This window comes from Streptomyces sp. NPDC004721 (assembly GCF_053601495.1).
Window position 1 is genome coordinate 1 of sequence record NZ_JBSGBZ010000037.1, and the last position, 57,164, is coordinate 57,164.

Genomic DNA, 57,164 nt, shown 5'->3' on the forward strand with positions numbered 1-57,164 from the left:
TCGTCGGCGTGCTCGACGGCGTTGGGCACCGTGGACGTCATGGGGTGCGGACTCCTTGCGCGAAAGAACTGGAGTGGGGAGAGAGGGAGGGGAGGCCGGCCCACGCCCGGCCCGCGTTCACAGGCGCAGGACGGTGCGCACCCCGCACCCCCGGGCAGGCCACCGGCCGGCGGCCCCGGTGCCCCGGAGCGCGCCGCGACGCCGGGACGTGACGGCGCCCCCGCACCAAGGCCCACCGGCCCCCACGCCCATCCCCACCCCCACGCCCGCCCCACAGCGGTGCTGGACGATGCCCACCTCGGTGACATCGAGGGCGCCCTGGGACGTATCAGGCTGGAGGAGGCGGACTCCAGCCGCAGCCTGAAGCGGCGGCTGCTGACGTTCCTGGCGATCGTCGGCCCCGGCCTGATCGTGATGGTCGGCGACAACGACGCCGGCGGGATCTCCACGTACGCCCAGGCGGGCCAGAACTACGGCTACAGCCTGCTGTGGGTGCTCCTGCTCCTCATCCCCGTCCTCATCGTCAACCAGGAGATGGTGGTCCGGCTCGGCGCCGTCACCGGTGTCGGGCACGCCCGGCTGATCAACGAGCGCTTCGGCAGGTTCTGGGGCTGGTTCAGCGTCGGCGACCTGTTCGTACTGAACTTCCTGACGATCGTCACCGAGTTCATCGGGGTGTCACTCGCCCTGAGCTACCTCGGCGTCGACAAGTACATCGCCGTGCCCGTCGCCGCCCTCGCCCTGGTCGCGATCACGGCGACGGGCAGCTTCCGGCGCTGGGAACGCGCGATGCTCGCCTTCATCGCCGTCAGCCTGCTGCTGGTGCCGCTGGCGCTGATGAGCCACCCGCGCTACGGAGCGGCCGTCCACCACCTGGTCGTCCCGGGCGTGCGAGGCGGGGTCACCTCCGAGGCCGTCCTGCTGATCATCGCGATCGTCGGTACGACCGTCGCCCCCTGGCAGCTGTTCTTCCAGCAGTCCAACATCATCGACAAGCGCATCACACCGCGGTTCGTCGGCCATGAGCGCGCGGACACCGTACTGGGGTCCCTCGTCGTGATCGGCGGTGCCGTCGCGATCGTCGTCGTCGCCGACTACGCCGTGAGCGGTATGAGCGCCGCAGGGCACTTCACCGACGCGCTGGGTGTCGCCGAGGCCCTGGGCGGGCACAGCCGCGTGCTGGGAGTGATGTTCGCCGTCGTGCTCCTGGACGCGTCGATCATCGGCGCCGCGGCGGTCACCCTGGCCACCAGCTACGCCTTCGGCGACATGTTCAACCTGCGCCACTCCCTGCACCGCAGCTTCCGCGAGGCCAAGGCGTTCTACGGGACCTACGCCGGGATGGTCCTGCTCGCCGCCGCCATCGTGCTGATCCCCGGTGCGCCCCTCGGGCTGATCACGACCGCCGTTCAGGCCCTGGCGGGACTGCTCCTCCCCTCCGCGTCGGTCTTCCTCCTGCTCCTGTGCAACGACCGGGCGGTCCTCGGCCCCTGGGTCAATCCGCGCTGGCTCAACATGGTGGCCTCGACCACCATCGGGGTGCTCCTGATGCTGTCCGGAATCCTCGTCGCGACGACCCTGTTCCCGACGCTGGACACCACCCGGGTCGCGCTGTGGCTCACCGGTGTGCTGGTCGGGGGGCTGCTGGGCGCGGCCGTGGGGCTGCGCGTCGTCCGCGCCCGCCAAGGCACGGCCCCGCCTCCGCCTCCGAGGATCCCCCGCCCCGAACGCGAGAGCTGGCGCATGCCTCCCCTGGCGCTGCTGGAGCCGGTCGTCTGGTCTCCCGGACTCAGACTCGGAATGAGCCTGCTGCGGGGCTACCTGGTGATCGCCGTGCTGCTGCTGGTGGTCAAGGCCATCCAGATCGGCTGAGCCGGGTCGGGGGGCCTGGCCGAGGCCCGGACGCGGAGTGAGGATGGAGGGGTGAGGGAGGTCCCGCGGTGATCCTGCCCTACCTGCACCACGGCGATCGCGTGGTGGCCTATCTGCTGCCGGTGTGGACGAGGCTCCCCGCTGCCGATCGCATGGGCGTGGCCGCTGCCGTACTGGCCGCGGCGTTCGTCGCCCTGCTCGTCGGCACGAGGGTGCGGCGGGTCCGTCCCCGTCCGTTCCGGCGCCCACGTGCCCGGGCCGCCGAGCCGGTCGACACCTCGTGGTTCACCGCCCACACCCTGGACGGCTTCCCCGAGGAGGCGCTCCGCGCCACTCTGAAGACCCCGGCCGCGCCCTCCCGCGAACGCCTCTACGCCGCCTGGGTCCTCGCCACCCACACCCAGGGCACGGACGCCGTATGGCTGGAGAAGAACCTGGCCCTCCCCGCCGACGCGGCCCACCTGATCGCCGAAGCTGCGGAAGCCAGACGCCGCGAACTGTCGGCACGCGTGCCCCGCGACACGCAGGCCCGTGAAAGCGACCGCCGTGAGCGGTGACGAGGAAGTCCCGCCTGAACGGCGGTCCTGCCACTTCACCGACGTCGGTCCGGCCAACACGCTCGACGTCCACCGCACGGCTCGGGCGTGGCTCGGCGCAACCGCGCACCTCGCTGGTTAGCTAATAGCAAGGGAGGTCTTCGGCCGCAGAGAGGCGGACATGACTGACGTAAATGAGGTAAACGAGCAGGTCATTTCCCAGTTCCGGGCGCAGGGCGGCACTGTGGGAGGCTTCTTCGAGGGCAAGCAACTGTTGCTCCTGCACACGGTCGGCCGCCGAACCGGCCAGGAACGGGTGAACCCCCTGGTGTACGCGGCCGACGGTAACTGTTTCCTCGTCTGCGGCACCGCGCGTGGCGCGGAAAGAGATCCAGCGTGGGTGGGCAACGTCGCCGCCATGCCCAAGGTGACCATCGAGGTGGGGGAACAGATCCTCAAGGCGACCCCCACCGTTGTCACGCATGCGTCGCCGGATTGGGAACGTCTCTACGGGATCTGGTCGGCGTATTGGTCTGACAGCGCGCAGTATGAGACCAGGACGTCGCGCAAGTTCCCCATCGTGAAACTGGAGCCCGACGCATCAGGCGACGACCTGGATTGAATCAGGCTACGGCGTTTTCGCCGTTTCGCCGTTTCGCCAGGTTTGAACTCATCGCGAAGCGGAAGCGCTGCTCGTAGTGAACCCGCGCGGCTGCCAGATTCTCCTCGAACGCCGCAACCCGTCACGCGTGTCTCCAGCAACCCCGTACACGCTTCCTGAATACGTCACGGACCGCGCTACTTCTGGCCTGCGCGTTGTCGAGGCACGCCCAGCGCTTCGCGCTGAGTGGCCGGGGGTCGCCGCAGCGGTGGCGGAGACAAAGGGCCGAAGTGACCAAAGCCGTCCGCGAGATGGAGCGGGCCCGCGACGACAAGAAGCTTCGGAAGCCGGGCAGGGGCTGGACCGGGCAGAGCCGGCTTGAGCACTGGGTCGAGAACATCGCCAAGCCGTACGTCTCCGAGAACACGTACGACGGGTACGAGGTCGACATACGCGTTCACCTCGTCCCCGGCCTGGGCTCTCACAAGCTCGACGGCCTGGAGCCCGAGCACCTCGAACGCTTCTGCCGGAAGATGCGGGCGGCCGGGAGCTCCGCCGGCACCGCCCACCGAGACCGTACGGGTTGGGAGCCCAGGGGAGGGGCCCGGATGCACGCTCGGTGCACGAGACAACGTCGAAGGGCCCCACCGCGAACGGTGGGGCCCTTCGACATCGTGCCCGGTGAGGCACTGGCGGAGGATACGAGATTCGAACTCGTGAGGGGTTGCCCCCAACACGCTTTCCAACTGTCCGCGTGGCCGTCCAGGGGCGTTCGCCAGGGTTCAACGGGCAGGTCAGGCGGGGTGGGCGTACGGCGGTGAACGGTGACGGCCGTCGGCGCACTGGACAAGGAACAGGACAACGAGCGACATGTAACCGACCAGGTCAGTGCGTGGCCGGACGGTTGCGACCTACCCAGGTTGTCAGTGCATGCCGCTATTCTGACGAACACTGACTTCAGGGGGGCTGGGTGTCAACTGTTCGTGCCAGTCGCAAGATTGAGAGGGCGGGCGTCAACGCCCTGCGTTCACTCCTTGAGGAGCACGACCACATCGTTCAGGAGATCGATGGCGGCAACGATCATGGCGAGGACATGATCGTCAACTTCACCCGCGCTGGTAAGAGAACGCCGTACTGGATTGCCATTCAGGTGAAGAGTGGAAAGAAGTACAAGCGGGCCCACGGGTATGCCATTCCTGTTGAGGACCACTTCGACGATTGGCGGCAGAGTCGCATCCCAATTCTTGGTGTCGTCTACGACATGAAGAAGAAGGAGTTGTTCTGGGTAAATCTCACCGAACAGTTGAGGTCTGTAGATGAAAGTCCCAGGTGGGTCCAAGTAGCAAAAACCTCTCCGCTCAACTCCGGCACAATCGATGACTTCTATGCAGAGGTAGCCGCTTACGCTGGCGACGAGAGGATGCGTATCCGTGCGGCGACCGAAGAAGAAGCATTAGCTGAAGCGGTTCGTGCTAGGCAGGGGCTAGACCCCTTAACTGCGCCCAACCCCTTGTATGAGGGTCTAGCGGACTTGGCCCTTCGGCATGAGGAACGCCTCAAGTCCATTCGCAGGAACCTGATCAGGTCACTGCCACTGCAAATCCTGATTGCACTCATGCTGGTGGCATGGCCGTATCAAATTCGCTTCGTTGAGGGTTCCTCGGGCATGAGTCCTGTGTTGTGGGTATCCAACCTCTACGTATTCTTGCTCATGATGGCTCTAACCATCTTTTTTGAGTTCAGGGCTGGCAGAGTTCCCCGCGAAACCGGGAAGTGGCTGTGGATGCTCACTGTCAATTTTCTCTGGCTTCCTGTGATGGATCCTGACGGTGATCCTGGGTGGTGGGGAACTTTTTGGATCTGGGCTGGAGTGCTTGTACCTTCCTTTGGAAACAAACTGCTATTCATTACATTCATTGGTTTCGCAATGGACCGACTAAGGGCGCAGCGCGAGGCGGGCGTCTGACGCCTGTGGCCCGAGCGACTGGATGGCGCAGGATGAGGGCGCTGCCCTGATGGACTTTCCCTCGCTCTCACCAGTGTGGACGTACTAACGACTGATCGGAGTCATAGGTGGATTACGGAGATGTCCCAGGGTGGATTAGTGCAATCGCTAGCGCACTCACGCTAACGGTCGCGATCATTGCAGCGATCGCCGCGTTCAGGCAGGTGCGGGAAGCTAAAACGCTCCGCCTAGAGCAGGCCCAACCGTTCGTTGTGCTCGACATAGAGACCAGCGGAACGGGACACCCTCACACCGACCTTGTAATTCGAAACATCGGTCAAACGTTGGCCTATAACGTGAAGCTGAAATTCTCTCCGGAGTTGCGGAGCACTTTGGATGACGGTAACACTATTGGATCACTAGCCGATGCTTCTCTCTTTAAGGATGGCATCCCAAGCATGCCGCCGGGGCGGGAGTACCGCATTCTATTCGAGAACATGCCAGCCCGATTCGAGAGTGACCTAACCAGGCGGTATGACGTAGAAGTCTCATACTTCAACACTCGCGGAGAGAAGGAAACTCTCAAGCAAATTCTCGACCTGGACATGTTTTATGGATATTTGACGGTCCGAGTGCACGATACTCACCATATCGCTAAAACCCTGCGGGCGTGGGCTAAGAGTGCTGGCGTGCGGAGCTTCTAATCTGGCGGTCACGCGGTAGACCACTTCAGTAGTTCGCTCTAACCGGGCCTCCACTCATGGAAACTGTCCGCGTGGCCGTACGTAGGCGTCCGCGAGTGTTCGCGCGGCAGGTCAGGCAGGGTGCGCGTACGCCAGTGAACGACGATGGTCATCCGCGCGCTGGACAGAGACCAGGACGACGAGCGTTGCTGAACGAGGAGTGGGAGGCAAGGGCATCGGACGGCTGCACGGGACGTGGAAAACTTGAATCTGTTGGGCGCCCACCGGGACGCCGCCGATGTCGAAGGGGAGGCCACGTGCCGCAGGCCAGTCCGCGCGGAACCTACCTGGTCATCGCAGAGGCTCTGCGAGCCGAGATTCAGGAACGGGAGGGCACCGGCATCCTGCCGTCGGAAGCCGAGATGATGCGCTCGCACGGGGTAGGCCGAAACACGATCCGCCGCGCCCTCAAGGTTCTCGAAGCTGACGGCGTTGTCGAGTCCGAGCCCGGGATCGGGTGGCGCCCTGCACGGGGCGGCGACCGGCGGTCACTCGCCGAACGCATGACTGATGTGATCACGGAAGAGTCTCTGTCCGTAGGGGACGCGTACCCGTCAGAGGCCAAGCTGTGTGAGCGGTTCGGCGCATCGCGGACCGCTGTACGGCGCGTACTTGCACAGATGGAGGGGAACGGCCTGCTCACCACAGTTCATGGCAAGGGGCGCACGGTGCGCGCCCTCCCGACGCCCACGGGGCGGCCGTAGTCTTGGCCGACATGGGACTGACTGAGTGGGCGTACTCGCTCTCCGAAGCGATGCTGTCCGAACCGTTGCCGCGCCGCTGGGCGCATTCCCTCGGGGTAGCCAAGCGCGCTCGCTCCCTGAGCCCCATCCTCGGTGACGACGCGGCAGTACTGGAATCCGCCGCCGTGCTGCATGACATCGGGTACTCGCCGACCATCGCAACCACGGGCTTTCACCCACTGGACGGCGCGCGATTCCTCCGGGACCAGGAAGGGGCAGACCAACGCGTCGTGCGCCTGGTCGCGCATCACTCCTGTGCCCTCCTGGAGGCCGAGGAACGCGGACTGAGGCAGGAACTGGAGACCGAGTTCCAGCCGGAGCGTCCGGACCTCGTTGACGCACTGATCTACTGCGACATGACGACGACGCCAGACGGCACGCCGACCACGCCGGCCGAACGGCTGGATGAGATCGTGCAGCGATACGGCCCCGATACCATCGTCGGGCGATTCATCCAGCGTGCCGCCCCCGAGATTCACGCAGCCGCGGGACGCGTGGAAGTGCGCTTGGCGCAGGCATCCGCCGGCAGTCAGCCGATGTAGGGCTGTCGCCGCGATTCGTCCAGACCGTGCCGGATGCGCAGCATCATCGACGGATGGATGTCCAAGCCATCAAGGTCCGCTGGGTCGACCCAGCGGACCTCTTTCGATTCACTGCTGGTGCGCAGAGAACCGCCGACGGGGCGGGCCCGGAAGCAGATGGAGAACTGTTGCCGAACCTCGCCGTCGTCGTACGCCAAGACGTGCTCAGGGTCGGTGTAAAGCCCGACGATGCTGTCAACCTCAACCTGAATGCCCGTCTCTTCCAAGACCTCCCGGACGACGGTGTCGCCGATCCGTTCGCCGATGTCATGGCCGCCGCCGGGAAGCGCCCACAGGTCGTTGTCGGTCTTGTGGATGAGTAGCAGTCGTCCCGAGTCGTCCCGGACAACCGCCGTGACTGAGGGCACCACTGAGTTGGCCGTCGGGGCGTTCGGGTCGCGAAAGTGGTCGATACGGCTCATGACTGTGTGCCTTCCCAGTCGGCGGGCGAGGAGATCGGTCGGGCTGATTCCCAGACCCTCTCAACGCTCTCAGCGTAGGCGTCGAAGAGTTCGCCACCGGCCACGCGCCGCAGGTGAAGGACGGGGGCCATGTAGGCGCCCACGCCGTAGAGGTGGCCGTTCGCAAGCAACTCGTCATCGGCTCGGTAGATCGAGTTGTAGAGGGTGGTGCCGTGCAGTCGGAACTCAACGCCGGGGAGACCGAAGAGCGGCCCGTAGTTGATGAGGGCGTTCCGGATCTTGCCCGCCATCGCCGTGCCGATCCCCTCGTCTTCCCCCCGGACGGCTACGGCCGCCGACGCGGGCTCTCCCAGCATGAAGCGGATGGGCACGCCGTCAGCTGACTTCTCTTTCACGATGCGATGGAACGTCGCGTCTTCCGTGAGCCAGAACCCGGAGTACACCAGCACATCGAAGCGGCGCGTTGCTCTGGCGTAGAGGGTCGTCCACAGCGTTTGCGGCACGACGGATCGGTGCGGATACAGCCTGACCAACTCGGCATTGCCGGACGCCGTGACCTCGGCCGATGTGCGTTCGTCGGGCCACAGATACGACACCTCGCACTTCAACAGTGAGGCAGTCGCGTACTGGAAGCGCCGGTAGGGCTTGCGCTCGGGGTCGTTGATCCATCGTTCGACCGTCTTGGCAGCGACCCCCAGTCTTTCGGCGACCTCATCGAGCGTTAAGCCCAAGTCCACGATCGCACCGCGCAGCCGCTCGTTCGCCACACCAACCTCCGCCTGACTGGGACGACTTGGTACGACTTCACGCTAGCCAAGAAAGCCCCAAGTCGTACAGGTGCGGAGTCGAGCGTCGTCGCCGTCAGCGCGAGTCTGTAGGTACGTCGCGGTGAGGGGCTCGCCGAACTCCACAAAGTCGAAAGGCTTGACGGGGCGAACCGCTCTCTGCATGATGAGGAACACGTACTACATGTTCCTCATGCAGTGCCCGGATGGCTTGGCCCGGATTCCGCACTGCGAAGAACTCAACAGAGTGCCGACCCAGCCGCATGAACACGTGCGGTCGATGGGTGCGGGTCACCATCCCGATCGCCCATGTCGGGCCGGGTGACCTGCCCGAATCCGTCCCTGTCGGGGCGGTGACCGGCTTTGCGTGATCTGAACTCCGCAGAACCTTCTGCGTGGCGTCTGCCGCGCTTCGAACGTCAGCTTCCGCCGTGCTGTTCGCGGCGGCCGGTTGCCTCCGCTGCTCGTCTCGTACGAGCAGCGCCGAGGGGAGCCGGAACCGACTCCAACGGCAAGCGGCTCCCGGGGTGCCTCCCGGGAGCCGCGTTCGGGCCGTTCCTCTCTGGAAGGAACCACGACCCATGAACCACATCGTCACTGTTCAGGACGCTGTTACCGCGTTCGAGCCCTTCATGGAGCCGACGGACGCGGAGCTGGACGCGATCGAGCGGGAGATGCCCGTGATCCTGGCGGACGTCGAGCTGCTGGACGCGCACATCGTCACCCTCGACCGTACGCCGACCGAGATGGACAACCGGCGCATCCGTCGGGCGCGGAACCGCGCGCTGGCCGCCCGGGTCGCGCTGGTCAACCGTGCGGCCGGCGTGAGCCTGCCCGGGGGTGCCGCGTGAGTGCCGTCGGCTCGAAGCTGACCCGCGTACAGATCGGGGTGCTGGCCGCCGCGTTCGTGCCGATGCTGGCCACGGGCGTGTTCGGCGGGATCGGCACGTACAGCAACATCGGCCACGCCTACGGCAAGGGCACAGCACTCGGAGCGCTCGCCGCCGGTGAGGGCGCCACCGCCGTGCTCGCCCTGGTCCTGCTCGGGCTGACCATGCTGGGACAGTCCTCCCCGCGCATCGTCCGGCTCGGCCTGTGGGCCCTGCCGGCCGCCGCCGCCGTAATGGGAGCGATGGCCGCGCCCGATCCGGGCCGCACCGTGATCTACGCCCTGACCCCGATGGGCATGTCCGTCTCGGCCGAGGGCATGGCGTTCCTGGCCCGGCGGATCGTGGTGCACACCGACGGCCGCGACGCCGAGAACGAACGCCGCACCGCCGACCTGGTGCAAGCCCTCGCCTACCACCGTGCCCGCGCCACCCAGCACCCCAGCGACCGGGTCAAGAAGTGGTCCGAGCGGAAGTCGTGGCGGCTGGCCCGCAAGGTCGGGGTCGGGGACGTGGCGCTCGGATCGAGGCTGCTGGACGTGCAGCGCGACCGCGTCACCGCCGGCGCGGACGCCGCCATTGCCTCGATGTTCGGCGGCATCGCCCTCGATCCCGCAACGGTCACAAATACGGAGGAATCCACCAAGACCGATGCGAAACGGTCTATGGCTGATCTGCCGGAATCGACGTCAGACCCGGTGGTGACGCTGACCCGACTGACCGTGCCCGATCCGGTCGCGGTCGACCTGGGCAAGTCGACTCCTCCGCTCAAACCGCTCCCGCTGGTCGACCCCGCTCCGGTCGCCTCGATCGAGCGGCGCGCGGCGGCGGCAGAGTCGACCCGACCGCGCCGCGCCACCGGCCGTGTCCCTGAGGCGGCGAAGCCGCGTCGGCCCAAGCGCACGCCGGAACAGTTGCTCGCCGAGGCACGCGCGGTGACGGCCGATTGGCCGGACGCGAAGGTGACCGCCGAGGGCATCCGCCGGGAGGTGCGCACGTCGCCGGCGAACGCGCGGACGCTGCGGGACACCCTGCTCGCCGAGCGGGCCGCTACGGCGGCTGAGGCCGCGTGATGGGGGCGCTGCCGGTGTTCCGGTGGCGCCTGGCCCCGGACGGCTACGCCACCCGCCGCCAACTCAGGGCCCGCGGCTTGCGGCCCGGCGGTCAGGGGGTGGCCGCTCAGCTCGAACGGCCGCGCCGCCGCCGGGAACCGCTGGTCGCCTACCTCTACCGCGTCGACCTCGCCAAGCCCGTCCGGCCGATGACGCCGGGTCGGTGGGCGGCTCTGGTCAAGGCCAACGCTGCCCGCCGCGTCTGCCCGCGGTGCCGCCGCGATGCGGGCTACGTCATCCCCGCCTCGCTCGGGACCTGCGTGCCCTGCGCCTACCCCGATCCCTGCGACTCTCCGAGGAGCGTCTGACCATGCGCAACGCCGATATACGCCGCCTGGACCGCGCGATCCAGTCGACGGAGAAGAAGTTGGAAGCGGTCCGCCGTGGTGAGTGGTGGCCGCTGACCGGCAGTGAGCGCCGGGCCATGGCCCGGGCCCTGGCCGTCGGCGGCTACAAGGTGGCCCGGGGCCGCAGCGCGGGCCGTGCCGAGGAGCGGATGGACGCCACCGGCAACGCGGCCGAGATGCGGCTGAACGCGGAACTGACCGCGCTGCACGGCGAGCGTCAGCGGCTCATCACCGAGGCCGCCCGCGCCAAGGCCGCCAAGAAGTCGTCGGGGTGGTGGTGACCATGCCCGGCACGGACACGCCTCCCGGCGAGTGCCCGCAGTGCTGGCAGCACGCCCACGACCGGCGCGTTCACCGCAAGCTCAAGCCGCGCGAGGACTGCCCGCAGTGCGTGGACCACATGGTCAACGGCTGCCCGACCATCGTGCCCAAGAGGAAGTCGAGTTGGTGGTGAGCGTGGATGGCCGCTGCCCCGCCGCACACCCCGACGACCCCACGTCCTGCGTGGGGTCGGTCGTGGTGACCGTGCTCGACGCCGGTAACGCGGGGGCCGACGGGTGCGAGCACCACGCCGCCCGGCTGCTGGCCTCTCTCGACGGCGGACGCGTCTACGCCCTCCCCGACGCCCCCTCGGGGGCCGCGATCCGTACCTTCACCGCCGCCGACGGCATCCGCCCGTTCTGCTGGCTCGACGCCCCTCGTACCGAGCCGTCGCAGCTCAGCCACGCGGAGAACCGCGCCCGGCACGGCCGCTGAACCGCACCACCGCACGCACGTCGGGGTGGCCGTCCCTGCCACGGACCCGGCCACCCCGGCTCTCTCCCTTACTCCCGCCCCTCGTGGGGCAGTCAGGAGAACTTCCAGCATGTCTGAGAACGTCGTCCACCTCCACAAGCCCACCGACCCCCCGACCGACGACACCGCCCCCACCGTCCTCACGGTCGTGCCCGACGCGCCGCCGGCCCGCCCGGTGCCGCTGTGGGTCCGCTCCGGCCGCGCCATCAAGACCGGCGTGACACACGAGCGGACGAAGACGGTCGTCCGCGCAACGGCCCGACACAGCCTCTACACCCTCAACGGCGGCCGGATCGTGGCCCGCCGGGCGTGGGACGGCCGTACCGGCTCGCGGTATGAGCGGATGATCCGGGCGGCGGAAGCCGCGGGGAACCTGGAAGCGGCTGAGGAGTGGGAGGAGCGGTTGCAGCGCTTCCGGGCCGCCCGCCACCACCGCCGCATGGACCTGCTGCACTCCCCGGTCGAGGCCGCCAAGGGCGTGGCCGTCGGCGCCGGCATGAGCATCGGCGTCCTGGTCGCCCTCGGCGTCGTCATGGCCATCAACACCGGCCACGTCGGCGACGTCATCACCCCCCTGTCGGCGACCGTCGACTTCATCGCCCTGCTGATCCGGATCGTGCAGGTTGTGTGGGGCCCGCTCATCTCGATCGGCCCGTTCCTGGCCCTGCTGGCGCTGTGGTCGGTCGGGCGCAAGCAGCACGCCGCACCTGCCTGGGCACTGCCTGCCAACGTCCGCAGCAGCGAGGGTGAGCCGATCACCCCGTCCATCGTGGTCAAGGCCCTGCGCGACCTCGGAGTGCCCGCCCTGGCGCGGGCCATCAAGGAGATGGGCGACGCCGGCGCCTCCATGCTCGGGCCGATCCGGATCGCCGGATGCGGCGTGGAAGTCGACGTGACCCTTCCCTCCGGGGTGGCCACCAACGAGGTGCAGGGCAAGCGGCGCAAGCTCGCCGAGAACCTCACCCGGCACGAACACGAGGTGTTCATCACCATCCCCGAGGCCGCGCGGACGGTGCGGCTGTGGATCGCCGACTCCGGCGCGCTGGATGAGCCGATCGGCCCCTCTCCGCTGGTCACGGACGAGACGCTGACCGCGAACTACAAGACCGGTCGGGCCCCGTGGGGCCAGGATCTGCGTGGGGACGCGGCGGAGCTGAGCGTGTATCAGCGCCACCTGCTGGTCACGGGTCTGTCCAACCAGGGCAAGACGGCCGCCCTGCGTGCCCTGGCGCTGTGGCTGGCTCTGGACCGGACGGTGCAGTTCTGGATTGCGGACCTGAAGGGTGTCGGCGACTGGGCACCGTTCGACGGCATTGCCAAGGTCCTGATCGAGGGTCCCTCGGACAGCCACTGCATTCAGGCGACCGAGATGGTTGAGGACGCGGTGGAGGAGATGAACCGGCGGATTGAGGCGGTTCGCAAGGACCCCTCCCTCGTCTTCCCGCCGCTGATCGTGCTGGTGGATGAGGCGCAGAAGGCGTTCATGTGCCCGGCCAAGGGCGAGGACGGCCGCCCCTACGGCGGCGCCAAGGCCACCTCCCGGTACTTCATGGCCGTGCGCGAGATCCACAACCAGGGTCGTGCGGTCGACGTGCTGATGTGGCAGGGAACGCAGGACCCCACCGACCAGAACCTTCCCAAGCTGGTCCGCGAGGGCGCCCACACCCGCGCCTCCCTCGTGGTCGGCACCGAATCGCAGGCTGAGATGGCGCTCGGGGCCAAGGCCGTCAACGCCGGTGCCGCCCCGCATCTGCTGCGTCAGGGCCTGGACAAGGGCACTCTCGTGGTCGCCTCTGACGGCATCGCCATCCCCGCCGGCCAGTCCTCCATCACTGTGCGGACGCACTTCATCGACGACGAGCCGGCCGCCGAGATCGCCGCCCGAGCCAAGGCGCTGCGCGATGGCGTAGCCACCCTGCGCGTCATCGAACGCGACGAGGAGCGTGACCCGCTCGCCGACGTGGCGGCCGTCATCGGCGACGCGGCGCGGCTGCGCACGGATGAGGTGCTGAAGCGGCTGCACGCGCTGGACACGGCCGTCTACCGCGAGTGGAACAACGGACGGTTGAAGCGGCTGCTGGAGGAGCACGGCGAGGAGCCGAAGAAGTCGCACGGGGTCATGGTCGTGCGCCGTGACGACGTGGCCCGCGCGCTCGCCAACCGCGACGAGAACGGTTCCGCTTCCGCCGCCGAGTAGCGGGGAGGAACGAGGGTCCGGTCCGGGGAGGCGGGGAGAACTCCCCAACCCGCTCCCCGGGCCCGCCTCCCCGTGCTGATCAGCGCAAACATCGTTTCGGGGAGGCGGGGAGGCGCCCTGCTCAGACCCCTGAAACACCCCTCCGCACGGCACCCCGAAGGGGGTGCTTCCACCTCCCCGACCGAGCACCGGAAGGGATTCCGCATGTACCCCGAGAACACTCCGCACGTGCCCGCACAGCGGGCCGTAGAGGTCCACCAGCCGACCCCGCTCCCGCCCGCCGCCGTGGCCGTGCCGGCGCCGGTCGTTTCGGTGCAGCCGGGCACGGTTCCGGCGGTGGCGAGCATCGTCCTGCCGGACGGCCGCGTCGTCACCGGCTACGCGATCAACCCCATGCAGCCCGACCCGGTCACGGCCAAGCCGGCCGTGTCCCGGACGGCGGTGAACGTCGCCCTCGGGGGCGTGGGGTTCCTCGCGGTGTGCGGCGGGTTGCTGCTGCTCACCTCGTTCATCGCCGCGCTCACTGCGTTCATCACCCAGGTCATCATCCTGGCCGCCGTGATCTTCGGCGGATGGATCGCCGTGCAGCTCTTCAGCGCGAGCGGCCACCAGGGCGGCACCACTGTGAACATCCGCAAGGCCGTGATCAAGCGCAACCACTTCCACGGCTAGCTACGCCAAGGGCGGCCCCCAACGTCTCGCCAAAGCCGCGGGGCCGCCCTTGCCAACCAGAACCAACCAAGGAACTGGAGATACCCCAGCATGACGCAACCCACGCCCTATCCGCAGCACACGGCGCTGAGTCTCGCGGCGTCCGGCGTGCCGGTGTTGCCCCTGCGCCGGGGCAAGGTCCCGTTCGGCAACTGCCCCGCGTGCGCGGACAACGCATGCGGCGGCCGGCCGAACATGAAGACCCCGGGCCCGTGCCGCTGCCTCGGCGTCTGCCACGCCTGGGCCGCCGCCACCACCGACCCGGCCGTCATCGTCTCGCCCGTATGGGCGGCGGCGTGGCGGCGGGCGGTGTGCGTGGGCTACCACCCCGGCGGCGCCGGCCTGACCGTGGTCGACCTGGACGACTCGGACGCCATCGCCTGGGCTCGCATCACGCTGCCCGCCACGCGGACCGTGCCGACGACACGCGGTGAGCACTGGATCTACCGGGGCGCCATGCGGTCCGTGAACGCGGTGCGCCCCGGTGTCGACATCAAGTCGACCATGGCCTACGCCCGGTGGCTCGGGCCCGGTACGGGGGTCATGGCCGCCCTGCCGGATGCCGTGCGCGCGCTGGCCGTGAAGGAGCCCGCCACGGTTCGCCCGGCTCCTGCGGGCGTCGTGCCCGCAGGGGGCGGGGTCGGGGAGTGCCGCCACCGCACGCCCGCCTACCTAGACCGTGGCATCGCCATGGCGGAGCAGCGGATCACCGAAGCGTCCAGCGCGGTCCACGCGACCGTGTACCGGACGTTCCTCGCCGTGCTGTCCAAGCACGGCCGGTGCGGCTGCCTCACTGACGCCCACGTTGCCCGCCTGTTCACCGCCGCGCAGGCCAAGGGCGAGACGGCCCGGCACTGTGTGGACGCGTGGACCAACGCCCGCACCACGTTGGGACTGTGACCATGTCCGACGACGAGAAGACCCCCGCACGCGAGATCATCACCGACTACGCGCAATCGCATTTCCGGTACTTCCGCACCGCCGACGGCACCGTGTACGCGCAGAAGAACGGCCACCCCGTGGCCCGCCCGATCCGCTCCCAGGGCACCACCGGCAGCCACCGCCAGGAACTTATGGTCGGACTGTTCAAGGACGGCATCGGCGTGTTCAACGGCACCGCCATGAAAGAGGCGCTCGACCTGATCGAAGCGTTGGCGCTGACCGAGGACGTGCAGCCCGTGCACATCCGCGTCGCCCCCGGATACGACGGGGCGACGTGGCTGGACTTGGGACGCAGCGACGGGCAGTCCGTGCGCATCCACCCCACCGGATGGGACATCCGCACCCCGGACCCGCAGGAAGTCTGCTGGCGGCGCACCCAGCTCACGGGCGAGCTGCCCTTGCCGCTCAAGGACACCGACGGCAAGGGCATCGACCTGCTGATGCGGCTGTGCAACTTCGCCACCGCCGAGACCGAGTGCCTGGCCATCGCGTGGCTCATCGGCTGTCTCGGGCCGGCCGTGCCCGTCCCGGCCCCGTTCCTCACCGGCCCGCAGGGCGCCGGCAAGTCCACCGGTGGGCGGATGCTTGTGCGGATCATCGAGGGCATGACTGGGGACCTGCGCCGGGCCCCGAAGGACGAGGAGAACCTGATCACGGCGGTGGCGGCCGGATGGGTCACCGCCCTGGACAACCTCTCCCACATGACCCCGGAACTGTCCGACGCGATGTGCTGCATCGTGACCGGAGCCGAGAACGTCAAGCGCGCCCTGTTCACCGACGGAGACGTCTTCCGCATCGGCTACCGCCGCCCCCTGCTCCTGACCGGCATCGACGTCGGCGTGATCCGGCCCGACCTCGCAGAACGGCTCCTGCCGCTCCGCCTGGAACGCCCCCGCGTCCGGCGCACCGAGGCGGAACTGTGGTCCGACTTCGCAGAGGTGCTGCCCATCATCCTCGGCTCACTCCTGGACCTCACCGTGCAGGTGCGGGCAGCGGAGGCGGACATCCCGACCGACCTGCGCATGGCCGACTTCGCGCACCTGTGCGCGCAGCTCGACGCGGCCACCGGTCTGGGAGCGCTCGCCGCCTACCGCGCCAGCCTGGACGACCTCAACGACGACGTCATCGAGGGCGACCTGCTGGCGCAGACGGTGCTCAAGCACGCCGCCGGCATCGACCCGGGCACCGAGCAGCGGATGACGTCTGCCGAATGGCTGCACTGCCTCACGGGTCTCTACACGGGCGAGGACTTCCGTCCTCTGCCTAAAGGGTGGCCGACCACCGGCAAGGTGCTCTCCGACCGTCTCAAGCGTCTTCAGCCCACCCTCGCGGCCCGGGGCGTCCTCATCGACTGGGGGCGCACCAAGACGTCCCGCTATATCGAGATCGCGCGGCCGGCCGCCGCGCCGCCCTCGCCCGAGCAGGGAGCGGCCTTCTGACCGCGCGGCCCACGACCGCAGGACAAGCAAGAGGAGCACCCGGCCCTGCGTGCTCCTCTTGCTGTTCGGCGGCGGCGCCGCCCTGCGAGGGACGTGCCGCGAAGCGGCTCCTTCTTCACTCTCTGAGCCGCGCACCACAACAGACACCACCCCCTCTTTGTCCGAAGTAGAGGGACGCTGCGTCACCTGCGTCACCCACACCCTGAAAACGGCCGGTGACCTGCCCCAAGACGGGTGACGCAGACAGCCGATTCCTGCGTCACCCCGCGTCACCCGCGTCACCCAATGACGGAGGCCAGCGTCACCGGTGACGCACCCCCACCGCGCTGCGTCACCACAAAACCGCAGGTCAGAGCCGCGAATGACGCAGATGACGCAGGTGACGCAGAAATCCGAACCTCGGACACACGTGAACTCCCGATCCAGACCCGCCACGACCCCGACGGACAGTCCCAGAGGAGACCGTTCCATGAGCATCGCCACCGTGGACATCGCACCACTCGCTGAGGCTGGGGACCTGGCCCCCGTTCTGTTGACCGTCGAAGAGGCGGCCCGCTGCCTCCGCATCGGCCGCACGACCTGCTATGCCCTCATCCGCACCGGAGAACTGGAGTCCCTGACCATCGGCGGACTCCGACGCGTCCCTGCCGACGCCCCGGCTGCCTACCTCGCCCGCCGCCGCGCCGAACAGCGCGTCGCCTGATCTCACCCTCCCGGAGCGCTGCCCGACATGCGGGCGGCGCTCCGGTCTGTCTACCTCGCACCGACCGGAGGAACTGCCAATGGCAGAGGAGAAAAAGCGCACTCGCCGAGCCAACGGCGAATCGGCCATCTACCTGGGCAAGGACGGACGCTGGCACGCCCGTGTGCCCATGGGCTACAAGGACGACGGAACGCCCTACCGCCGACACCTGACGCGCCCGACCCGCAAAGAGCTGGTTGACGAGGTCAGGAAGCTGGAGAAGCAGCGCGACGAGGGTTCGGCACGTCAGCCCGGTAAGCCGTGGACCGTCGCGAAGTGGCTTGAGCACTGGGTGGAGAACATTGCCCGGCCGGTGATCAGCGAGAACACCTACGCCGGCTACGAGGTGGCCGTTCGGGTGCACCTCGTGCCCGGCATCGGCAAGCACCGGCTTGACCGTCTGGAACCGGAGCACCTGGAAAGCCTGTACCGCCGGATGCAAAGCGCCGGCAGCAAGCCGGGCACTGCTCACCAGGCCCATCGGACGGCCCGTACCGCCCTGGGCGAGGCGGTACGGCGCGGCTACGCGACCAAGAACGCTGCTGCGCTGGCGAAGCCGCCACGCATGGAGGAGGGCGAGAACGAGGTAGAGCCCTACTCGGTAGACGAGGTGCAGAGCCTGCTGCTCGAAGTCAACAAGCGCCGGAACAGCGCCCGGTGGATGCTCGCCCTCGCGCTCGGGCTGCGGCAGGGAGAGACGCTTGGGCTGCGATGGGCTGACGTCGACCTGGACAACGAGTACCTGAAGCTTCGCCGGAACCGGCTACGGCCGAAGTACGAGCACGGTTGCGGTGAGGCTGCGCCCTGCGGCCGGAAGCCGGGGTACTGCCCGGAGCGCGTGCAGGTGCGGCGCGAGACCAAGAACACCAAGTCGCGCGCGGGACGCCGCGCGGTGCCTCTTCCGGGGCCCTTGGTCGTGATGCTCCGCAGCCACAGGGAAGCACAGGAGCGAGAGCGCGAGACGGCCGGGAACCTGTGGGTGGAGTCGGAGTACGTGTTCACCAAGCGGTTAGGCGGCCCGCTCAGCCCGAACACGGACTATCACGACTGGAAGCGGCTGCTGGAGGACGCGGGGGTTCGTGACGGTCGACTGCATGACGCGCGCCACACCGCCGGCACGGTCCTGATGCTGCTGGGCGTCCCTGACCGGGTCATCGACCAGATCATGGGATGGGAGCCGGGCGGGGCCGCCCGGATGCGAGCGCGGTACCTGCACGTGACCGATCCCATGCTTAAGGAAGCGGCCCGGAAGATCGAGCGAGCCATCTGGGGAGCGCCCGGAACACCCGCTGTGGACAAAAACCAGGACAACGAGGTCTGAGGACAACGTCGAAGGGCCCCCTGTTTCCAGGGGGCCCTTCGACATCGTGCCCGGTGAGGCACTGGCGGAGGATACGAGATTCGAACTCGTGAGGGGTTGCCCCCAACACGCTTTCCAAGCGTGCGCCCTAGGCCTCTAGGCGAATCCTCCGCCGGAAACATTACATGACTCGGAGGAGTGCTCGCGAACTCGTTGCCGGCCCCCAGGATCGGGTACTCTTTCCGGAGCCCCTCACGCGGCGCTATCTGACTGAACTCCCCCAGGGCCGGAAGGCAGCAAGGGTAGGTCGGCTCTGGCGGGTGCGTGGGGGGCGCTTGCGTCCGTGGGCCGGACACGTTGTCGGTGGGCGCCTATAACCTCGTATGCGTGTCGTCTCTCGCGCTGTACCGCCGCTATCGCCCGGAGTCGTTCGCCGAGGTCATCGGGCAGGAGCATGTCACCGACCCGTTGCAGCAGGCGCTGCGGAACAACCGGGTCAATCACGCGTACCTGTTCAGCGGTCCGCGCGGGTGCGGCAAGACGACCAGCGCGCGGATCCTCGCCCGCTGCCTGAACTGCGAGAAGGGACCCACGCCGATCCCCTGCGGGGAGTGCGATTCCTGTCGTGACCTGGCCAGGAACGGCCCGGGGTCCATCGACGTCATCGAGATCGACGCCGCTTCGCACGGTGGCGTGGACGACGCCCGCGACCTGCGCGAGAAGGCCTTCTTCGGGCCCGCCCGCAGCCGGTACAAGATCTACATCATCGACGAGGCCCACATGGTCACGTCGGCCGGTTTCAACGCGCTGCTCAAGGTCGTCGAGGAGCCGCCGGAGCACCTGAAGTTCATCTTCGCCACGACCGAGCCCGAGAAGGTCATCGGGACCATCCGGTCGCGCACCCATCACTACCCCTTCCGCCTGGTCCCGCCGGGCACCCTGCGGGACTACCTCGGCGAGGTCTGCCAGAAGGAGGACATCCCCGTCGAGGAGGGGGTGCTGCCCCTCGTCGTGCGGGCCGGCGCCGGGTCCGTGCGTGACTCCATGTCCGTCATGGACCAGTTGCTCGCCGGTGCGGGGGAGGAGGGTGTGACGTATGCCATGGCCACCTCGCTCCTCGGGTACACCGACGGCTCGCTGCTCGACTCCGTCGTCGAGTCCTTCGCCTCCGGGGACGGCTCCGGCGCCTTCGAGGTCGTCGACCGAGTGATCGAGGGCGGCAACGATCCCCGCCGGTTCGTGGCCGACCTGCTGGAGCGGCTGCGGGATCTGGTGATCCTCGCCGCCGTTCCGGACGCCGCCGAGAAGGGGCTCATCGACGCCCCGGCCGACGTCGTCGAGCGGATGCAGGCCCAGGCCCGGTCCTTCGGCGCCGCCGAACTGAGCCGAGCCGCCGACCTCGTCAACGAGGGGCTGACCGAGATGCGCGGCGCCACCTCGCCCCGCCTCCAGCTCGAACTGATCTGCGCCCGCGTACTGCTGCCCGCCGCCTATGGCGACGAGCGGTCGGTGATGGCCCGCCTCGACCGGATCGAGCGCGGCGTCAGCTTCTCCACGGGCGCGGCTGCGCCTGCGATGGGGTACGTGCCCGGACCCGATGTGCACGGGGGAGCGCCGACCGCTGTGGGGCGTCCCGCGGCTGCGGCGCCGGCTCCTCCTGTTCCTCCTGTTCCTCCTGTTCCGCCGGGCGGTGGGCCCGCCGCGGCTCGGGCGGCTGTGCGGGGCGCGGGGGCCCCTGACGCGCCCCCCGCGCCCCCCGCGCCCCCCGCGCCCCCCGAACCGTCCGTGCCCGCCGTGAGTGACCGGCCTCAGGAGGCGGCGGCTCCGCCCGCCCCGACGGCCGCTCCCGCAGCGCCCACTGCCGCTCCGCCGGCCGCCGCACCCTCCGCGCCCGGTGCCTGGCCCACCGCGGCGGCCGCGGGCGGTGGCCGCCGGCCGGGCGGCTGGCCCACCGCGGCAGCCCCGGGCGGTGGGCAGGCACCGGGTGCGCCGAGTGCACCAAGTGCCCCGGAGCCCGCACAGCAGGCACCCGCGGCGAGGCCTGCCGCCGCACCGGTGTCCCCCGCCCCACCGGCCCCGGCGGGCGGCGGGCTCGACCCCCGCGCCCTCTGGCCGAACATCCTCGAAGCGGTGAAGAACCGCCGTCGCTTCACCTGGATCCTGCTCAGCCAGAACGCGCAGGTCTCCGGTTTCGACGGCACCACCCTCCAGATCGGCTTCGTCAACGCCGGCGCCCGCGACAACTTCGCGAGCAGCGGCAGCGAGGACGTGCTGCGCCAGGCGCTGGCCGAGCAGTTCAACGTCCAGTGGAAGATCGAGGCGATCGTCGACCCGACGGTAGGCGGCGGCTCCACGCCCTCGCCCCCGGGCGGCGGCTACGGCGCGGGCCCCGGAGGCGGCGGCTACGGCGGTGGCGGTGGCGGTGGCTACGGCGGTGGGGGAGGCGCGGCAGCGCAGCGTACAGCGGCTCCCCAGCCCACGGCGCCGGCGGCGCCCGCTCCCGCCTCGTCCCCGAGCCGGCCGCCGTCCGCGGCGGCACACGCGCCCGCCCCGGCACCCCGCCCCTCCGCCCCCGAGCCGGCTCCCGTCGCTCCCGAGGACGACATCCCCGAGGACGACGACCCGGACCTCGACGAGTCGGCCCTGTCCGGTCACGAACTGATCGTGCGGGAGCTGGGCGCGACGGTGGTCGAGGAGTATTCGACGGAGTAGCGGAGCTGCTGAGGGGCGGAGCGGCGCTGTGGGGCCTCGGTCCCGTCCCGGCTCGGCCCACTCGGCCGGTCCCCGCTCGGAGGAACCTACGAACACGCCGCCGCCGTCCCCTCGGCGGCCCGCACAAAAGGCCCCGCGCCGCTGCCGTTAGGCTGACCTCGTGAAGGTCCTCGTCATCGGCAGCGGCGCCCGCGAGCACGCCCTGTGCCGTTCTCTGTCCCTCGACCCCGCCGTCACCGCGTTGCACTGCGCGCCAGGCAACGCCGGCATCGCCGAGGTCGCCGAGTTGCACCCGGTCGACGCCCTCGACGGCGCGGCCGTGTCCGCGCTGGCCGCCGAGCTGGGTGCCGACCTCGTGGTCGTCGGCCCCGAGGCCCCGCTGGTCGCCGGGGTCGCCGACGCCCTGCGCGAGGCGGGCGTCCCGGTGTTCGGCCCCTCCAAGGAGGCCGCGCGGCTGGAGGGCTCCAAGGCCTTCGCCAAGGACGTGATGGCCGGGGCGGGCGTGCCCACGGCCCGTTCGTACGTCTGCACGACGGCCGAGGAGGTCGACGCGGCCCTCAACGCCTTCGGCGCCCCCTACGTCGTCAAGGACGACGGGCTCGCCGCCGGCAAGGGCGTCGTCGTCACCGACGCCATCGAGGCGGCCAGGGCGCACGCGGCGGCCTGTGACCGAGTGGTGATCGAGGAGTATCTCGACGGACCCGAGGTCTCCCTCTTCGCCGTCACCGACGGCGAGACGGTCCTGCCGCTTCAGCCCGCCCAGGACTTCAAGCGGGCGCTCGACGACGACGAGGGCCCGAACACCGGTGGCATGGGCGCGTACTCGCCGCTGCCCTGGGCCGACCCCAAGCTCGTGGACGACGTCCTGCACAGCGTCCTTCAGCCCACCATCGACGAGATGCGCCGCCGCGGCACGCCGTTCTCCGGCCTGCTCTACGCGGGACTCGCCCTCACCAGCCGCGGCATCCGCGTGATCGAGTTCAACGCCCGTTTCGGCGACCCCGAGACCCAGGTGGTCCTCGCCCGCCTCCAGACCCCGCTGGCGGGTGTCCTGATGGCCGCCGCCACCGGTGATCTCGCCCATCTGGAGCCCCTGCGATGGAGCGACGACGCGGCCGTCACGGTGGTCGTCGCCTCGCACAACTACCCCGGCACCCCGCGCACCGGCGACCCGATCACCGGCCTCGACGAGGTGGCCGCGCAGGACGCCCCCCACGCGTACGTGCTGCACGCCGGCACCCGGCGCGAGGGCGACGCCGTTCTGAGCGCGGGTGGCCGCGTGCTGTCCGTCACGGCGACCGGCAAGGACCTGACCGAGGCGCGCGACCGCGCCTACACCGCCGTCGCCCGTGTCCGTCTCGACGGCTCCCAGCACCGCTCGGACATCGCGGCGCGGGCCGCGGCGGACGCGTAGCGCGTCAACCCGTCCCTACTCTCGCACCGGTTCTTCCCACCGGCCCCGTTCCCCACCAGCAGGCCCCGGCTCCATGAGCCGGGGCCTGATCATTGCGCTCTGTCGTTCGGCTCTGACCAAAGCCATTCCATCGAGTGAGCAATGCTCTATCCGGCTGACGCGGGCCGGGGGCCCAACTAGGGTGCGCGCAGGCATTCCGGCACTTGGCCCACCGGCATTGCGATGTCAGTCATGGGTGCCACAGTGGGGGAATGAGCAACGCCAGGACAGTCGGGAGGGGGTGACGGGCGGTCGTGACCGGTATGGGTGTGGAGGTCGCTGTACAGGCCGCCCGCTCCAGGGCCCTGGCCGTGCTGCGCGTGCGCAGCCGGGCGCTGGCCCTCGCCCTGCTGCCCGCCGCCCTCGCCGTGATCCTGCTCGCCGGTGGCTCGACCGGGCACCTCGTGGGCCGCGGCTGGGATGTCGCCCGCTGGGTGGTCGGCGCCGTCGCGGTCGTCGTCCTGCTCCTGGCCGCGGGCATCGGGCTGGTCGTGGCCCGTGCCCGCCCCGCGATGAGCCCGACCGTCCCGATAGCCGAGGAGTCGGCCCCGGACCTGTACCGCATGGTGCATGACCTGGCCGACCGCCTCGGCGTCCCCGCCCCGTCGGCCATAGAGCTCACCCCGGACTGCGACAGCTGGCTGGAGGACCGTACGCACCCGGCCCACGGCCCCCCACCGGGGGACGATCACCTCCACGACGAGCCGGACGCGCTGCGTGGGCTCTCCTCGGGCCGCCCGCGCCGTACGGCGGCGGCGCCCGTCCTCGTCATCGGCTCCCCGTTCCTGTGGTGGATGCGCGTCGGCGAACTGCGGGCCGTGCTCGCCCCGGTCGTCGCCGGTACGGGACCCTCGGCGCACCCGGACATAGCCGCGGCCCGGCGTTTCGTCCGCGGTCTGGACGCGGCGGTGGCCGTCGCCTCGGCACCCGGCCGCCGCCCCCTGATCCGCCCGGTGTACGCCGGACTCGGCTGGGTGGCCCGGCTGCTGCTGCGCGGCTGCCGGGAGCACGCGGCCCAGATGGAGCGCGGCGTGGCGGCCGCGGCGGCGGAACGCGCACAGGCCGTGGACTACGGGCTCAGGATCGTCGCCCAGGAGCAGGTGGGCCTGGCGTACGCGGGCTGGGACCGGCTGCTGACCCGGGTCGCGCTCCCCGCCTGGCGCATGGGCCGCTGGCCCTCCCGCCTCGACGCCGGTGTCGTCGCGGCCCTCACCGAACTGTCCCGCCGCGACCGCCTGGCCGAGGGATTCGCGTCCCGGCTCGGCGAGCGCCCGGCCTGCGACCTGCTGGAGGAGCCCGGCGTCATCGACGAGGCCGCCTCGCTGCTGGCCGCGCGCCTCTTCCACGGCGGCCCCGCCGAGCGCGGCCCGGACTGGTGCCCGGTGGACTGGCAGGAGTACCCGGACGAGGTCGTCGACCGCAAATGGCGTACCGACGCCGCTCGCCTCCATCGTGTTCTGGACGCCCTGGGCGTCCGCCGCTCCCCCGGCTCCGCCGCCGATCCGCACGGACCGACCTTGGCCCGCGTCCTGGAGCACCTGTCCGCTCCGTCCCCCTCCGGCAAGCTCCCCGAGCGGACGGGCCTCCCGGCCGACGACGCCCGGCCGGCTCACGGCGACGGCGCGCACCACGCGTACGGAGGGCACGGCGGGCACGACGAGTACGGCGAGCACGGCGACAACCAAGGCCACGGCGCGTACCGAGAACCGACAGACCACGCAGACCACACACACCACACACACCCCGCAGACCACACACACCCCGCAGACCCCGCAGAACACGACCGGCACGCGACTCCGGAGCACCACACCGCCCCCGAAGAGCCCGCCCCGCCGGACGAAGACCCCGGCCTCGGCAGCGAGCGCGGCGCCGCACTCGCGGCCGGCATCAGCGCCGAGCTGGCCCGCGAGGAGGCGTCGACGCCACCGGGGTGCACGGCGTCGGCGGTAGCCGACCAGCTCGGCGGCACGCCCCTCCTGAACGAGGACTCGCTGCCCCTCTTCCCGCTCGAACCACCCCGCACCGGCCGCGAACTCCTCGCCGACCACGTCACCGCGATGGTGTGCTGCGCCGCGATGGACACCGCCGACGCCGCCCCGGGCCTCGACTGGCTCGACGGCCCCGCCCTCCTGATCAACGGCGTACGGGCCGCCGATCTCAGCCCCAAGGTCCTCGCCCTGGTCGAGGACGGCGACCCGGTCCCGCTGCGGACCTGGCTGGTCGACTCGGGCATACGTCCGGAAAAGCCCGTACGGCTGGTCTGACCTGGGTCGACGCCGTCCCGACGGCCGCGTTACCGGATGCCCCTCTTCCACTTTCGGCCAATTCGCAACGAATAGTGACAGGATGCGCGCGTCATGTGATGTGCTGGGACCGATAGCGCACGTGGCAAGCGCGTGCGACATACGACAGCCACAGCCGGACACGCCGACCGTCACATGCCGACCCGACACGTCGGCCAGCGGCCACCGACAGACCCGCACCGCCGCATGACAGACCACGGGGGCACGAGGGAGGGGATCGGGCATGGGATCGGAGCAGATTCGCCGCTGGGAGTCGGGAGCCCTCGCGCACGCCGTGACGGACCCCTTCGGCCTGGGCCCCGTCCCCTGGCTGCGCGGCAGCGAGACGTACTTCGACGACACCGGCCACGTCGTCCCCTGGTACGTCGACCCGTCCCCGCAGACGGCGCCCGGCGGCCCCCGCGTCCCCGCCCCCCGCACATCCGGCGTCGGCCCCCGTTCCGCCGACGACGTCCACCGGCAGATCAAGGGCTTCGTCTCCACCGGCGCCGTCGCGCCCGGCGAGGCGATCGACTTCCACATCACCGTCGACCCGCCCCAGCAGTTCGGCGTGGACGTCTACCGCATCGGGCACTACGGCGGCGACGGCGCCGCCAAGATCACCACCAGCCCGCGCCTGTCCGGCATCGTCCAGCCCCCGCCGCTGACCGCCGACCGCACGGTCTCCTGCCACCACTGGTGGCTGTCCTGGCGGTTGCAGGTGCCGTCCTACTGGAGCGTCGGCGCGTACGTGGCCGTGCTCACCACCACCGACGGCTACCGCTCCCACATCCCGTTCACCGTCCGCGACAACCGCCCCGCGGACCTGCTGCTGCTCCTGCCCGACATCACCTGGCAGGCCTACAACCTCTACCCGGAGGACGGCCACACCGGCGCCAGCCTCTACCACGCCTGGGACGAGCACGGCCGACTGCTCGGCGAGGCCGACGCCGCGACCACGGTCTCCTTCGACCGCCCCTACGCGGGCGCGGGCCTGCCCCTGCACGTGGGCCACGCCTACGACGTCATCCGCTGGGCCGAGCGCTACGGCTACGACCTCGCCTACGCCGACGCCCGCGACCTGCACGCCGGCCGTGTCGACCCCACCCGCTACCGGGGCCTGGTTTTCCCCGGCCACGACGAGTACTGGTCGGCCGGCATGCGCCGCACCGTCGAACTCGCCCGCGAGCACGGCACGTCCCTGGTGTTCCTGTCGGCCAACACCATGTACTGGCAGGTTGAACTGGGCCCCTCCCCGTCCGGCGTCCCCGACCGCCTGCTGACCTGCCGCAAGCGCAGGGGCCCCGGCCGGCCGGTGCTGTGGCGGGAGATCGACCGGCCCGAGCAGCAGATGGTCGGTATCCAGTACGCCGGGCGCGTCCCCGAGCCGCACCCGCTGATCGTCCGCAACGCCGACCACTGGCTCTGGGAGGGGACCGGGGCCGAGGAGGGCGAGGAGATCGCGGGCCTGGTCGCGGGCGAGGCCGACCGCTACTTCCCGCGCACTCCGCTGCCCGAGTACCAGGACCGCATCCTGCTCGCCCACTCCCCGTACACGGACGGCGAGGGCGTGACGCGGCACCAGGAGACGTCCCTGTACCGGGCCCCCTCCGGCGCCCTGGTCTTCGCGTCCGGGACGTTCGCCTGGTCCCCGGCCCTGGACCGGCCCGGCCACGTCGACGTCCGGGTCCAGCGCGCCACCGCCAACCTCCTGGATCGCATCTGCAAGCGCGACTGAACGCCACCGCGGAGCCACCCCAGCCCGTAACCGATCCCTCCCATACGGGAGAATCGAGCCATTGGACAGAACCACGGGGAGGAACCGTGTCCGGATTCGTCGAAAAGCCCGAGCCGATCCAGGTTCCGGGCCTGGTGCATCTGCACACCGGCAAGGTGCGCGACCTGTACCAGAACGCGGCGGGTGACCTCGTCATGGTCGCCAGCGACCGCATGTCCGCCTACGACTGGGTGCTGCCGACCGAGATCCCCGACAAGGGCCGCGTCCTCACGCAGCTGTCCCTGTGGTGGTTCGACCGGCTCGCCGACCTGGCCCCGAACCACGTCCTGTCCACCGAGGTGCCCGAGGGCGCTCCCGCCGACTGGGCGGGCCGCACCCTGATCTGCAAGTCCCTGCGGATGGTCCCCGTGGAGTGCGTGGCCCGCGGCTACCTCACCGGTTCGGGCCTGGCCGAGTACGAGCAGACCCGCACGGTCTGCGGCCTCGCCCTGCCCGAGGGCCTGACCGACGGCTCCGAGCTGCCCGCCCCGATCTTCACCCCGGCCACCAAGGCCGAGGTCGGCGAGCACGACGAGAACGTCTCCTACGAGGAGGTGGCCCGCCAGGTCGGTGCGGAGACGGCCGCCCAGCTGCGCCAGGCGACGCTCGCCGTCTACGGCCGGGCCCGGGACATCGCCCGCGACCGCGGGATCATCCTCGCCGACACCAAGTTCGAGTTCGGCTTCGACGGGGACACGCTCGTCCTCGCCGACGAGGTCCTCACCCCGGACTCCTCCCGCTTCTGGCCGGCCGACCAGTGGCAGCCGGGCCGTGCGCAGCCCTCGTACGACAAGCAGTACGTCCGCGACTGGCTGACGTCCGCCGAGTCCGGCTGGGACCGCAGGAGCGAGCAGCCCCCGCCGCCGCTGCCGGAGCCGGTCGTGGAGGCGACCCGGGCGAAGTACGTGGAGGCGTACGAGCGGCTGACGGGAACGAGCTGGTCGTAGCAGACGAAAAGGCCCCGGTCCGATGGACCGGGGCCTTTTTCCCGAGCGGACGACGAGGCTCGAACTCGCGACCTCAACCTTGGCAAGGTTGCGCTCTACCAACTGAGCTACGTCCGCATTGCGCCGTGGCGCGAGGCCAACTATACCCAACCTCGCTCCCGTGCGAGCCGTACTGCCGCATGTCGATTCTCCGCGCCCAGTTTGGTCACGGCCGACGACAGGTAGTTCCGTACGGTGCCCGGTGACAGCGCGGCCCGCTCCGCGATCTCCGCGACCGGTGCCCCGTCGGCGGCGAACTCCAGTACCTCGGCCTCCCGCGCGGTCAGTGGGGAGTCCCCGGCGGAGATCGCGTCGGCGGCCAACTCCGGGTCGACGTAGCGGTTTCCGGCATGCACGGTGCGGATGATCTCGGCGAGCCGCTGAGCGCTGACGGTCTTCGGGACGAACCCGCGCACACCCGCGGCAAGCGCCCGCTTCAGGTGTCCGGGCCGTCCGTGACTGGTCACGATCAGCACCCGGCAGTCCGGCAGCTCGGCCCGCAGGGATGTGGCGACCTTCACACCGTCCGCGCCCGGCATCTGCAGATCCAGCACCGCCACGTCGGGCACGTGCGCCCGCGCCATGGCCAGCGCCTCCGGTCCGCTCGCCGCCTCCGCGACGACCAGCAGGTCGTCCTCCAGCGAGAGCAGGGCGGCGAGCGCGCCGCGGATCAGGTGCTCGTCGTCGGCCAGCAGCAGCCGTACGGGCACGGGGGACGTCGTCATCGGGTGGCCTCGCTCAACGGACGGGCGGTCTCGGGATCGGCGGCGGGCGGCGGCAGCGGCACCTCGGCGGTCAGCCGGAACCGGCCGCGTTCCGCGGGACCGGCCCGCAGGGTGCCGTCGAGTTCCGACAGCCGTTCCCGCAGACCGGCGAGCCCGGAGCCCGGCCGGTCACCGGCAGGGGACTCGGGCACCCCGTCGTTCTCGACACACAGCTCGGCCAGGCCGTCGGCGACGCGCAGGGACACGGTGCACCGCTGGGCGTCTCCGTGCCGGAGCACGTTCGTGGCGGCCTCCCGGACGACCCAGGCGAGCGCGGACTGCACCGGCGCGGGCAGACCGGCCGGCGAGCCGGTGACCGCACAGTCGATGCCGGCCGCCGCCAGGACGCCCTGGGCGCCGGCGAGTTCCGCGGCGAGGTCGGCCTCCCGGTAGCCGCGGACCACGGCACGGACCTCGCGCTGCGACTCCTGGGCCAGTCGCTGCACCTCGATCATCTGCTCCACCGCCTCGGGCCGGCCGCGCCGGCCCAGTTGCACGGCCAGCTCCGCCTTCAGCGCGATCACCGCGAGGTTGCGCCCCAGCACGTCGTGCAGGTCCCGCCCGAACCGTAGCCGCTCCTCGGCGACCGCGAGCCGGGCGCGGGTCTCCCGGGCCTCGTCGAGCGCGTAGACGGCGTTCAGCAGCCACACGGAGAAGACGGAGGTGAAGGCGACGAACGCGCCGCCGACCAGCACCGCGCCCGCCGTGGCCAGCGCGGCGATGCCGGGGATGCCCAGCGGGAAGGCGCAGAGACCGGCGCCGGCCGCGAAGCCCAGCACGATCGCGACCACACGTCGCCGGTTGCGCACGCCGAGCGCGATGATGCCGGCGCCCAGGACCAGCACGCCCCCGAAGACGGAGCCGGCCGCGGTGACGACCTCGTCGGCCTTCGGGCCGTGCGTGCGCTCCGCCACCGCGATCGCCACGGTGGCGGTCGCCGCGGTGACTGCGGCCAGCGTCCACAGCATCCGCACGGGCTGTGGACGGCGGCCGCGTGTCCAGTCCAGCGCCCGGGACGCCGTCACCGCACAGGTCAAGGAGTGTCCGCACGCCAGAAGCAGCAGCCAGGTCCCCGGGTTCGGCCCCACTTCCCGGAAGGCCGAGAGTCCGAGAGTGACCGCCTCGATCAGCGCGAAGAAGTGGAACGACCACCGTGTGTACGTCTCGACCTTCGCCGGCGTGCTCTTGCCGCGCCACCAGCCGACGGGCCCGCGCATGGTCTCTTCCCCCACTCTCCCCCTGCCTCTCAGCGCCTCGGCTCCCAGCGGAACCGGCGCCGTACAGCAAACACCGCGATCGCGATCCAGGCCAGCGCGACGGCCAGGGCCCGAAGGGTGTCGTAGACGCTCAGGTCTCCGGTCCAGCCGCCGCGCACCAGCGTGATCACCGGAGTCAGCGGCAGCAGCTCGCAGAACCGGGCCGGCCGCTCGGGCAGCAGCTCCAGCGGCACGGTCAGCCCGGAGCCCACCATCGAGACCATCAGCAGCGGGAGCGAGGTGACCTGCGAGCTCTCGGTGGTCCGGGTGAAGCCCGCGGTGACGGCCGCCAGCAGCATGCTGAGCAGCAGACCCGACAGCAGCCCGGCGACGGCGAGGTGGGGCGCGCGCGGTGCGGGGACGTGGAGCAGCGCGGTGCACGCACCGGTCAGCAGCAGGCACTGGACGAGGCCGGTGGCGACGGCCGGCAGCGCGGCCCCGGTGAGGATCTCGGTGTCCCGCAGCTCGCCCGTGCGTAGCCGCTTGAGGACCAGTTGCTCGCGCCGGGAGACGAACACGCTGACCAGGGTGGAGTACACGGCGAACAGCAGGGAGAAGCCGATCGCGGCGGGCAGGATGACCAGCCCGATGGTCAGCCCGGCGTCCTTCAGGTTCATTTGCGCGGCCGCAGTCCGCACGCTGAACGGCAGCACCAGCGGCAGGAGCACGCCCGCCACCAGGGCGCTCCGGCTGCGGGCCAGCAGGGTCAGCTCGGCACGCGCGAGCGCGGCCATCCGGCCGGCGGGGGTGGTGACGGCGGCGCTCATGCTGCGTGCTCCTTGTGCTCCTTGTGCTCCTCGTGCTCGTTCGTCCGAGGCGCGGCGGCGTCCCGCGCGATGCCGAGGAACGCCTCCTCCAGCGAGGCCGACCGCACGTCGAGCGCGCGCAGTTCGACTCCGGCCCGCCGGGCCCACAGCAGCAGTTCCGTGGCGGTCCGCTGGAGTTCGCGGGTGCGCAGCCGTACGGCGCGGCCGTCCAACTCATGACCGCACACGCCCAGTTCGGCGAGCGGGGGCAGGTCGCCCAGGAAGAAGCCCATGGGCAGTTCGAAGGAGATCCGGGACGGCTGTGCGGCGGTCACCTCGGCCGGGGTCCCGGCGGCCGCGATGCGTCCCTCGTGCAGGATCGCGATCCGGTCGGCGAGCCCTTCGGCCTCCTCCAGGTAGTGCGTGGTGAGCAGCACGGTCGTCCCACCGTCGCGCAGCGCCCGCACCAACTCCCAGGTATCCCGGCGTCCTTCGGCGTCCAGCCCGGTCGTCGGCTCGTCCAGGAACAGCACCTCGGGCTCACCGAGCAGCGCGAGCGCCAGGTCCAGGCGGCGCCGTTCGCCGCCGGACAGCTGTTTGACCCGTACGCCCGTCCGCCGCTCGAGTCCGACCAGCGCCAGCACCTCGCGGGGCGGGCGGGCCCCGCTGACACAGCCCGCCCACATCCGCGCGGTCTCGGCGACGGTCAGCTCGGAGGGGAAGCCGCCCTCCTGGAGCATCACCCCGGTGCGCGGCCGCACCAGTGCCCGCTCGGTGTACGGGTCGTGTCCGAGCACCCGTACGCGCCCCGAGGTCGGCGCCGCCAGGCCCTCCAGGAGTTCGACCGTCGAGGTCTTGCCGGCGCCGTTGGTGCCCAGCAGCGCGAAGATCTCGCCCGGGGCCACGTGGAAGGAGATACCGCGCACCGCCTCGAATCCGCCCTCGTACACCCGCTGGAGGCCGGTCACCTCAATCACGTGCTCGTCCGTGTCCATGGATCCAGCGTCCCGGCGGCCGGGGCGCCACAGCAGTGCGCGGTGTCATCACCCGGCATGACAAATGTCAGAGCGGACCGGGAGACAGCGCGGACCGGGGGATACCGCGGACCGGGGGATACCGCGGACCAGGGCGAATCCCGGGGACAACGAAAAGACCCCGATCCGATGGACCGGGGCCTTTTTCCCGAGCGGACGACGAGGCTCGAACTCGCGACCTCAACCTTGGCAAGGTTGCGCTCTACCAACTGAGCTACGTCCGCATTGCCTCCGACCGGCTCCCACCGATCGGCGCGAGCACCAGCCTACCTGATCCACAGGAGTGGTCGGGACCGGCGGTGCAGAGCGGGTGACAGGAATTGCACACTGCGCCTTCCCCCTGGAAGGGGGATGTTCTACTACTGAACTACACCCGCATGGACTCCGTGGGTCTCGGCCTTCCGGCCTCGCCCCTCGGCGTGCTCCAGACATTAGCTGATCAACAGGGGGTGTGCGCAAGTCGGTTGTCCCCAGGGCCCACTGACGGGCCCTGGGCCGTGGCCGGGCGCCTTCGGGAGCGACCCGTCACTGGGCCGCGCTGAACGCCTCGTAGACCTTCTTGGGGATGCGGCCGCGGGCCGGCACGTCCATTTTGTGGGCCTGCGCCCAGGCGCGGACGGCGGCGGGATCGGGGGCGACCTCCGTCTGCCGGTAGGTCTTGCCCGACTTCGACCGTTTGCGGCCGGCTTCCACGTACGGCGCGAGCGCCTTACGCAGTTTCTTGGCATTGGCTTGGTTCAGGTCGATCTCATAGAACTTGCCGTCCAGTCCGAAGGCGATCGTCTCCGCCGCTTCCGAGCCGTCGATGTCGTCAAAGAGAGTGACCACGACACGCTGCGCCACGAATATCGGTCCCTTCGTGCGACACCTCTGCGGCTCACCTGCTCCGCCATGCTGTGCATGACGTGCGGAGATGTTCGGAGATGCCGACTGTCCGCCTGTTATAGGGAAAAGTATCGGCTGTTGCCAATTCATTTGTACAGTGCCAGGCATTGCAATGGGAAGCCCGACTAAATCTGTCCGCGTGTCCCGGTGCAATACCGGATCGGTCGCCGAACACCGAACTTTCCCAGAACTTTTCACGAAGACCGCCCAACGGCGTGGGGCCGTGACGGGCGTCACGTAGATTCCTACGAGTCTACTCGCGTAGAAATTTTGTGCGGGTAGTCTGAAGGAACCTGCTCAGCACCACACACCGGGAGTGCCAGTGGCACGCGTCGTAGTCGACGTCATGCTCAAGCCGGAGATCCTCGACCCCCAGGGCCAGGCGGTGCAGCGCGCACTGCCGCGGCTGGGTTTCGAAGGCATCTCCGACGTCCGTCAGGGAAAGCGATTCGAACTGGAAGTGGACGGGCCCGTCGACGAGGCCGCGCTCGCCCGCATTCACGATCTTGCCGAATCCTTCCTCGCCAACACCGTGATCGAGGACTTCACCGTCAAGGTCGAGTCCGATGACGTAGTCGCGGGGGCCGCGAAGTGACCGCTCGTATTGGCGTCGTCACTTTCCCGGGCAGCCTGGACGACCGTGACACCCAGCGGGCGATCCGCCTCGCCGGCGCCGAACCGGTCGCCCTCTGGCACCGGGACAAGGACCTCAAGCAGGTCGACGCGGTCGTCCTGCCGGGCGGTTTCTCCTACGGCGACTATCTGCGGGCCGGCGCCATCTCCCGCTTCTCGCCGGTGATGGGGACCGTCATCGAGCAGGCGAGGGCCGGCCTGCCGGTGCTCGGCATCTGCAACGGCTTCCAGGTCCTCACCGAGGCCCACCTCCTCCCGGGCGCGATGCTCGGCAACGACCACCTGCACTTCATCTGCCGCGACCAGAAGCTGCGGGTGGAGAACGTGTCGACCGCCTGGACGAGCGACTACACCGCCGGCCAGGAGATCCACATCCCGCTGAAGAACATGGACGGCCGGTACGTCGCCGACACGTACACGCTGGACAAGCTGGAGGCGGAGGGCCGCGTCGCCTTCCGGTACCTGGACGGCAACCCCAACGGCTCCCTGCGGGACATCGCCGGCATCACCAACGAGGCCGGAAACGTCGTGGGCCTCATGCCGCACCCCGAGCACGCCACCGAGCCGCTGATCGGTACGGGACGTACCGACGGCCTGCCCTTCTTCACCTCGATCCTCAAGAAGCTGGTCACCGCATGAGCAGGACGCCTCTGGACACGGTCGAGCACGCGGCCGCGACCCCCGACGTCGAGCTGCCCTGGGCCGAACTCGGTCTGAAGAAGGACGAGTACGAGCGGGTCGTGGAGATCCTGGGCCGCCGCCCGACCGGCGCCGAGCTCGCCATGTACTCCGTGATGTGGTCCGAGCACTGCTCGTACAAGTCCTCCAAGGTGCACCTGCGCCAGTTCGGCGAGAAGGCCCCCGAGAACGACGCCCTGCTCGTCGGCATCGGTGAGAACGCCGGTGTGGTGGACGTCGGTCAGGGCTACGCGGTCACCTTCAAGGTCGAGTCGCACAACCACCCCTCCTACGTCGAGCCCTACCAGGGCGCGGCCACGGGCGTCGGCGGCATCGTGCGCGACATCATCGCGATGGGCGCGCGCCCGGTCGCCGTCGTCGACCCGCTGCGCTTCGGCGCCGCCGACCACCCCGACACCAAGCGGGTGCTCCCCGGCGTGGTGGCGGGCATCGGCGGCTACGGCAACTGCCTGGGCCTGCCCAACATCGGCGGTGAGGTCGTCTTCGACGCCTGCTACCAGGGCAACCCGCTGGTCAACGCGGGCTGCATCGGTGTGATGCGGCACGAGGACATCCACCTGGCCAAGGCCTCGGGCACGGGCAACAAGGTCATCCTGTACGGCGCCCGCACGGGCGGCGACGGCATCGGCGGCGCGTCGATCCTCGCCTCGGAGACCTTCGACGACGCCAAGCCGTCCAAGCGCCCCGCGGTCCAGGTCGGCGACCCCTTCCAGGAGAAGCTGCTCATCGAGTGCACCCTGGAGGCCTTCGCCGAGAAGCTGGTCGTCGGCATCCAGGACCTCGGCGCGGCCGGCCTGTCCTGCGCGACGAGCGAGCTGGCCTCCAACGGCTCCGGCGGCATGCGCGTCACCCTGGACGACGTCCCGCTGCGCGACTCCACGCTCTCGCCCGAGGAGATCCTCATGAGCGAGTCGCAGGAGCGCATGTGCGCGGTGGTCGAACCGGAGAAGGTCGACCGCTTCCTGGAGATCTGCGAGAAGTGGGACGTCATCGCCACCGTCATCGGCGAGGTGACCGACGGCGACCGGCTGGAGATCTACTGGCACGGCGGCAAGATCGTCGACGTCGACCCGCGCACGGTCGCCCACGAGGGCCCGGTCTACGAGCGCCCGTACGCGCGCCCCCAGTGGCAGGACGCCCTCCAGGCCGATGACGCGAACAAGCTGCCGCGCCCGCGGACGGCCGAGGAGCTGAAGGACCAGGTCCTGAAGCTCGTGGCGTCCCCGAACCAGGCGTCCAAGAAGTGGATCACTCAGCAGTACGACCACTTCGTGCAGGGCAACACCGTGCTGGCCATGCCCGAGGACTCCGGCATGATCCGGATCGACGAGGAGACCGGCCTCGGCGTCGCCCTCGCCACCGACGGCAACGGCCGCTACGCCAAGCTCGACCCGTACACGGGCGCCCAGCTCGCGCTGGCGGAGGCGTACCGCAACGTCGCCACCACGGGCGCGAAGCCGCTGGCGGTCTCCGACTGCCTGAACTTCGGCTCGCCCGAGGACCCGGCCGTGATGTGGCAGTTCGCGGAGGCCGTGCGGGGTCTGGCGGACGGCTGCAAGCAACTGGGCACCCCGGTGACCGGCGGCAACGTCTCGCTCTACAACCAGACGGGCGAGGCCGCCATCCACCCGACCCCGGTGGTCGCCGTCCTCGGTGTGATCGACGACGTCTCCCGCCGCACCCCGGTCGCCTTCCAGGAGGAGGGCCAGCTGCTGTACCTCCTCGGCGACACCCGCGAGGAGTTCGGCGGCTCGGCCTGGTCGCAGGTGGTCCACGACCACCTCGGCGGCCTGCCCCCGAAGGTCGACCTGGAGCGTGAGCGGCTGCTGGCCGAGATCCTGATCTCCGCCTCCCGCGACGGCATGATCGACTCCGCGCACGACCTGTCCGACGGCGGCCTCGTGCAGGCGGTCGTGGAGTCCGCCCTCCTGGGCGGCAAGGGCGCGCGTCTGGTCGTACCCGACGGCCTGGACGCGTTCACCTTCCTCCTGTCGGAGTCGGCCGGCCGCGCGATCGTCGCCGTGCCGCGCTCCGAGGAGGTCCGCTTCAACGACATGTGCGGCGCGCGGGGCCTGCCCGTCACCCGCATCGGAGTCGTGGACGGCGACTCGATCGAGGTCCAGGGCGAGTTCGAGCTGCCCCTGACCGAACTGCGCGAGGCTCACGAGGGAACGATCCCGGCGCTGCTGGCGTAAGCCCCCTCGGCATACGCGGTGCGGGCCCCGTCCGGTCCAGGACGGGGCCCGCCCGTGCGGAACGCACGGGCGCGGCCGCCGACCACAGGCCGAGGCGGCCAAGCCGTGAAGGCATAGGCTCGCCGCCATGCCCCCGGTCAAGAAGCGCACCCGGACCTACGACCCCGGCAAGACCCGCGCCGCCGTGCTGGCGCAGTTCGGTCATGTGCGGGACGCCGTACGCACGCTGTCTCCCGAGCAGCTCGCGCTGCCCACGCGGCTCGGTGACTGGACCGTGCGGGATCTGGTCGCCCACGTCGGCATGGTCCTGTCGGCCGTCGGCCGGCTGCTCGACCGGCCCGAGCCGGCCCGGCAGGACGGCACCCTGCTCGACTGGCCGTCGGCCATCGGCGCCGACGCCCCGGCCATCGCGGCACACGCGCGCGAACTCGCCGAGCGCAACCCCGACCTCGTCACCTACCTCGACGCCGCCGAGCGGAACTTCACGGCCGCTGTCACCGGGCCCCCCGGCACCCGGCTGCTCGGCACCAGCGCGGGCGCCCTGCCGCTGGCCGACTACGTCGTCACCCGCGCCGTCGAACTCGTCGTCCACACCGACGACCTGAACGCCGCCGTGCCGGGCCTGGACGTCCCCTACGACCGCCAGGCGCTGGCCGCCGCCACCCGCCTGCTGGCCGACGCGCTCGCCGCCCGCGCGCCCGGCGGATCGACCGAGGTGCGCATCCCGCCGTACGCCGTCGTGCAGTGCGTGCAGGGCCCCCGGCACACCCGCGGCACTCCGCCCAACGTCGTCGAGACCGACCCGCTGACCTGGGTCCGGCTGGCCGCAGGCCGGCTGGTGTGGCAGGACGCCGTGGCGGCCGCCGAGGTCAGCGCGAGCGGGGAGCGGGCCGATCTCAGTGGGCTGCTTCCGCTCCTGGCCTGAACCCGCTCCCCATGGCGTTCACGGCCTGAATGATGTGCGACACCTCACTCATGTCCATCCCGGAAAAGTCCGCAGCGCCTTCCCAGCGGCACCGTTGTCAGCGGATGGATCATCGATGCAGCTCTCTGACCTGCTAAAACGGCGACGGGGCATGGGAAGTGGCGCGAGAGCGGTACCGGACCGGCGCGCATCCCCCAATTCGGACCAGTGGTCGACCTCGCCTACACTCGGAGCCGTGCCACGTGGTGACGGACGACTCAACCACGACCTGCTCCCCGGTGAGAAGGGCCCCCAGGACGCGTGCGGCGTCTTCGGTGTCTGGGCTCCGGGTGAAGAGGTCGCAAAACTCACGTACTTCGGGCTCTACGCCCTCCAGCATCGGGGCCAGGAATCCGCGGGTATCGCGGTCAGCAACGGCTCCCAGATCCTCGTCTTCAAGGACATGGGACTGGTTTCCCAGGTCTTCGACGAGACCTCGCTCGGCTCCCTCCAAGGTCATATCGCGGTCGGACACGCCCGCTACTCGACCACCGGCGCCTCCGTGTGGGAGAACGCCCAGCCGACGTTCCGTGCCACCGCGCACGGATCGATCGCTCTCGGCCACAACGGGAACCTGGTCAATACCGCCCGGCTCGCCGAGCTGGTCGCCGACCTGCCGAAGGACAACAACGGGCGCTCCACCCGCGTCGCGGCCACCAACGACACCGACCTGCTCACGGCCCTGCTGGCCGCCCAGGTCGACGCCGACGGCAAGCCGCTGACCATCGAGGAGGCGGCCCACACCGTCCTGCCGCAGGTCAAGGGCGCCTTCAGCCTCGTCTTCATGGACGAGCACACCCTCTACGCCGCCCGTGACCCGCAGGGCATCCGCCCGCTGGTCCTGGGCCGCCTGGAGCGCGGCTGGGTCGTCGCCTCGGAGACCGCCGCGCTGGACATCACCGGTGCCAGCTTCGTCCGGGAGATCGAGCCCGGCGAGTTCGTCGCCATCGACGAGAACGGTCTGCGCACGTCCCGATTCGCGGAAGCGAAGCCCAAGGGCTGTGTCTTCGAGTACGTGTACCTGGCCCGCCCGGACACCGACATCGCCGGCCGGAACGTCTACCTCTCCCGCGTCGAGATGGGCCGCCGCCTGGCGAAGGAGGCCCCCGTCGAGGCCGACCTCGTCATAGCCACCCCGGAGTCCGGCACCCCCGCCGCCATCGGCTACGCGGAGGAGTCCGGCATCCCCTTCGGCAGCGGACTGGTGAAGAACGCCTACGTCGGCCGCACCTTCATCCAGCCCTCGCAGACCATCCGCCAGATCGGCATCCGCCTGAAGCTGAACCCGCTGAAGGAAGTCATCAAGGGCAAGCGCCTGGTCGTCGTCGACGACTCGATCGTGCGCGGCAACACCCAGCGGGCCCTGGTGCGGATGCTGCGCGAGGCCGGCGCCGCCGAGGTGCACATCCGGATCTCCTCGCCGCCGGTGAAGTGGCCCTGCTTCTTCGGCATCGACTTCGCCACCCGGGCCGAGCTCATCGCCAATGGCATGAGCATCGACGAGATCGGCACCTCGCTGGGCGCCGACTCGCTGGCGTACATCTCCATCGACGGCATGATCGAGGCGACCACCATCGCCAAGCCGAACCTGTGCCGCGCCTGCTTCGACGGCGAGTACCCGATGGAGCTGCCCGACCCCGAGCTGCTCGGCAAGCAGCTGCTGGAGTCCGAGCTGGCCGCCGGGCCGGCCGCCACGGCCGCGGCCGACGCGATCCGCCGCCCGTAAGCACGCAAGACGACACGAAGGTTCCCAAGGTCATGTCTTCCGAGACCACTGGCGCCAGCTACGCGAGCGCGGGCGTCGACATCGAGGCGGGCGACCGCGCCGTAGAGCTCATGAAGGAGTGGGTGAAGAAGACCGGCCGTCCCGAGGTGCTCGGCGGCCTCGGCGGCTTCGCCGGCCTCTTCGACGCCTCCGCCCTCAAGCGCTACGAGCGCCCGCTGCTCGCCTCCGCCACGGACGGCGTCGGCACCAAGGTCGACATCGCCCGCCGGCTCGGCGTGTACGACACCATCGGCCACGACCTGGTCGCCATGGTCATGGACGACATCGTCGTGTGCGGCGCCGAGCCGCTGTTCATGACCGACTACATCTGCGTCGGCAAGGTCCACCCCGAGCGGGTCGCCGCCATCGTCAAGGGCATCGCCGAGGGCTGCGTCCTGGCCGGCTGCGCGCTGATCGGCGGCGAGACGGCGGAACACCCGGGCCTGCTCGGCGAGGACGACTTCGACGTCGCCGGCGCCGGTACGGGCGTCGTGGAGGCGGACCGGCTGCTCGGCCCCGATCGCATCCGTACGGGTGACGCGGTGATCGCCATGGCGGCCTCCGGGCTTCACTCCAACGGGTACTCCCTGGTCAGGCACGTGCTGCTGGACCGGGCCGGGCTGCCGCTGGAGGCGCACGTCGAGGAGCTCGGCCGCACCCTCGGCGAGGAGCTGCTGGAGCCGACCAGGATCTACTCGCTGGACTGCCTGGCGCTGATCCGCACCACCGAGGTGCACGCCTTCAGCCACGTGACCGGCGGCGGTCTCGCCGCCAACCTGGCCCGGGTGATCCCGGACGGCCTGCACGCCGTGGTCGACCGCTCCACCTGGACCCCGGCCCCCGTCTTCGACCTGGTCGCCAAGACCGGCGACGTCGAGCGGCTGGAGCTGGAGAAGACCCTCAACATGGGCGTGGGCATGATCGCGATCGTGCCCGAGGAGTCGGTCGACGTGGCCCTCGCCACCCTGGCCGACCGCGGGCTCGACGCCTGGGTGGCCGGCGAGATCACCGACCGCGGCGAGCACACCACGGGCGCGGCCCTGGTGGGGGACCACGCGTGAACCACACCCGTGACCGGCACGCTCCGGCCGCCGGCGCCCAGTGGGCGTCGGCGGGCGCACGAAACCCGGTCCGGTGCGTGAGCCCCGGACCGGGTGAGGTGCGATGCCTACGGCACGCAGGAAACGGCTGAGCCGCCGCGGGCGCTATGCGCCGCGACGGTGCTGCCGCGAGGAGTTGTCGTCCTCGTCCTCGTCGTCGTCCTCGTACAACTCGGCGTACCGTGAGTACAGGTCGTCGTCGTGCTCATCGTCCTCGAAACGGTCACCGTTCGGTGACTGATTCGACGTCGATGCGCCCAGCTCCTCGGCCAGGCGTGAGAGATCCGTCCCACCGCTGTTGTACTTCAGCTGGCGGGCGACCTTCGTCTGCTTGGCCTTGGCCCGGCCGCGCCCCATGGCTCGACCCCCTCAACGACGGGGCTCAACGGCCCCAGAGTCTGACACGCGTTCATGATCCGGAACGGGCTCTCCGTGGAGAGACCGGTCCGTAGGGCTTCCACGGTACCTGAGCCCACGCCCATACGGTACGTCGCCCACCGGACGCGCGTGTGCACAGGACCGTCGAGGAAGCCTGTCCTTGCTGGTCAGTGGCGATTTTAACCACTTATCCGCAGACGACCCGCCGGTGGAAGTGAGAGTTCTCTCCAACTGTCCACCGGCAGGTACCGCGCGGACGCGCGACGTCCGCCGTGCCGTCAGCCCGCGGCCCGGGTGTCCCCGGCGGCCTTAGCGGCCCTGGCCTCCGACATCCGCTGCTCGGCGATCCGGTCGGCCGCCGCGGCCGGCGGAATCCCGTCGTCCTTCGCACGTGCGAATATGGCCAGCGTGGTGTCGAAGATCTCCGACGCCTTCGCCTTGCACCGGTCGAAGTCGAAGCCGTTCAGCTCGTCGGCGACCTGGATGACACCGCCGGCGTTCACCACGTAGTCCGGCGCGTAGAGGATCGAGCGGTCGGCCAGATCCTTCTCGACACCCGGGTGGGCGAGCTGGTTGTTGGCCGCACCGCACACCACCTTGGCGGTCAGCACCGGCACGGTGTCGTCGTTCAGGGCGCCGCCGAGCGCGCAGGGGGCGTAGACGTCCAGCCCCTCGGTGCGGATCAGCGCGTCGGTGTCGGCCGCCACCTGAACCGCGGGGTGCTTGTCGACGATGCGCCGCACGGCGTCCTGCCGGACGTCCGTGATCACGACCTGGGCGCCCTCCTTGAGCAGGTGCTCGACGAGGTGGTGCCCGACCTTGCCGACGCCGGCGATGCCGACCTTGCGGTCACGCAGCGACGGGTCGCCCCACAGGTGCTGGGCGGAGGCCCGCATGCCCTGGTAGACACCGAAGGAGGTCAGCACCGAGGAGTCGCCGGCGCCGCCGTTCTCGGGCGAGCGGCCGGTGGTCCAGCGGCACTCGCGCGCCACGACGTCCATGTCGGCCACATACGTGCCGACGTCGCAGGCGGTGACGTAGCGCCCGCCGAGCGAGGCGACGAACCGCCCGTAGGCGAGCAGCAGTTCCTCGGTCTTGATCTGCTCCGGGTCACCGATGATCACGGCCTTGCCGCCACCGTGACGGAGGCCGGCCATGGCGTTCTTGTACGACATGCCGCGCGCGAGGTTCAGCGCGTCGGCGACGGCCTGCTCCTCGTTCGCGTACGGGTAGAAGCGCGTACCGCCGAGCGCGGGGCCCAGAGCGGTGGAGTGGATGGCGATGACGGCCTTGAGGCCGCTGGCGCGGTCCTGACAGAGCACGACTTGCTCATGACCCCCCTGCTCCGAGTGGAACAGGGTGTGCAGGACGCCGTTGGTCACGTCGGTCACGGTGGTGACTCCCGGGGAAGTAGCGGCGAGCGGGGACTGGCCCTCCGAAGACCCCCGCGCGTTGTGGTGGCGGAGGTGGGAGGAGGGGGTGGTGTGCGGCGGCCGGTGGGCCGCTCAGCAGGAGATTAGACCCTGACCCCGCCTTCCATGACCCTGGTGGTGGGGATCACCCTCCCCCGGAGTACGCCGCCACCCGGGCGTGGGACGATTTGCAGTGGTTTTCCGTCCACCCGGGTGCGGGCCGGGCGGGTTTCGGGTCCGGTCCGGTGGGGAGGGAGCAGGCGTGCCCAAGGTGTCCTCCGTGGTCGTCCCGTACGCGACCTACTTGCGCGTCTACGAGCCGCTGGCCGCCTTCCCGGAGCCGGAGCGCAGCCACTGGGCGCGCTATGCCCGCCGCCCGGACCGCCCCTCCTACCAGGACGAACTGCGCCGCTCGCTGGCCGACCTGCTGCCCACCCCGCCGGTGCCAGTTCCGGTGCACGAGAGCCCGGACGCGTTCGTGCTCGACGTCGACGGGGTGGTCTGCGTCTGCCCCTGGCGCACCCGGCTGCGCGGCTGGCAGGCCCTGGGCGACCTCGCCGAGGAGTTCCCGGCCGCCGTGCTGGACGCGGTCCTGCCGCCGGTGGTGCGCCGCCAGGCCACCCAGGACTACGAGCGCTGGCTGGCCGACAACCCCGACGCCCGCCCCTGGATCCGCACCGCGACCTGGCAGGTGCCGCTGAACTGGTTCGTGCTGGTCTCCGACGAGGAACGGGAGTACGTCAAGGGCTCCGGTGAGGCCGGGGACCCCGGCGGCTTCGGTGGCGACGTGCCGGTGCTGCGCTACCGGACGCCGATGGTGCAGGCGCGGCGGCGGGTGGCGCGCGGGCTGCGGGCGCTCAAGGACGCCGTCGACGAGGGGCCGCTGATCGACGGCCTGGTGGACGTCGGACGCTGGCTGGAGGAGTTCCATCCGCGCTCGCTGGTGGAGCTGGACTACGGCGGGCTGGTGCACGCGCTGCCGGTCGGCGAGCTGGAGGGCGACCACTCGGCCGCCGATGTGGCCGAGGGCATCGAGGCGCTGCGCCAGGGCGACGGGGCGGCCGCGGGAGAGGCGTACGGGCGGCTCGTGGAGCGCTGGCGGGCGGTACGCGACCGGCGCTCCGCGAACTGACGCCGCGCCAGGCCCGAGCCCGTTCGAGCCCGTCCGACCCCGTCCGATCTCGCGCGACCTCGTGTCCGGGGTGACGCAGATCACGGTTGAACGGATGGTGAACGGCGTACCGTCGAGGGCGTTTCCGGGAGCTGACGGGACGTAGGTTCCGATCCGGGCGTTTGCATCAAGGGTGACGGACGGCACTTTCCCGACCCTTGCGCCGCTTGCCTCTCCTCGTGCCAAAATAGGACAAGGAGTCCGGGGAGGGCTCCATCCGTCCAACTGTGCTCCACTATGGGCGGGATCTCCGCATTGCACTCTTTGGGGGGTCTGGCGACTCCTGATCGCGCTGTGACTGATCGTCACAGTGGCGTGACTGTCCGCTATGGCATGGTCCATCGGCTTCCGTCGCTGATGAACACCTGGGAGGGCAATTCCATCGGTTTGGCCGACGCGGCTGGACAGATGGTGTAGTTGTAGTGCCGAGGACAAGCCGTTCGTCCTATAACCGACTCGACTCGCGTCCGCCATTTCGGGCAACGCGGGTCAAGGTGCAGAATTTAGAGGAAAGAACCGAGAAGGTTCGGTTCTCCCGAGGAGGCCGCTCATGACCGCTCGCACCCCTGATGCCGAGCCGCTGCTGACCCCGGCTGAGGTCGCCACCATGTTCCGCGTCGACCCCAAGACGGTCACGCGCTGGGCGAAGGCCGGCAAGCTCACGTCGATCCGTACGCTCGGCGGGCACCGCCGATACCGCGAGGCCGAGGTCCGCGCACTGCTCGCGGGTATTCCGCAGCAGCGCAGCGAGGCCTGAACAACCGAATAACCGGACGAACCGGCTGGTCCCCCACTGGCCGAGGCGCCCAAAACCACAGCTCCAAGCGACACGGGTCCTGCCCCAACAGGCCCCACGCCCAAGCCGTCTGAGCTCCGCAGGCAAGTGAACAAGGGTGCGTCGTCGATCGCGCTGGACTCCGCCGGGTCCAGCGCGATCTTTTTTGTGTGCCTTCCGGAGCCCGCGGGGTGGCTCTGTGAGCAGGCTTGTCGGAGTCTGGGGAGGCTCGGCGGATCATCTGTGGAGCAACACGCAGGGCAGTGCAATTGCACATATTAAATTGACCCTGTGTAGGGCGGGCGTAAGTACCGCACTTTCAGAAACCCATTCGGTGACACCCGTCACATGCCGAGGCGCTTGTTGCCGGCCGTGTCTCTGCGCTAGTGGAGGCTCCGGTTCCATCGCCCCACGCCTGCAAGGGAGTTCGGGATTCGAGGTGCGCCCCGGCGCGGTTCACGCCGTCGAGGGGCTGTCGTCCTCCACCGGCTCCTCCGGGGCGCCTGAGGCCGCCCGCGGGGCGCCGGCCATCTCCAGTCGCAGCAGCTGATGGCAGACGGCGCAGCGGCGCGTGAGATGGCGGTACGACGAGGCTGCCGCGAGATGTGCGCGGAGCAGCGCCCGCGTCTCGTGCCTGGCCGATGCCGCCATACGCCACCTCCAGTGGACCGCAGGGGAGCGGAGCCTGCTCCCTGGGTACCGAGGGAATGTGACGCCGTCAAGACACGGCGGCGCGCCACAGGCCGCCACAGGGCCCCTCCGCCCCTCCGGAAGGGACGCGCGGACGGGGTGCGCGAGCACACGAGAAGAGAGCCCGAACCCCCTCGGGGGGTCGGGCTCTCTTGACAATGCGGTCCTGACGGGATTTGAACCCGCGGCCTCCACCTTGACAGGGTGGCGAGCACTCCAAACTGCTCCACAGGACCAGATTTCGCGGCGCCATTCGTGCGTTGCGCTGCGAGAAGAGACTGTACAGGAGCAGGAGCCCGGGGTCGAACTCACTTAGCGTGTACGTATCATCACGGCGCGGCCGCGTCGATCGCCTTCACGATCCGCTTGTCCGAGACCGGATACGCCGTGCCCAGCGCGTGCGCGAAGTAGCTCACCCGCAGCTCCTCGATCATCCAGCGGATGTCCAGGACCGAGGACGGCACCGGCCGGCCCCGCGGCATCTGCTCGAGCAGCCACGCGTACTCGTCCCGCATCTCGTGGACCTTCGCCATACGCGTGGTGTCCCGCTGGACGTTCGTCGGCATCTGCTGAAGGCGGCGGTCGGCGGCCACCAGATAGCGCATCAGGTCCGGCAGACGCCGTACCCCGGACGCCGTGACGAAGCCGGGCTTCACCAAGCCGTCCAGCTGAGCCCGCAGGTCCGCCAGGTTCGGCAGCAGCGCGGGGCTGCGTACGGCCTTCAGACGGCGCTCACAGGCCTGCCAGGCGGCCAGCACCTGCTGCACCTGGCCCACCGTCCGCACGGTCGTGTCCACGATGTCGGCACGCACCTTGTCGTACAGCTTCCGGTACGACTCCTCGTCCCAGACCGGCCCGCCGAAGTCCGCGATCAGCCGGTCCGCCGCCGCCGTCGCACAGTCGTCGAACAGCGCCTGGATCGAACCGTGCGGGTTCGCCGAGAGAGCGAGCTTCTGCTGGTTGCTCAGCTTTTCGGACGCGAACTTCGCCGGGTTGACCGGGATGTTGCGCAGGATCAGCCGCCGCGTGCCCCGCCACATCGCCTCGGCCTGCTCGGCCTCGGTGTCGAAGAGCCGTACGGACACGGTGTCGCCGTCGTCGACGAGCGCCGGGAAGGCCTTCACCGGCTGGCCGGCCCGGCGGGTCTCGAAGACCCGGGTGAGCGTGCCGATGGTCCAGTCGGTCAGGCCCTTGCGCTCCAGGGACTCCCCGCCCTGCCGCTCCGCGGTCGCCGCGGCGGCCTGCGACAGGGCCTTGCGTGCCCTGGGCTTCAGCTGCAGCTTCAGCGCCTGGAGGTCCTTGTCCTCGGCCAGCTTGCGGCGCCGCTCGTCGACGATCCGGAAGGTGATCTTCAGATGGTCCGGGACCCTGGACCAGTCGAAGTCCTCGGCCTCGAAGGGCACACCGACCATGCGCTTCAGCTCACGCGCCATGGTGATGGTCAGCGGCTCCTGCAACGGCACCGCCGACTCCAGGAACGCCTTCGCGTAGTTCGGCGCCGGAACGTAGTTGCGGCGGATGGGCTTGGGCAGGGAGCGGATCAGCTCGGTGACGACCTCCCCGCGCAGCCCCGGGATCTGCCAGTCGAAGCCCTCGTCCGTGACCTGGTTCAGCACCTGCAACGGGATGTGGACGGTCACGCCGTCCGCGTCCGCGCCCGGCTCGAACTGGTACGTCACCCGGAACTTGAGGTTCCCCTGCCGCCAGGAATCCGGATAGTCGGCCTTGGTGACCGCCTCCGCCGACTCCCGGATGAGCATCTCCCGCTCGAAGTCCAGGAAGTCCGGCTGCTCATGCCGCTTGCGCTTCCACCAGGAGTCGAAGTGCGCTCCGGAGACGACGTGTTCGGGCACCCGCCGGTCGTAGAAGTCGAACAGCGTCTCGTCGTCCACGACGATGTCCCGGCGCCGGGCCCGGTGCTCCAGCTCCTCCACCTCGCTGAGGAGCTTGCGGTTGTCGGCGAAGAACTTGTGGTGCGTGCGCCAGTCGCCCTCGACGAGCGCGTTGCGGATGAACAGCTCCCGGCTGAGCTCCGCGTCGATCCGCCCGTAGTTCACCTTCCGCTGGGCGACGATCGGAACGCCGTACAGCGTGACCTTCTCGTACGCCATCACCGCCGCCTGGTCCTTCTCCCAGTGCGGTTCGCTGTAGGTCCGCTTCAGCAGATGCCCGGCCAGCGGCTCGACCCACTCCGGTTCGATCCTCGCGTTGACGCGGGCCCACAGCCGGGAGGTCTCGACGAGCTCGGCGGACATCACGAAGCGCGGCGGCTTCTTGAACAGCGCCGAGCCGGGGAAGATCGCGAACTTGGCGTTGCGGGCGCCCAGGTACTCGTTCCGGCCGCCGTCCTTGCGCGCGCCGGGCCCGGAGTCCTTGGACTCCTTCACGTCCTTCATGCCGACGTGCGAGAGCAGACCGGCCAGCAGCGAGACGTGGATCCGGTCGGCGGGCGCGTCCTGGTCGTCCAGATGGATGCCCATCTGCTTGGCGACCGTGCGCAACTGGCTGTAGATGTCCTGCCATTCGCGAATACGCAGGAAGTTCAGGAACTCCTGCTTACACATGCGCCGGAACGACGAGGAGCCCCGCTCCTTCTGCTGCTCGCGGATGTAGCGCCACAGGTTGAGGTAGGCGAGGAAGTCGCTGGTCTCGTCCCGGAAACGGGCGTGCTGCTGATCGGCCTGGGCCTGCTTCTCGGCGGGACGCTCGCGCGGGTCCTGGATGGACAGCGCGGCGGCGATCACCATGACCTCGCGGACGCAGCCGTTGCGGTCGGCCTCCAGCACCATACGGGCCAGACGCGGGTCGACCGGCAGCTGAGCGAGCTTGCGGCCGGTCTCCGTGAGCCGTTTGCGCGGGTCCTTCTGCGCCGGGTCCAGCGCGCCAAGCTCCTGGAGCAGCTGCACGCCGTCACGGATGTTGCGGTGGTCCGGCGGGTCGATGAACGGGAACTTCTCGATGTCGCCGAGGCCGGCCGCGGTCATCTGGAGGATGACGGAGGCGAGGTTGGTGCGCAGGATCTCCGCGTCCGTGAACTCCGGACGGGTGAGGAAGTCGTCCTCGCCGTAGAGCCGGATGCAGATGCCGTCGGACGTACGCCCGCAGCGGCCCTTGCGCTGGTTGGCGCTGGCCTGCGAGACCGGCTCGATCGGCAGCCGCTGCACCTTGGTGCGGTGGCTGTACCGCGAGATCCGGGCGAAGCCGGGGTCGATGACGTACTTGATGCCCGGGACGGTCAGGGAGGTCTCGGCGACGTTGGTCGCCAGGACGATCCTGCGGCCGGTGTGCGGCTGGAATACCCGGTGCTGCTCGGCGTGCGACAGCCGGGCGTACAGCGGCAGCACCTCGGTGAACCGGTAGTTCTTCTTGTTGAGCGCGTCGGCCGTGTCACGGATCTCCCGCTCCCCCGAGAGGAAGACGAGGATGTCCCCGGACCCCTCGGCCATGAGCTCCTCCACCGCGTCCGTGATCGCGGTGATCTGGTCCCGGTCGGCGTCGTCGGAGTCCTCCTCCAGCAGCGGCCGGTACCGCACCTCCACGGGATACGTCCGCCCGCTGACCTCGACGATCGGGGCGTCGCCGAAGTGCCGGGAGAAGCGCTCGGGATCGATGGTGGCCGAGGTGATGACGACCTTGAGGTCCGGCCGCCGCGGCAGCAGCTGCGCGAGATAGCCCAGCAGGAAGTCGATGTTGAGGGACCGCTCGTGGGCCTCGTCGATGATGATCGTGTCGTAGGCCCGCAGCTCGCGGTCGGTCTGGATCTCGGCGAGCAGGATGCCGTCCGTCATCAGCTTCACGAACGTGGCGTCGGGATCCACCTGGTCGGTGAACCGCACCTTCCAGCCGACGGCCGCACCGAGCGGGGTGTCCAGCTCCTCCGCCACACGCTCGGCGACGGTACGGGCGGCGATCCGGCGGGGCTGGGTGTGCCCGATCATGCCCCGCACACCCCGGCCCAGCTCCATGCAGATCTTCGGGATCTGCGTAGTCTTCCCGGACCCCGTCTCACCGGCGACGATGACGACCTGGTGAGCGCGGATCGCGTCGGCGATCTCGTCCTTCTTCTGGCTGACCGGCAGCTGCTCGGGATAGCCGATCGCCGGCACCCGGGAACGCCGGGCGGACATGCGCTCCTCGGCCTTCCCGACCTCGCCCTCGACCTCGGCGAGAACGGCGGCACGCGCCTCCGGCTTGCGAATCTTGCGCGCGCCTTCGAGCCTGCGGCCGAGCCGGTGCGCGTCACGCAGCGACAACTCGTTCAGGCGGGAGGCGAGGGCGCCGAGGGCGGGGGCGGGATGCGTAGACATACGGGACCCAGGATCTCATCCCCAGGAAAATCCTGGCGAACGCTTTTGCCGCGGGCCGCGGGCGGTGGCCCACGTGTGTATGTTCACCCAGAGTGATGAATCACGTGCGTTTCCCGGAGCGAACGTCTGTGGCCGCCTAGCGTCTTTGTTCGTGAAACTCGTCGTGCGCGTCAAACTGCTGCCGTCGGCCGAGCAAGCCGCCGCGTTGCAGGCGACCCTGGTGGCCTGCAACCAAGCAGCCAACCACGTCTCGCGCGTCGCCCACCACACGGGCGTGCGACGCAACCGCGAACTACGAGCCCTCGTATACACCGACGTCAAGAACGGCTGGGGACTCGGCGCCCAGACCGCACAACACGTGGTGAAGAAGGTCGCGGACGCATACACCGCCCTCCGGGCCTGGCGGAGGAAGACCAGCACACGTCGTCCCCGGGGAACCATCAGCAAGCCGATCGGCTTCCGCGACGACGCAGCCCAGACCTACGACGACCGCATGCTCTCCTGGCAACTGGACCAGCGCACCGTCTCCATCTGGACCACGGCAGGGCGGGTGAAACGCCTCGCCTACACGGGCGGTCAAGAACAACTCCAGTTGCTCGAGCACTACCGCCAAGGCGAATCCGACCTGCTCCTCCGCGCCGGCCAGTGGTACCTGGAAGCAACGATCGACGTGCCCGAAACCCCACAGAACCCGCAGCCCCAAGGGTTCATCGGAGTCGACCTCGGCGTCGTCAACATCGCCACCACCTCGACCGGCCACCGACACAGCGGCCGACGCCTCAACCGCACCAGGCGAAACGACCGCACGCTACGTGCCCGACTCCAGCGGAAAGGCACACGGTCCGCGAAACGCCGCGCCAAACGACACGCAGGCAAGGAAGCCCGGCGCGCGCGAGACATCAACCACAAGATCAGCAAGCACATCGTGGCGGAGGCGCAACGCACCGGCCGCGGAATCGCCCTGGAAGACCTGGGCGGAATCCGCGAACGGGTACGGCTGAAGAAGCCCCAACGCGTCACGATGAACTCCTGGGCCTTCGGCCAGCTGCACGCGTTCATCGCGTACAAGGCACGTCGAGTCGGCGTCCCCGTGGTCTGCGTGAACCCGAGCTACACCAGCCAGGAGTGCTCCCGCTGCCACCACATCGACCAACGCAACCGGCCCAGTCAGGCCGTGTTCGCGTGCAGGTCCTGCGGCTTCGTTGAGCACGCGGACCTCAATGCGTCCCACGTCATCGGCCAACGCGGCTGGTGGGTGTGGGTCTGCGGGGCCGAGTCACAGGTCCCTGCCCTCACGCTGATCGCGTAGGGCTGGATGCGCTCAGCTTCCGGGCAGCGGACGCGCGCGCTCGTACGGGCGTGTCGGACGCAGCCAGGGGGCGTGCTTCTGGGTAGCGGACGCGGACGCTCGTACTGGGCAGGGTGCTCGTGCGACGAGCGGGATCCATGACACATGCAACAAGGCCCCGATCCGTGGATCGGGGCCTTCGCTGTGGCTGGGGCCGGGGTCGAACCGGCGACCTATCGCTTTTCAGGCGATCGCTCGTACCAACTGAGCTACCCAGCCATTGAAGTTTCACGTGAAACCTCAGCGGTCCTGACGGGATTTGAACCCGCGGCCTCCACCTTGACAGGGTGGCGAGCACTCCAAACTGCTCCACAGGACCATGGTTGTGTGCGAACCAACGAACGTAAGTGTCGCACACCGTACTGCGTGCCCCCAACGGGATTCGAACCCGTGCTACCGCCTTGAAAGGGCGGCGTCCTAGGCCGCTAGACGATGAGGGCTATCGGCCCGCCTGGGCGCTTCTCAGCGCGTCGGGGACGTGAAAAGCATAGGGGATGGCCGGGGGTATCGCCAAAACCGTTTACGAGCCGGAGGGGGAGGGCGCGGACGGGGAGGCCGTGGAGGGGGTGGGCGCGGTCGGGGAGGGCGTGGCGCCCGGCTTGTTCTCCTCGGGCAGATGACGGCTGACCTCGGCCGTCGTCAGTCCCAGGCCGCCCAGCTTGATCGCGTCCCAGGCCTGGAGGCGGCGGCTGTCCCGGTCGACGTAGAGGATCGAGGCCTCGATCGGGGCCGGGTGCTCCCCCTCGACCGCGCGCAGCCCGCTGCCGCCCGTGGACCCCTCCATGCGCAGCCGCGTGCCGTACCTGAGGACCTCCGTCCCCTGGTGGTGGAGGTGGCCGCACAGCACCAGCGGCACGGTGCCGTCGGTCTCGCGGGCCGCGGACGGTTCGTGGGCGATGGCGATGTCGACGGGGGTGCCCTTGGCCCGCTGGTCGCGCAGGGCCGATGCCAGACGGGCGCCGGCCAGTTCCTCGGACGCGTCGGCGCCCGCCGCGCCGGAGCGGTCGGGGGTGAACTGGGGGTCGCCGATGCCGGCGAAGCGCAGGCCGGCGACGGTCTCGGCGCGGCCGTCGTCCAGCACGTGCACGTTCTTCATGCGCTCCAGGTAGCGCTGGGTGACCTTCGAGTCGTGGTTGCCGCGCACCCAGACATAGGGGACACCCAGGTCCCCGATCGGGTCCAGGAAGCCGTTCTCCGCCGCGGTGCCGTGGTCCATCGTGTCGCCGGAGTCGACGATCACGTCCACCTTGTACTGCTCCACCAGCGAGGCGATGATCTTCCAGCTCGCCGGGTTGAGGTGGATGTCGGAGACGTGCAGGACCCGGATGGTCGTCGGGTCCGGCTGGTAGGCGGGGAGCGTGGAGGTGACGTCGTAGAGCTTGGTCACGTTCGTCACCAGGCGTGCGAGTTCCTTCTGGTAGACGTCGAACTCGGTGACGATGCTGCGCGCGTTGCCGACCACGGAGGGCGCCGAGGACAGCAGTCCGGAGAACTTCGGCTCCAGTACCGACTTGGGATTCCAGGTGGCGAACGCCGTGGCCCCGGACGCGGCGAGCAGGGTCAGGGCCAGGCCGCCGGCCGCCAGGGCGCGGCGCGGGCGGCGGTAGACCGCGAGGCCGAGTGCGGTGGCGCCGGAGACGACGGCCACGCAGGACCGCAGGGCCAGGTCGAGGGTGCCGTGTTCGACGTCGTGCGCCACTTCGTCCTGGAGGCCGGAGAGGCGTTCGGGGTGGTCGACCAGGGCCTGGGAGCGGGCCGGGTCGAGTTGGTCGACGTTCACGTCGAGGCGGACGGGGCCGCTATGGCTGTCCAGTTCCAGGGAGCCCAGCGGAGAGACGTTGATCTTCGTGCCGCCGGTCAGGGACGGGCGCAGGGTCATCGTGGTGTTCATGGGGCCGACCGGGGCCCGTACGTTGCCGACGACGAGCAGTCCCAGCCAGGCGCCGACCAGGACGACGGCCACCAGTCCGGCGGCGCGTGCCCAGGGGCGCGGCTCGTGCGTCAGTGAGAGGTCCGGGCGTGGACGGGTCGATCGGCGGCGGAGGGTGACGGCGTGCACCGCCCTCCGTATGCCGCGGAGGGGGTTCGGGCGGTTCGGGTCTGGGGCGGGGACGCGGGGCATTGGGCGCGTATGCCCATGCCCGACACCCGGTATGCCCGTGCGCGGCATGGTCGCGCGGGCGGTACCGGACAATGACGGTGTGCTGGAGATGACGCGCGAGGAGTTCGAGGAACTGGTGGCCGAGGCCCTCGACCGGATTCCGCCGGAGCTGACGCGGCTGATGGACAACGTCGCGGTGTTCGTCGAGGACGAGCCGCCCGCCGACGATCCCGAGCTGCTCGGGCTGTACGAGGGGACCCCGCTGACGGAGCGCGGTGAGTGGTACGCGGGGGTGCTGCCGGACCGGATCACGATCTACCGCGGGCCGACGCTGCGCATGTGCGAGACGCGGGAGGACGTGGTCGCGGAGACGGAGGTGACGGTGGTTCACGAGATCGCCCACCACTTCGGGATCGACGACGAACGTCTGCACGCGCTGGGGTACGGCTGACCGTCGCCGGGTGCGGTCGCGTGTCCTCCGGCGGCTGAACGGAGTTGGGCATGGTGACTTCTTCTCCCGGAGGTGGCTGCCCGTGCGCCCCTTGTACGTATCCGTCCGTCTCGCCGCCGCGGTCGCCGCCGTCACCGCCGCCGCCGGCTGCGTGAGCGTGGGGGAGGACGCCGGCGGCGCGGTCAGGCCGTCGCACTCCGCCGGAGAGCGGGGCGGCGGGGCCCCGGGCGGTGAGGACGCGGTGTTCGGCGGTGGCGCGGGCCGCGCGGGTGGTGGTGGGGACGGCAAGCGTGGTCACGGGGGGAAGGGGAAGCCCGGTGAGTCGCCGTCCGTGTCGGCCTCGCCGTCGGACGAGCCGGGTGCGTCGGCGGCGCCGGGCACTGGTGGGTTGCCGCCGAAGCCGGGCGAGCCGACGCCGACCGAGGCGGTGTCGGTGCCCCCGCAGACGTCCGCCACGCCCGAGCAGCCGCCGGCCTCGCCGCCCGCTCCGCCGGCGTCTTCGGATCCGCCGTCGGCCGAGCCGTCGCCTTCGGCGCACGATGGCACGGGGTCGCAGTTGGAGCAGCGGGAACGCTCGTACAAGCCGGGCCGGCACCCGCATCGGACGAGGGGCTGACCTGCGGCGGCGTCGTCGGTTTGCCTTCGGGGGTGCAGGGTGCGTATGGTGGTAGATCGTTTGATCCCATTTGCCCGGCGCCCACGCAGAGCGCGCCGTGTGGCGCGTACTCTCCTTTGCCGTGGCGGACCGCATCGAGGCGGTCGTGGCGCGAATCACGGAGTTGACGGGCGCGTGCCGACGAGACTCCGGAAGGTTTCGCATTCGCATGTCCATTGCCACTGATCACGTCGTCGTGCCCGAGAACGCCGACGACGCTCCCGAGAACAACGAGGCCCCGGAGATCACCTTCGCGGACCTCGGCCTGCCCGAGGGCGTCGTCCGCAAGCTCGCGCAGAACGGCGTGACCACGCCTTTCCCGATCCAGGCCGCGACCATCCCGGACGCCCTGGCCGGGAAGGACATCCTGGGCCGGGGCCGCACCGGCTCCGGCAAGACCCTCTCCTTCGGTCTGCCGACCCTGGCCACGCTGGCCGGCGGCCGCACCGAGCGGAAGCGGCCGCGTGCGGTCATCCTCACCCCGACCCGTGAGCTGGCCATGCAGGTGGCCGACGCTCTCCAGCCCTACGGCGACGTCGTCGGCCTGCGGATGAAGGTCGTCTGCGGTGGCACCTCCATGGGCAACCAGATCTACGCCCTGGAGAAGGGCGTCGACATCCTGGTCGCCACCCCGGGCCGGCTGCGCGACCTCATCAACCGCGGCGCCTGCTCCCTGGAGGATGTGCAGATCGCGGTCCTGGACGAGGCCGACCAGATGTCCGACCTGGGCTTCCTGCCCGAGGTCACCGAGCTGCTGGACCAGGTTCCGGCGGGCGGTCAGCGGATGCTGTTCTCCGCGACGATGGAGAACGAGATCAAGACCCTCGTCGACCGGTACCTGACCGACCCGGTCAGCCACGAGGTCGACGCGGCGCAGGGCGCGGTGACGACCATGTCGCACCACATCCTGATCGTGAAGCCCAAGGACAAGGCGCCGGTCACCGCGGCCATCGCCTCCCGCAAGGGCCGCACCATCATCTTCGTGCGCACCCAGCTGGGCGCCGACCGCGTGGCCGAGCAGCTGCGCGAGGCCGGTGCGAAGGCCGAGGCGCTGCACGGCGGTATGACCCAGGGCGCCCGCACCCGCACCCTGGCCGACTTCAAGGACGGTTACGTCAACGTCCTGGTCGCCACGGACGTTGCCGCCCGCGGTATCCACGTCGACGGCATCGACCTGGTGCTGAACGTCGACCCGGCCGGCGACCACAAGGACTACCTGCACCGGGCCGGTCGTACGGCCCGCGCGGGCCGTACGGGCACGGTGGTGTCGCTGTCCCTGCCGCACCAGCGGCGTCAGATCTTCCGCCTCATGGAGGACGCGGGCGTGGACGCCTCGCGCCACATCATCCAGGGCGGCGCGGCCTTCGACCCGGAGGTCGCCGAGATCACCGGTGCCCGGTCGATGACCGAGGTGCAGGCCGAGTCCGCGGGCACCGCGGCCCAGCTGGCCGAGCGCGAGGTGACCCACCTCGCCAAGCAGCTGGAGCGCGCGCAGCGGCGTGCGGCCGAGCTGCGTGACGAGGCCGACCGGCTGGTCGCCCGGCTCGCCCGCGAGCGCGGCGAGACCGTGACGTCCGAGGGTTCGGACGCGGTGGCCGGGGAGCAGGCGGTGGCCGAGGTGTCGGTGCCGGAGCAGCCGGCGGCCCGGGACGTCGAACGCATCGACCGGGAAGAGGGCGTCGAGCGCGTGGAGCGTGAGGAGCGTACGGCGGCCCCGTCGTCGTACGACCGGCGTGAGCGGCGTGAGGACCGCGGCGGTTTCCAGCGCGACCGGGACCGTGCGCCCCGTTCCTTCGACCGTCGTGACGACCGTGGTGGCTTCAACCGGGATCGTGACCGGGACCGGGACCGCGGTGACCGGGGCGGCTTCCGCCGTGACGACCGGGGCGACCGTGGCGACCGCGGTGGCCGTTCCTTCGACCGTCGTGACGACCGTGGCTCGTTCGACCGTCGCGACGACCGGGGCGGCTTCCGCCGTGACGACCGCGGTGACCGGGGCGACCGTGGCGGCCGTTCCTTCGAGCGGCGCGACGACCGCGGCGGTTTCCACCGCGACCGGGACCGTGCGCCCCGTTCCTTCGACCGTCGTGACGACCGTGGCTCGTTCGACCGTCGCGACGACCGGGGCGGCTTCCGCCGTGACGACCGCCCGGCCCGGCGCGACGAGCGCGGCGGGCACCGCGGCAGCGACCGTCCGTTCAACCGCGACCGCCAGGGCGACCGCCCCGGCTTCCGCTCCGGCGGCCACGAGCGCCCCTACGGCCGCCGTGACGACCACCGCGGCGGTGGCGGCGGTTCCTTCGGCCGCCGCGACGACAAGCCGCGCTGGAAGCGCAACGGCTGACGCCGGGTGAACCCACTCTGAAGGGCCCGTACGACTCCTGTCGTACGGGCCCTTCGGTTTTTGACCACCTGCGCCTCGCTGACCACCGCGGGCCTCGGCGGCGGCCACCGCTCCGACACCCCCGCACGAAGATCTCCGGTGGCTGGAAGGGCTACAAGGGGATCTTCCGGCCGCAACGGTCACCCGGTCACCGCCGATCGCGCCGAACTTCCGGCCGGGCACCCCGGATATCCGATCGGCGACGGGCCCTCCTCCCGCTATGCTCGGGTAGGCAACATCGCCTGGGCCCTTAGCTCAATTGGCAGAGCAGTGGACTTTTAATCCATTGGTTGTGGGTTCGAGTCCCACAGGGCCTACGGCCGCAGGAGGAGGAAAGTCGCCTCCGACCTGCTCCGCAGCGCCCGGTTCGGCTTCGGCCGGTCCGGGCGCTGCGGCGTTTTCGCGGCGCGGGGTGCGGCGTGGGTCAGGCTGTGGGCCTCGGTGTTCTCCAGGTGGTCTGGAGGGCGGCGCCCACCTGGTCGGCCAGGGTGACGGCGACCAGGCGGGCCTCCAGGGGCGGGGTGTGGCCGGGGGTCGGGCGGAGGAGGAAGCGGCCGTGGAAGTGGCCGCCCGCGAGGACGCGCAGTTCGATGTCCTGGTCGGGCATGCCGAGTCGGTCGACGTCCCATGTTCTGCGCCCGACGGTGAGGGAGCCGTCGGATTCCAGGCGGGGGACGTGGCCGAGCAGGGTGCCGTACTCGAAGCGGCAGTCGCGCAGGTGGAGCAGGCCGACGAGTTGCGCGCGCACGGCCTCCACCACCGTGTCGGGTGAGGTCGCCTCCCTGGCCAGTTGGGCCGCGTGGTGGATCTGGGCGAGGTAGTCGGCGTCGGTGATGGTGACGACTTCCAGGTGCCGGGCGCGGGCCGCCAGTTGGGAGACGGTCAGGGCGACGGCGAGCAGCACGACAGAGGTGGTGATGTCGGCGGTGCTCGTGATCGTGAGCCGCTGGTAGGGCACGGTGAAGAAGAAGTCGAACCAGACGGCCGCGGACACGGCGGCGAGGACGCCGGCCGGCCGGTTGCCGAGGGCCGCTGTCGCGACGACGACCGCGACGAGGACGAGGGCGACGACGGTGTTGGCGAGGCCGGCGCGGAAGGGCAGCAGCACCGCGCTGACCGCGAGCGGTGCCACCAGGGCGACGACGATCGCGATGGGTCCTCTGACGAGGTGGTCGGACATCGTGGGCACCTCCTGCCTGCCTCTTCCGGTGTAGCAGGACGCGGGTGACCCTGGGCGACCTTTAACACCTCTCTTGCGTCGAATTCGGTGGTTTGCGGGGGATCCTGCCTCTGGGGTTCCGAAGGCGACGTGAGGCGGTGGAGCCGTGGGCGCGAGGGCCGAGGACGCGGGTCGGCGGCGCACTGCCGGGCGGATCGTGGGGAAACGGCAGGAGCGGGACCGGCTGACGGTGCCGCAGGGACTGGCCGCGCTGTCCCTGGACGCGCTCGCCTCGGTGGCCTACGGGCCGGAGGCGATCGTGGTGGTGCTGGCGGTGGCCGGCAGCCGGGGCCTGGGCTTCACCCTGCCGGTGACGCTGGCGA

Annotated in this window: 49 protein-coding genes, 9 tRNA genes, 1 other RNA gene and 1 pseudogene (1 of these 60 running past the window's edge); 38 read left to right on the plus strand and 22 right to left on the minus strand. The window is 70.2% G+C overall.

Annotation, left to right across the window (positions count from 1 at the left end; translation table 11 throughout):
* The first annotated feature begins 279 nt into the window (after positions 1–279).
* From ACWEK3_RS28400 to ACWEK3_RS28430, 7 genes and pseudogenes are all read left to right on the plus strand, one after another.
* Positions 280–1,872: an NRAMP family divalent metal transporter gene (locus tag ACWEK3_RS28400; protein ID WP_450547734.1), complete on the plus strand. Its 1,593-nt coding sequence runs from the start codon at positions 280–282 to the stop codon at positions 1,870–1,872.
* Between the two features lie 68 nt (positions 1,873–1,940).
* Complete coding sequence (locus ACWEK3_RS28405; RefSeq protein WP_453250913.1) at positions 1,941–2,429, plus strand: hypothetical protein; 489 nt, start codon at positions 1,941–1,943, stop codon at positions 2,427–2,429.
* A gap of 160 nt (positions 2,430–2,589) precedes the next feature.
* Positions 2,590–3,030, plus strand: coding sequence for a nitroreductase/quinone reductase family protein (locus ACWEK3_RS28410; RefSeq protein WP_450547736.1), 441 nt, complete (start codon positions 2,590–2,592; stop codon positions 3,028–3,030).
* 251 nt (positions 3,031–3,281) lie between these two features.
* A pseudogene (locus ACWEK3_RS28415) lies at positions 3,282–3,578 on the plus strand (tyrosine-type recombinase/integrase); the annotation flags it as partial.
* Between the two features lie 401 nt (positions 3,579–3,979).
* Positions 3,980–4,975, plus strand: coding sequence for a DUF4365 domain-containing protein (locus tag ACWEK3_RS28420; RefSeq protein ID WP_453250914.1), 996 nt, complete (start codon positions 3,980–3,982; stop codon positions 4,973–4,975).
* Between the two features lie 979 nt (positions 4,976–5,954).
* Positions 5,955–6,401 (plus strand): GntR family transcriptional regulator, encoded by a 447-nt coding sequence (locus ACWEK3_RS28425; RefSeq protein ID WP_453250915.1) that lies wholly within the window; start codon positions 5,955–5,957, stop codon positions 6,399–6,401.
* Positions 6,402–6,412: 11 nt separating this feature from the next.
* Positions 6,413–6,982: an HD domain-containing protein gene (locus ACWEK3_RS28430; protein WP_453250916.1), complete on the plus strand. Its 570-nt coding sequence runs from the start codon at positions 6,413–6,415 to the stop codon at positions 6,980–6,982.
* Here ACWEK3_RS28430 and ACWEK3_RS28435 read toward each other — a convergent pair.
* Both ACWEK3_RS28435 and ACWEK3_RS28440 read right to left on the minus strand, forming a co-directional pair.
* On the minus strand, positions 6,970–7,443 hold the full coding sequence (locus tag ACWEK3_RS28435; protein ID WP_453250917.1) for an NUDIX domain-containing protein: 474 nt from the start codon (positions 7,441–7,443) through the stop codon (positions 6,970–6,972). The genes ACWEK3_RS28430 and ACWEK3_RS28435 overlap by 13 nt on opposite strands.
* Positions 7,440–8,210 (minus strand): helix-turn-helix domain-containing protein, encoded by a 771-nt coding sequence (locus tag ACWEK3_RS28440; protein ID WP_453250918.1) that lies wholly within the window; start codon positions 8,208–8,210, stop codon positions 7,440–7,442. Before ACWEK3_RS28440 ends, ACWEK3_RS28435 begins: the two co-directional genes overlap by 4 nt.
* Before the next feature lie 599 nt (positions 8,211–8,809).
* On the opposite strand from ACWEK3_RS28440, the gene ACWEK3_RS28445 reads away from it, so the two are divergent.
* The 12 genes from ACWEK3_RS28445 (at position 8,810) to ACWEK3_RS28500 (ending at position 18,721) form a co-directional block, all read left to right on the plus strand.
* The gene (locus ACWEK3_RS28445) at positions 8,810–9,079 is read left to right on the plus strand and encodes a DUF6284 family protein (protein WP_453250919.1); all 270 of its coding nucleotides are present in this window, start codon (positions 8,810–8,812) and stop codon (positions 9,077–9,079) included.
* A gap of 62 nt (positions 9,080–9,141) precedes the next feature.
* Positions 9,142–10,188, plus strand: a complete 1,047-nt coding sequence (locus tag ACWEK3_RS28450) for a conjugal transfer protein (protein WP_453250943.1) — start codon at positions 9,142–9,144, stop codon at positions 10,186–10,188.
* Positions 10,188–10,535 (plus strand): RRQRL motif-containing zinc-binding protein, encoded by a 348-nt coding sequence (locus ACWEK3_RS28455; protein WP_453250920.1) that lies wholly within the window; start codon positions 10,188–10,190, stop codon positions 10,533–10,535. Before ACWEK3_RS28450 ends, ACWEK3_RS28455 begins: the two co-directional genes overlap by 1 nt.
* Before the next feature lie 2 nt (positions 10,536–10,537).
* A complete protein-coding gene (locus tag ACWEK3_RS28460; RefSeq protein WP_453250921.1) occupies positions 10,538–10,855 on the plus strand; it encodes a hypothetical protein in 318 nt (105 codons plus the stop codon).
* A gap of 2 nt (positions 10,856–10,857) precedes the next feature.
* Complete coding sequence (locus ACWEK3_RS28465) at positions 10,858–11,028, plus strand: pRL2-8 (protein ID WP_453250922.1); 171 nt, start codon at positions 10,858–10,860, stop codon at positions 11,026–11,028.
* The gene (locus ACWEK3_RS28470; protein ID WP_453250923.1) at positions 11,025–11,330 is read left to right on the plus strand and encodes a hypothetical protein; all 306 of its coding nucleotides are present in this window, start codon (positions 11,025–11,027) and stop codon (positions 11,328–11,330) included. Before ACWEK3_RS28465 ends, ACWEK3_RS28470 begins: the two co-directional genes overlap by 4 nt.
* A gap of 109 nt (positions 11,331–11,439) precedes the next feature.
* On the plus strand, positions 11,440–13,566 hold the full coding sequence (locus tag ACWEK3_RS28475; protein ID WP_453250924.1) for an FtsK/SpoIIIE domain-containing protein: 2,127 nt from the start codon (positions 11,440–11,442) through the stop codon (positions 13,564–13,566).
* 204 nt (positions 13,567–13,770) lie between these two features.
* Positions 13,771–14,238 carry a hypothetical protein gene (locus ACWEK3_RS28480; RefSeq protein ID WP_453250925.1) on the plus strand — a complete coding sequence of 156 codons (468 nt, stop codon included), beginning with the start codon at positions 13,771–13,773 and terminating at the stop codon, positions 14,236–14,238.
* Between the two features lie 90 nt (positions 14,239–14,328).
* Positions 14,329–15,177 carry a bifunctional DNA primase/polymerase gene (locus ACWEK3_RS28485; protein ID WP_453250926.1) on the plus strand — a complete coding sequence of 283 codons (849 nt, stop codon included), beginning with the start codon at positions 14,329–14,331 and terminating at the stop codon, positions 15,175–15,177.
* 2 nt (positions 15,178–15,179) lie between these two features.
* Entirely contained in the window at positions 15,180–16,658 is a 1,479-nt protein-coding gene (locus tag ACWEK3_RS28490) for an ATP-binding protein (protein WP_453250927.1), read from the plus strand.
* A gap of 469 nt (positions 16,659–17,127) precedes the next feature.
* Positions 17,128–17,361 carry a helix-turn-helix domain-containing protein gene (locus ACWEK3_RS28495; protein ID WP_100570397.1) on the plus strand — a complete coding sequence of 78 codons (234 nt, stop codon included), beginning with the start codon at positions 17,128–17,130 and terminating at the stop codon, positions 17,359–17,361.
* Positions 17,362–17,440: 79 nt separating this feature from the next.
* Positions 17,441–18,721: a tyrosine-type recombinase/integrase gene (locus tag ACWEK3_RS28500; protein WP_453250928.1), complete on the plus strand. Its 1,281-nt coding sequence runs from the start codon at positions 17,441–17,443 to the stop codon at positions 18,719–18,721.
* 62 nt (positions 18,722–18,783) lie between these two features.
* Here the strand turns inward: ACWEK3_RS28500 and ACWEK3_RS28505 are convergent.
* Positions 18,784–18,871, minus strand: a tRNA-Ser gene (locus ACWEK3_RS28505).
* 73 nt (positions 18,872–18,944) lie between these two features.
* Between ACWEK3_RS28505 and ffs the strand changes: the two genes are divergently transcribed.
* From ffs to ACWEK3_RS28535, 6 genes are all read left to right on the plus strand, one after another.
* Positions 18,945–19,039, plus strand: an RNA gene (gene ffs / locus ACWEK3_RS28510) — signal recognition particle sRNA small type.
* 48 nt (positions 19,040–19,087) lie between these two features.
* On the plus strand, positions 19,088–21,412 hold the full coding sequence (locus tag ACWEK3_RS28515) for a DNA polymerase III subunit gamma and tau (RefSeq protein ID WP_453250929.1): 2,325 nt from the start codon (positions 19,088–19,090) through the stop codon (positions 21,410–21,412).
* Positions 21,413–21,572: 160 nt separating this feature from the next.
* Complete coding sequence (purD, locus tag ACWEK3_RS28520) at positions 21,573–22,826, plus strand: phosphoribosylamine--glycine ligase (RefSeq protein ID WP_450546872.1); 1,254 nt, start codon at positions 21,573–21,575, stop codon at positions 22,824–22,826.
* Between the two features lie 293 nt (positions 22,827–23,119).
* Positions 23,120–25,129: a hypothetical protein gene (locus ACWEK3_RS28525; RefSeq protein ID WP_453250930.1), complete on the plus strand. Its 2,010-nt coding sequence runs from the start codon at positions 23,120–23,122 to the stop codon at positions 25,127–25,129.
* Between the two features lie 262 nt (positions 25,130–25,391).
* On the plus strand, positions 25,392–26,885 hold the full coding sequence (locus ACWEK3_RS28530; protein ID WP_453250931.1) for a N,N-dimethylformamidase beta subunit family domain-containing protein: 1,494 nt from the start codon (positions 25,392–25,394) through the stop codon (positions 26,883–26,885).
* Positions 26,886–26,971: 86 nt separating this feature from the next.
* Positions 26,972–27,871, plus strand: a complete 900-nt coding sequence (locus ACWEK3_RS28535; RefSeq protein ID WP_450546869.1) for a phosphoribosylaminoimidazolesuccinocarboxamide synthase — start codon at positions 26,972–26,974, stop codon at positions 27,869–27,871.
* A 44-nt stretch (positions 27,872–27,915) separates the two neighbouring features.
* Here the strand turns inward: ACWEK3_RS28535 and ACWEK3_RS28540 are convergent.
* The 8 genes from ACWEK3_RS28540 to ACWEK3_RS28575 form a co-directional block, all read right to left on the minus strand.
* Positions 27,916–27,988 (minus strand) — tRNA-Gly (locus ACWEK3_RS28540).
* A gap of 23 nt (positions 27,989–28,011) precedes the next feature.
* A complete protein-coding gene (locus ACWEK3_RS28545; RefSeq protein ID WP_365420844.1) occupies positions 28,012–28,635 on the minus strand; it encodes a response regulator transcription factor in 624 nt (207 codons plus the stop codon).
* A complete protein-coding gene (locus ACWEK3_RS28550; protein WP_450546976.1) occupies positions 28,632–29,891 on the minus strand; it encodes a histidine kinase in 1,260 nt (419 codons plus the stop codon). The genes ACWEK3_RS28545 and ACWEK3_RS28550 overlap by 4 nt, the downstream gene beginning before the upstream one ends.
* A gap of 29 nt (positions 29,892–29,920) precedes the next feature.
* Complete coding sequence (locus tag ACWEK3_RS28555) at positions 29,921–30,697, minus strand: ABC transporter permease (RefSeq protein ID WP_453250932.1); 777 nt, start codon at positions 30,695–30,697, stop codon at positions 29,921–29,923.
* On the minus strand, positions 30,694–31,671 hold the full coding sequence (locus ACWEK3_RS28560; RefSeq protein WP_453250933.1) for an ABC transporter ATP-binding protein: 978 nt from the start codon (positions 31,669–31,671) through the stop codon (positions 30,694–30,696). The genes ACWEK3_RS28555 and ACWEK3_RS28560 overlap by 4 nt, the downstream gene beginning before the upstream one ends.
* 190 nt (positions 31,672–31,861) lie before the next feature.
* Positions 31,862–31,934, minus strand: a tRNA-Gly gene (locus tag ACWEK3_RS28565).
* A gap of 81 nt (positions 31,935–32,015) precedes the next feature.
* A tRNA-Gly gene (locus ACWEK3_RS28570) sits at positions 32,016–32,087 on the minus strand.
* 148 nt (positions 32,088–32,235) lie between these two features.
* The gene (locus ACWEK3_RS28575) at positions 32,236–32,553 is read right to left on the minus strand and encodes a histone-like nucleoid-structuring protein Lsr2 (protein ID WP_141359994.1); all 318 of its coding nucleotides are present in this window, start codon (positions 32,551–32,553) and stop codon (positions 32,236–32,238) included.
* 364 nt (positions 32,554–32,917) lie between these two features.
* Here ACWEK3_RS28575 and purS point away from each other — a divergent pair, with 364 nt between their 5' ends.
* The 6 genes from purS (at position 32,918) to purM (ending at position 39,912) form a co-directional block, all read left to right on the plus strand.
* Positions 32,918–33,190, plus strand: coding sequence for a phosphoribosylformylglycinamidine synthase subunit PurS (purS, locus tag ACWEK3_RS28580; protein WP_190176121.1), 273 nt, complete (start codon positions 32,918–32,920; stop codon positions 33,188–33,190).
* A complete protein-coding gene (purQ, locus tag ACWEK3_RS28585; protein WP_450546979.1) occupies positions 33,187–33,867 on the plus strand; it encodes a phosphoribosylformylglycinamidine synthase subunit PurQ in 681 nt (226 codons plus the stop codon). Before purS ends, purQ begins: the two co-directional genes overlap by 4 nt.
* Positions 33,864–36,122, plus strand: a complete 2,259-nt coding sequence (gene purL / locus ACWEK3_RS28590; RefSeq protein ID WP_453250934.1) for a phosphoribosylformylglycinamidine synthase subunit PurL — start codon at positions 33,864–33,866, stop codon at positions 36,120–36,122. Before purQ ends, purL begins: the two co-directional genes overlap by 4 nt.
* 127 nt (positions 36,123–36,249) lie before the next feature.
* Entirely contained in the window at positions 36,250–37,047 is a 798-nt protein-coding gene (locus ACWEK3_RS28595; RefSeq protein ID WP_450546981.1) for a sterol carrier family protein, read from the plus strand.
* A gap of 235 nt (positions 37,048–37,282) precedes the next feature.
* Positions 37,283–38,812, plus strand: coding sequence for an amidophosphoribosyltransferase (gene purF, locus ACWEK3_RS28600; protein WP_390725529.1), 1,530 nt, complete (start codon positions 37,283–37,285; stop codon positions 38,810–38,812).
* A 32-nt stretch (positions 38,813–38,844) separates the two neighbouring features.
* Positions 38,845–39,912 carry a phosphoribosylformylglycinamidine cyclo-ligase gene (purM, locus tag ACWEK3_RS28605; RefSeq protein WP_390725528.1) on the plus strand — a complete coding sequence of 356 codons (1,068 nt, stop codon included), beginning with the start codon at positions 38,845–38,847 and terminating at the stop codon, positions 39,910–39,912.
* Positions 39,913–40,056: 144 nt separating this feature from the next.
* On the opposite strand, the gene ACWEK3_RS28610 is transcribed toward purM, so the two are convergent.
* Together ACWEK3_RS28610 and ACWEK3_RS28615 are read right to left on the minus strand one after the other, a co-directional pair.
* Positions 40,057–40,308 (minus strand): DUF3073 domain-containing protein, encoded by a 252-nt coding sequence (locus ACWEK3_RS28610; RefSeq protein ID WP_361419022.1) that lies wholly within the window; start codon positions 40,306–40,308, stop codon positions 40,057–40,059.
* Positions 40,309–40,607: 299 nt separating this feature from the next.
* The gene (locus ACWEK3_RS28615; protein WP_450546982.1) at positions 40,608–41,720 is read right to left on the minus strand and encodes a Leu/Phe/Val dehydrogenase; all 1,113 of its coding nucleotides are present in this window, start codon (positions 41,718–41,720) and stop codon (positions 40,608–40,610) included.
* 283 nt (positions 41,721–42,003) lie between these two features.
* On the opposite strand from ACWEK3_RS28615, the gene ACWEK3_RS28620 reads away from it, so the two are divergent.
* Both ACWEK3_RS28620 and bldC read left to right on the plus strand, forming a co-directional pair.
* Positions 42,004–42,873, plus strand: coding sequence for a hypothetical protein (locus ACWEK3_RS28620; protein ID WP_361419016.1), 870 nt, complete (start codon positions 42,004–42,006; stop codon positions 42,871–42,873).
* Between the two features lie 589 nt (positions 42,874–43,462).
* The gene (bldC, locus tag ACWEK3_RS28625) at positions 43,463–43,669 is read left to right on the plus strand and encodes a developmental transcriptional regulator BldC (RefSeq protein ID WP_003949541.1); all 207 of its coding nucleotides are present in this window, start codon (positions 43,463–43,465) and stop codon (positions 43,667–43,669) included.
* A gap of 474 nt (positions 43,670–44,143) precedes the next feature.
* Here the strand turns inward: bldC and ACWEK3_RS28630 are convergent, their stop codons facing one another.
* The 3 genes from ACWEK3_RS28630 to hrpA all read right to left on the minus strand — a co-directional run bounded on the left by ACWEK3_RS28630 (position 44,144) and on the right by hrpA (position 48,684).
* Positions 44,144–44,338, minus strand: a complete 195-nt coding sequence (locus tag ACWEK3_RS28630) for a DUF6274 family protein (protein ID WP_376403768.1) — start codon at positions 44,336–44,338, stop codon at positions 44,144–44,146.
* 200 nt (positions 44,339–44,538) lie between these two features.
* Positions 44,539–44,613: transfer RNA gene (locus tag ACWEK3_RS28635), tRNA-Asp, on the minus strand.
* Between the two features lie 93 nt (positions 44,614–44,706).
* Positions 44,707–48,684, minus strand: coding sequence for an ATP-dependent RNA helicase HrpA (gene hrpA / locus ACWEK3_RS28640; protein WP_390725526.1), 3,978 nt, complete (start codon positions 48,682–48,684; stop codon positions 44,707–44,709).
* Between the two features lie 151 nt (positions 48,685–48,835).
* Here hrpA and ACWEK3_RS28645 point away from each other — a divergent pair, with 151 nt between their 5' ends.
* Positions 48,836–49,993 (plus strand): RNA-guided endonuclease InsQ/TnpB family protein, encoded by a 1,158-nt coding sequence (locus tag ACWEK3_RS28645; protein WP_453250935.1) that lies wholly within the window; start codon positions 48,836–48,838, stop codon positions 49,991–49,993.
* Positions 49,994–50,177: 184 nt separating this feature from the next.
* Here the strand turns inward: ACWEK3_RS28645 and ACWEK3_RS28650 are convergent.
* The 4 genes from ACWEK3_RS28650 to ACWEK3_RS28665 form a co-directional block, all read right to left on the minus strand.
* A tRNA-Phe gene (locus tag ACWEK3_RS28650) sits at positions 50,178–50,251 on the minus strand.
* A gap of 25 nt (positions 50,252–50,276) precedes the next feature.
* Positions 50,277–50,351: transfer RNA gene (locus ACWEK3_RS28655), tRNA-Asp, on the minus strand.
* A 48-nt stretch (positions 50,352–50,399) separates the two neighbouring features.
* Positions 50,400–50,472, minus strand: a tRNA-Glu gene (locus ACWEK3_RS28660).
* Between the two features lie 80 nt (positions 50,473–50,552).
* Complete coding sequence (locus ACWEK3_RS28665; protein ID WP_453250936.1) at positions 50,553–52,154, minus strand: metallophosphoesterase family protein; 1,602 nt, start codon at positions 52,152–52,154, stop codon at positions 50,553–50,555.
* Between the two features lie 79 nt (positions 52,155–52,233).
* Here ACWEK3_RS28665 and ACWEK3_RS28670 point away from each other — a divergent pair, with 79 nt between their 5' ends.
* Positions 52,234–52,584 carry a metallopeptidase family protein gene (locus ACWEK3_RS28670; RefSeq protein ID WP_225076323.1) on the plus strand — a complete coding sequence of 117 codons (351 nt, stop codon included), beginning with the start codon at positions 52,234–52,236 and terminating at the stop codon, positions 52,582–52,584.
* A gap of 294 nt (positions 52,585–52,878) precedes the next feature.
* Here the strand turns inward: ACWEK3_RS28670 and ACWEK3_RS28675 are convergent, their stop codons facing one another.
* Complete coding sequence (locus tag ACWEK3_RS28675) at positions 52,879–53,166, minus strand: hypothetical protein (protein WP_383056673.1); 288 nt, start codon at positions 53,164–53,166, stop codon at positions 52,879–52,881.
* A gap of 242 nt (positions 53,167–53,408) precedes the next feature.
* On the opposite strand from ACWEK3_RS28675, the gene ACWEK3_RS28680 reads away from it, so the two are divergent.
* On the plus strand, positions 53,409–55,583 hold the full coding sequence (locus ACWEK3_RS28680) for a DEAD/DEAH box helicase (protein ID WP_450545236.1): 2,175 nt from the start codon (positions 53,409–53,411) through the stop codon (positions 55,581–55,583).
* A 283-nt stretch (positions 55,584–55,866) separates the two neighbouring features.
* A tRNA-Lys gene (locus ACWEK3_RS28685) sits at positions 55,867–55,939 on the plus strand.
* 107 nt (positions 55,940–56,046) lie between these two features.
* On the opposite strand, the gene ACWEK3_RS28690 is transcribed toward ACWEK3_RS28685, so the two are convergent.
* Positions 56,047–56,802, minus strand: coding sequence for a DUF4118 domain-containing protein (locus ACWEK3_RS28690; protein WP_450545234.1), 756 nt, complete (start codon positions 56,800–56,802; stop codon positions 56,047–56,049).
* Positions 56,803–56,998: 196 nt separating this feature from the next.
* Between ACWEK3_RS28690 and ACWEK3_RS28695 the strand changes: the two genes are divergently transcribed.
* On the plus strand, positions 56,999–57,164 hold the 5' portion of the coding sequence (locus ACWEK3_RS28695) for an APC family permease (RefSeq protein ID WP_450545245.1). The gene runs 1,622 nt beyond the window's last position; only the first 166 of its 1,788 coding nucleotides appear in the window; the start codon lies at positions 56,999–57,001; the stop codon falls past the right edge of the window.

Excerpts from the sequence above, each read along its gene's own strand:
- ACWEK3_RS28450 (WP_453250943.1), top strand. The coding sequence starts at position 9,142 with ATGCTGGCCACGGGCGTGTTCGGCGGGATCGGCACGTACAGCAACATC.
- ACWEK3_RS28530 (WP_453250931.1), top strand. The coding sequence starts at position 25,392 with ATGGGATCGGAGCAGATTCGCCGCTGGGAGTCGGGAGCCCTCGCGCAC.
- ACWEK3_RS28550 (WP_450546976.1), bottom strand. The coding sequence starts at position 29,891 with ATGCGCGGGCCCGTCGGCTGGTGGCGCGGCAAGAGCACGCCGGCGAAG.
- ACWEK3_RS28495 (WP_100570397.1), top strand. The coding sequence starts at position 17,128 with ATGAGCATCGCCACCGTGGACATCGCACCACTCGCTGAGGCTGGGGAC.
- hrpA (WP_390725526.1), bottom strand. The coding sequence starts at position 48,684 with ATGTCTACGCATCCCGCCCCCGCCCTCGGCGCCCTCGCCTCCCGCCTG.
- ACWEK3_RS28460 (WP_453250921.1), top strand. The coding sequence starts at position 10,538 with ATGCGCAACGCCGATATACGCCGCCTGGACCGCGCGATCCAGTCGACG.
- ACWEK3_RS28630 (WP_376403768.1), bottom strand. The coding sequence starts at position 44,338 with ATGGCGGCATCGGCCAGGCACGAGACGCGGGCGCTGCTCCGCGCACAT.
- ACWEK3_RS28435 (WP_453250917.1), bottom strand. The coding sequence starts at position 7,443 with ATGAGCCGTATCGACCACTTTCGCGACCCGAACGCCCCGACGGCCAAC.
- ACWEK3_RS28500 (WP_453250928.1), top strand. The coding sequence starts at position 17,441 with ATGGCAGAGGAGAAAAAGCGCACTCGCCGAGCCAACGGCGAATCGGCC.
- ACWEK3_RS28445 (WP_453250919.1), top strand. The coding sequence starts at position 8,810 with ATGAACCACATCGTCACTGTTCAGGACGCTGTTACCGCGTTCGAGCCC.
- ACWEK3_RS28595 (WP_450546981.1), top strand. The coding sequence starts at position 36,250 with ATGCCCCCGGTCAAGAAGCGCACCCGGACCTACGACCCCGGCAAGACC.
- ACWEK3_RS28410 (WP_450547736.1), top strand. The coding sequence starts at position 2,590 with ATGACTGACGTAAATGAGGTAAACGAGCAGGTCATTTCCCAGTTCCGG.
- ACWEK3_RS28455 (WP_453250920.1), top strand. The coding sequence starts at position 10,188 with ATGGGGGCGCTGCCGGTGTTCCGGTGGCGCCTGGCCCCGGACGGCTAC.
- purM (WP_390725528.1), top strand. The coding sequence starts at position 38,845 with ATGTCTTCCGAGACCACTGGCGCCAGCTACGCGAGCGCGGGCGTCGAC.
- purL (WP_453250934.1), top strand. The coding sequence starts at position 33,864 with ATGAGCAGGACGCCTCTGGACACGGTCGAGCACGCGGCCGCGACCCCC.
- ACWEK3_RS28480 (WP_453250925.1), top strand. The coding sequence starts at position 13,771 with ATGTACCCCGAGAACACTCCGCACGTGCCCGCACAGCGGGCCGTAGAG.
- ACWEK3_RS28560 (WP_453250933.1), bottom strand. The coding sequence starts at position 31,671 with ATGGACACGGACGAGCACGTGATTGAGGTGACCGGCCTCCAGCGGGTG.
- ACWEK3_RS28475 (WP_453250924.1), top strand. The coding sequence starts at position 11,440 with ATGTCTGAGAACGTCGTCCACCTCCACAAGCCCACCGACCCCCCGACC.
- ACWEK3_RS28610 (WP_361419022.1), bottom strand. The coding sequence starts at position 40,308 with ATGGGGCGCGGCCGGGCCAAGGCCAAGCAGACGAAGGTCGCCCGCCAG.
- ACWEK3_RS28545 (WP_365420844.1), bottom strand. The coding sequence starts at position 28,635 with ATGACGACGTCCCCCGTGCCCGTACGGCTGCTGCTGGCCGACGACGAG.
- ACWEK3_RS28680 (WP_450545236.1), top strand. The coding sequence starts at position 53,409 with ATGTCCATTGCCACTGATCACGTCGTCGTGCCCGAGAACGCCGACGAC.
- ACWEK3_RS28555 (WP_453250932.1), bottom strand. The coding sequence starts at position 30,697 with ATGAGCGCCGCCGTCACCACCCCCGCCGGCCGGATGGCCGCGCTCGCG.
- ACWEK3_RS28485 (WP_453250926.1), top strand. The coding sequence starts at position 14,329 with ATGACGCAACCCACGCCCTATCCGCAGCACACGGCGCTGAGTCTCGCG.
- bldC (WP_003949541.1), top strand. The coding sequence starts at position 43,463 with ATGACCGCTCGCACCCCTGATGCCGAGCCGCTGCTGACCCCGGCTGAG.
- ACWEK3_RS28490 (WP_453250927.1), top strand. The coding sequence starts at position 15,180 with ATGTCCGACGACGAGAAGACCCCCGCACGCGAGATCATCACCGACTAC.
- ACWEK3_RS28690 (WP_450545234.1), bottom strand. The coding sequence starts at position 56,802 with ATGTCCGACCACCTCGTCAGAGGACCCATCGCGATCGTCGTCGCCCTG.
- ACWEK3_RS28465 (WP_453250922.1), top strand. The coding sequence starts at position 10,858 with ATGCCCGGCACGGACACGCCTCCCGGCGAGTGCCCGCAGTGCTGGCAG.
- ACWEK3_RS28665 (WP_453250936.1), bottom strand. The coding sequence starts at position 52,154 with ATGCCCCGCGTCCCCGCCCCAGACCCGAACCGCCCGAACCCCCTCCGC.
- ACWEK3_RS28430 (WP_453250916.1), top strand. The coding sequence starts at position 6,413 with ATGGGACTGACTGAGTGGGCGTACTCGCTCTCCGAAGCGATGCTGTCC.